Annotated in this window: 61 protein-coding genes and 1 pseudogene (1 of these 62 only partly in view); 23 read left to right on the top strand and 39 right to left on the bottom strand. The window is 68.6% G+C overall.

Translation table 11 applies throughout. The annotated features are described in order from the left end of the window. The 5 genes from prpD to RJ03_RS33455 form a co-directional block, all read right to left on the bottom strand. Positions 1 to 309: the 5' end (the start) of a 2-methylcitrate dehydratase PrpD gene (prpD, locus tag RJ03_RS33470; protein WP_036510793.1), read on the bottom strand. 1,197 nt of this gene lie to the left of the window's left edge; the window shows 309 of its 1,506 coding nt (coding positions 1-309); the start codon lies at positions 307 to 309; the stop codon falls past the left edge of the window. Between the two features lie 152 nt (positions 310 to 461). Then, positions 462 to 926, bottom strand: a complete 465-nt coding sequence (locus RJ03_RS33465) for a CinA family protein (RefSeq protein WP_036510792.1) — start codon at positions 924 to 926, stop codon at positions 462 to 464. 31 nt (positions 927 to 957) lie between these two features. Continuing rightward, a complete protein-coding gene (locus RJ03_RS37655; RefSeq protein WP_157121807.1) occupies positions 958 to 1,116 on the bottom strand; it encodes a hypothetical protein in 159 nt (52 codons plus the stop codon). 41 nt (positions 1,117 to 1,157) lie between these two features. Beyond that, the gene (gene mbp1 / locus RJ03_RS33460) at positions 1,158 to 1,403 is read right to left on the bottom strand and encodes a microaggregate-binding protein 1 (protein WP_036510789.1); all 246 of its coding nucleotides are present in this window, start codon (positions 1,401 to 1,403) and stop codon (positions 1,158 to 1,160) included. 93 nt (positions 1,404 to 1,496) lie between these two features. Next, positions 1,497 to 1,949, bottom strand: a complete 453-nt coding sequence (locus RJ03_RS33455; RefSeq protein ID WP_036510786.1) for a winged helix-turn-helix transcriptional regulator — start codon at positions 1,947 to 1,949, stop codon at positions 1,497 to 1,499. A 132-nt stretch (positions 1,950 to 2,081) separates the two neighbouring features. On the opposite strand from RJ03_RS33455, the gene RJ03_RS33450 reads away from it, so the two are divergent. Both RJ03_RS33450 and RJ03_RS33445 read left to right on the top strand, forming a co-directional pair. Continuing rightward, a complete protein-coding gene (locus RJ03_RS33450; protein ID WP_245552470.1) occupies positions 2,082 to 3,242 on the top strand; it encodes an MFS transporter in 1,161 nt (386 codons plus the stop codon). Beyond that, complete coding sequence (locus RJ03_RS33445) at positions 3,239 to 3,868, top strand: VOC family protein (RefSeq protein WP_036510782.1); 630 nt, start codon at positions 3,239 to 3,241, stop codon at positions 3,866 to 3,868. The genes RJ03_RS33450 and RJ03_RS33445 overlap by 4 nt, the downstream gene beginning before the upstream one ends. A gap of 20 nt (positions 3,869 to 3,888) precedes the next feature. Here RJ03_RS33445 and RJ03_RS33440 read toward each other — a convergent pair whose 3' ends face one another. From RJ03_RS33440 to RJ03_RS33425, 4 genes are all read right to left on the bottom strand, one after another. After that, positions 3,889 to 4,317, bottom strand: a complete 429-nt coding sequence (locus tag RJ03_RS33440; RefSeq protein ID WP_036510780.1) for a hypothetical protein — start codon at positions 4,315 to 4,317, stop codon at positions 3,889 to 3,891. A gap of 105 nt (positions 4,318 to 4,422) precedes the next feature. Then, positions 4,423 to 5,256 carry an alpha/beta fold hydrolase gene (locus tag RJ03_RS33435; protein WP_036510776.1) on the bottom strand — a complete coding sequence of 278 codons (834 nt, stop codon included), beginning with the start codon at positions 5,254 to 5,256 and terminating at the stop codon, positions 4,423 to 4,425. Further along, positions 5,253 to 5,846, bottom strand: a complete 594-nt coding sequence (locus tag RJ03_RS33430; RefSeq protein WP_036510773.1) for a TetR/AcrR family transcriptional regulator — start codon at positions 5,844 to 5,846, stop codon at positions 5,253 to 5,255. Before RJ03_RS33430 ends, RJ03_RS33435 begins: the two co-directional genes overlap by 4 nt. Positions 5,847 to 5,987: 141 nt before the next feature. Then, a complete protein-coding gene (locus RJ03_RS33425) occupies positions 5,988 to 6,347 on the bottom strand; it encodes an Rv2640c family ArsR-like transcriptional regulator (RefSeq protein WP_036510770.1) in 360 nt (119 codons plus the stop codon). Positions 6,348 to 6,444: 97 nt separating this feature from the next. Between RJ03_RS33425 and RJ03_RS33420 the strand changes: the two genes are divergently transcribed. The 3 genes and pseudogenes from RJ03_RS33420 (at position 6,445) to arsB (ending at position 8,968) form a co-directional block, all read left to right on the top strand. Then, positions 6,445 to 6,999 carry an ArsI/CadI family heavy metal resistance metalloenzyme gene (locus tag RJ03_RS33420; protein WP_036510767.1) on the top strand — a complete coding sequence of 185 codons (555 nt, stop codon included), beginning with the start codon at positions 6,445 to 6,447 and terminating at the stop codon, positions 6,997 to 6,999. A 75-nt stretch (positions 7,000 to 7,074) separates the two neighbouring features. Beyond that, positions 7,075 to 7,455, top strand: coding sequence for an ArsR/SmtB family transcription factor (locus tag RJ03_RS33415; protein ID WP_051025620.1), 381 nt, complete (start codon positions 7,075 to 7,077; stop codon positions 7,453 to 7,455). Next, positions 7,452 to 8,968: pseudogene (arsB, locus tag RJ03_RS33410) on the top strand (ACR3 family arsenite efflux transporter). The gene RJ03_RS33415 and the pseudogene arsB overlap by 4 nt, the downstream one beginning before the upstream one ends. A 25-nt stretch (positions 8,969 to 8,993) precedes the next feature. Here the strand turns inward: arsB and RJ03_RS33400 are convergent. Next, a complete protein-coding gene (locus tag RJ03_RS33400; protein WP_036510755.1) occupies positions 8,994 to 9,839 on the bottom strand; it encodes a helix-turn-helix transcriptional regulator in 846 nt (281 codons plus the stop codon). 103 nt (positions 9,840 to 9,942) lie between these two features. On the opposite strand from RJ03_RS33400, the gene RJ03_RS33395 reads away from it, so the two are divergent. Both RJ03_RS33395 and RJ03_RS33390 read left to right on the top strand, forming a co-directional pair. Then, a complete protein-coding gene (locus tag RJ03_RS33395; protein WP_036510752.1) occupies positions 9,943 to 10,875 on the top strand; it encodes an SDR family NAD(P)-dependent oxidoreductase in 933 nt (310 codons plus the stop codon). A gap of 214 nt (positions 10,876 to 11,089) precedes the next feature. Then, complete coding sequence (locus RJ03_RS33390; RefSeq protein ID WP_036510941.1) at positions 11,090 to 11,968, top strand: SAM-dependent methyltransferase; 879 nt, start codon at positions 11,090 to 11,092, stop codon at positions 11,966 to 11,968. Between the two features lie 73 nt (positions 11,969 to 12,041). On the opposite strand, the gene RJ03_RS33385 is transcribed toward RJ03_RS33390, so the two are convergent. The 5 genes from RJ03_RS33385 to RJ03_RS33365 form a co-directional block, all read right to left on the bottom strand. Next, the gene (locus RJ03_RS33385; RefSeq protein WP_373281746.1) at positions 12,042 to 14,120 is read right to left on the bottom strand and encodes an ArnT family glycosyltransferase; all 2,079 of its coding nucleotides are present in this window, start codon (positions 14,118 to 14,120) and stop codon (positions 12,042 to 12,044) included. Positions 14,121 to 14,186: 66 nt separating this feature from the next. After that, positions 14,187 to 14,669 (bottom strand): hypothetical protein, encoded by a 483-nt coding sequence (locus RJ03_RS33380; RefSeq protein WP_036510747.1) that lies wholly within the window; start codon positions 14,667 to 14,669, stop codon positions 14,187 to 14,189. Between the two features lie 82 nt (positions 14,670 to 14,751). Beyond that, on the bottom strand, positions 14,752 to 15,201 hold the full coding sequence (locus RJ03_RS33375; protein WP_036510744.1) for a hypothetical protein: 450 nt from the start codon (positions 15,199 to 15,201) through the stop codon (positions 14,752 to 14,754). Further along, on the bottom strand, positions 15,198 to 15,515 hold the full coding sequence (locus RJ03_RS33370; RefSeq protein ID WP_036510741.1) for a hypothetical protein: 318 nt from the start codon (positions 15,513 to 15,515) through the stop codon (positions 15,198 to 15,200). The genes RJ03_RS33375 and RJ03_RS33370 overlap by 4 nt, the downstream gene beginning before the upstream one ends. 61 nt (positions 15,516 to 15,576) lie before the next feature. Then, the gene (locus RJ03_RS33365; protein WP_036510738.1) at positions 15,577 to 16,269 is read right to left on the bottom strand and encodes a DJ-1/PfpI family protein; all 693 of its coding nucleotides are present in this window, start codon (positions 16,267 to 16,269) and stop codon (positions 15,577 to 15,579) included. A gap of 201 nt (positions 16,270 to 16,470) precedes the next feature. Here RJ03_RS33365 and RJ03_RS33360 point away from each other — a divergent pair, with 201 nt between their 5' ends. The 8 genes from RJ03_RS33360 to RJ03_RS33330 all read left to right on the top strand — a co-directional run bounded on the left by RJ03_RS33360 (position 16,471) and on the right by RJ03_RS33330 (position 22,413). Further along, positions 16,471 to 17,409: a GlxA family transcriptional regulator gene (locus RJ03_RS33360; RefSeq protein ID WP_036510735.1), complete on the top strand. Its 939-nt coding sequence runs from the start codon at positions 16,471 to 16,473 to the stop codon at positions 17,407 to 17,409. A gap of 132 nt (positions 17,410 to 17,541) precedes the next feature. After that, positions 17,542 to 17,793, top strand: a complete 252-nt coding sequence (locus tag RJ03_RS33355) for a hypothetical protein (RefSeq protein WP_157163591.1) — start codon at positions 17,542 to 17,544, stop codon at positions 17,791 to 17,793. Beyond that, positions 17,790 to 18,716, top strand: coding sequence for an FAD:protein FMN transferase (locus tag RJ03_RS33350; protein ID WP_036510727.1), 927 nt, complete (start codon positions 17,790 to 17,792; stop codon positions 18,714 to 18,716). Before RJ03_RS33355 ends, RJ03_RS33350 begins: the two co-directional genes overlap by 4 nt. Continuing rightward, positions 18,713 to 19,285, top strand: coding sequence for a ferric reductase-like transmembrane domain-containing protein (locus RJ03_RS33345; RefSeq protein WP_036510725.1), 573 nt, complete (start codon positions 18,713 to 18,715; stop codon positions 19,283 to 19,285). Before RJ03_RS33350 ends, RJ03_RS33345 begins: the two co-directional genes overlap by 4 nt. Continuing rightward, positions 19,282 to 20,520, top strand: coding sequence for an NADH-ubiquinone oxidoreductase-F iron-sulfur binding region domain-containing protein (locus RJ03_RS33340; protein WP_051025619.1), 1,239 nt, complete (start codon positions 19,282 to 19,284; stop codon positions 20,518 to 20,520). The genes RJ03_RS33345 and RJ03_RS33340 overlap by 4 nt, the downstream gene beginning before the upstream one ends. Beyond that, positions 20,517 to 20,777, top strand: a complete 261-nt coding sequence (locus RJ03_RS33335) for a ferredoxin (RefSeq protein WP_051025618.1) — start codon at positions 20,517 to 20,519, stop codon at positions 20,775 to 20,777. Before RJ03_RS33340 ends, RJ03_RS33335 begins: the two co-directional genes overlap by 4 nt. Before the next feature lie 9 nt (positions 20,778 to 20,786). Beyond that, positions 20,787 to 20,909, top strand: coding sequence for a hypothetical protein (locus RJ03_RS38900; protein ID WP_262985082.1), 123 nt, complete (start codon positions 20,787 to 20,789; stop codon positions 20,907 to 20,909). Between the two features lie 37 nt (positions 20,910 to 20,946). Next, the gene (locus RJ03_RS33330) at positions 20,947 to 22,413 is read left to right on the top strand and encodes an FAD-dependent oxidoreductase (RefSeq protein WP_036510722.1); all 1,467 of its coding nucleotides are present in this window, start codon (positions 20,947 to 20,949) and stop codon (positions 22,411 to 22,413) included. A 33-nt stretch (positions 22,414 to 22,446) separates the two neighbouring features. Here RJ03_RS33330 and RJ03_RS33325 read toward each other — a convergent pair whose 3' ends face one another. Then, entirely contained in the window at positions 22,447 to 24,342 is a 1,896-nt protein-coding gene (locus RJ03_RS33325) for an alkyl/aryl-sulfatase (protein ID WP_083871539.1), read from the bottom strand. 170 nt (positions 24,343 to 24,512) lie between these two features. Between RJ03_RS33325 and RJ03_RS33320 the strand changes: the two genes are divergently transcribed. Then, positions 24,513 to 24,761, top strand: a complete 249-nt coding sequence (locus RJ03_RS33320; protein ID WP_036510719.1) for a lipopolysaccharide assembly protein LapA domain-containing protein — start codon at positions 24,513 to 24,515, stop codon at positions 24,759 to 24,761. Between the two features lie 4 nt (positions 24,762 to 24,765). On the opposite strand, the gene RJ03_RS33315 is transcribed toward RJ03_RS33320, so the two are convergent. The 6 genes from RJ03_RS33315 to RJ03_RS33290 all read right to left on the bottom strand — a co-directional run bounded on the left by RJ03_RS33315 (position 24,766) and on the right by RJ03_RS33290 (position 30,309). Next, positions 24,766 to 25,425, bottom strand: a complete 660-nt coding sequence (locus RJ03_RS33315) for a GAP family protein (RefSeq protein WP_036510717.1) — start codon at positions 25,423 to 25,425, stop codon at positions 24,766 to 24,768. Positions 25,426 to 25,432: 7 nt separating this feature from the next. Next, positions 25,433 to 25,855 (bottom strand): DUF7144 family membrane protein, encoded by a 423-nt coding sequence (locus RJ03_RS33310; RefSeq protein WP_036510713.1) that lies wholly within the window; start codon positions 25,853 to 25,855, stop codon positions 25,433 to 25,435. 96 nt (positions 25,856 to 25,951) lie between these two features. Beyond that, positions 25,952 to 26,566 carry a DUF4203 domain-containing protein gene (locus RJ03_RS33305; RefSeq protein WP_051025617.1) on the bottom strand — a complete coding sequence of 205 codons (615 nt, stop codon included), beginning with the start codon at positions 26,564 to 26,566 and terminating at the stop codon, positions 25,952 to 25,954. A gap of 227 nt (positions 26,567 to 26,793) precedes the next feature. Continuing rightward, a complete protein-coding gene (gene casI, locus RJ03_RS33300; RefSeq protein ID WP_051025628.1) occupies positions 26,794 to 28,473 on the bottom strand; it encodes a steroid-22-oyl-CoA synthetase in 1,680 nt (559 codons plus the stop codon). Positions 28,474 to 28,510: 37 nt separating this feature from the next. Further along, entirely contained in the window at positions 28,511 to 29,062 is a 552-nt protein-coding gene (locus tag RJ03_RS33295) for a hypothetical protein (protein WP_036510710.1), read from the bottom strand. 83 nt (positions 29,063 to 29,145) lie between these two features. Continuing rightward, a complete protein-coding gene (locus RJ03_RS33290; RefSeq protein WP_051025616.1) occupies positions 29,146 to 30,309 on the bottom strand; it encodes a PucR family transcriptional regulator in 1,164 nt (387 codons plus the stop codon). 227 nt (positions 30,310 to 30,536) lie between these two features. Here RJ03_RS33290 and RJ03_RS33285 point away from each other — a divergent pair, with 227 nt between their 5' ends. Further along, positions 30,537 to 31,496 carry an endonuclease/exonuclease/phosphatase family protein gene (locus RJ03_RS33285; RefSeq protein WP_036510916.1) on the top strand — a complete coding sequence of 320 codons (960 nt, stop codon included), beginning with the start codon at positions 30,537 to 30,539 and terminating at the stop codon, positions 31,494 to 31,496. Between the two features lie 50 nt (positions 31,497 to 31,546). Continuing rightward, entirely contained in the window at positions 31,547 to 32,107 is a 561-nt protein-coding gene (locus RJ03_RS33280; protein ID WP_036510707.1) for an NUDIX hydrolase, read from the top strand. 55 nt (positions 32,108 to 32,162) lie between these two features. Here RJ03_RS33280 and RJ03_RS37650 read toward each other — a convergent pair whose 3' ends face one another. Further along, the gene (locus tag RJ03_RS37650; protein WP_157104199.1) at positions 32,163 to 32,336 is read right to left on the bottom strand and encodes a hypothetical protein; all 174 of its coding nucleotides are present in this window, start codon (positions 32,334 to 32,336) and stop codon (positions 32,163 to 32,165) included. Positions 32,337 to 32,389: 53 nt separating this feature from the next. Beyond that, entirely contained in the window at positions 32,390 to 33,250 is an 861-nt protein-coding gene (locus RJ03_RS33275) for an oxygenase MpaB family protein (RefSeq protein ID WP_036510704.1), read from the bottom strand. 177 nt (positions 33,251 to 33,427) lie between these two features. On the opposite strand from RJ03_RS33275, the gene RJ03_RS33270 reads away from it, so the two are divergent. Continuing rightward, positions 33,428 to 35,074 carry an acyl-CoA synthetase gene (locus RJ03_RS33270; protein ID WP_245552469.1) on the top strand — a complete coding sequence of 549 codons (1,647 nt, stop codon included), beginning with the start codon at positions 33,428 to 33,430 and terminating at the stop codon, positions 35,072 to 35,074. Here the strand turns inward: RJ03_RS33270 and RJ03_RS33265 are convergent. Together RJ03_RS33265 and RJ03_RS33260 are read right to left on the bottom strand one after the other, a co-directional pair. Next, positions 35,071 to 35,505, bottom strand: a complete 435-nt coding sequence (locus RJ03_RS33265) for a hypothetical protein (RefSeq protein ID WP_157121804.1) — start codon at positions 35,503 to 35,505, stop codon at positions 35,071 to 35,073. The genes RJ03_RS33270 and RJ03_RS33265 overlap by 4 nt on opposite strands. A gap of 7 nt (positions 35,506 to 35,512) precedes the next feature. Next, positions 35,513 to 36,430, bottom strand: coding sequence for a cutinase family protein (locus tag RJ03_RS33260; protein ID WP_036510698.1), 918 nt, complete (start codon positions 36,428 to 36,430; stop codon positions 35,513 to 35,515). Between the two features lie 382 nt (positions 36,431 to 36,812). Here RJ03_RS33260 and RJ03_RS37645 point away from each other — a divergent pair, with 382 nt between their 5' ends. Continuing rightward, positions 36,813 to 36,968 carry a hypothetical protein gene (locus tag RJ03_RS37645; protein WP_157121802.1) on the top strand — a complete coding sequence of 52 codons (156 nt, stop codon included), beginning with the start codon at positions 36,813 to 36,815 and terminating at the stop codon, positions 36,966 to 36,968. 143 nt (positions 36,969 to 37,111) lie between these two features. Here RJ03_RS37645 and RJ03_RS33255 read toward each other — a convergent pair whose 3' ends face one another. From RJ03_RS33255 to RJ03_RS33225, 7 genes are all read right to left on the bottom strand, one after another. Then, positions 37,112 to 37,960, bottom strand: a complete 849-nt coding sequence (locus RJ03_RS33255) for a 3-hydroxybutyryl-CoA dehydrogenase (protein ID WP_036510909.1) — start codon at positions 37,958 to 37,960, stop codon at positions 37,112 to 37,114. 107 nt (positions 37,961 to 38,067) lie between these two features. Continuing rightward, positions 38,068 to 39,276, bottom strand: a complete 1,209-nt coding sequence (locus RJ03_RS33250) for a Cmx/CmrA family chloramphenicol efflux MFS transporter (protein ID WP_083871537.1) — start codon at positions 39,274 to 39,276, stop codon at positions 38,068 to 38,070. 256 nt (positions 39,277 to 39,532) lie between these two features. Then, positions 39,533 to 40,831, bottom strand: coding sequence for an RNA polymerase sigma factor (locus RJ03_RS33245; protein ID WP_051025615.1), 1,299 nt, complete (start codon positions 40,829 to 40,831; stop codon positions 39,533 to 39,535). Positions 40,832 to 40,835: 4 nt separating this feature from the next. Then, positions 40,836 to 41,210, bottom strand: a complete 375-nt coding sequence (locus RJ03_RS33240) for a YciI family protein (protein ID WP_232329331.1) — start codon at positions 41,208 to 41,210, stop codon at positions 40,836 to 40,838. Next, positions 41,207 to 41,776, bottom strand: a complete 570-nt coding sequence (locus RJ03_RS33235) for a dihydrofolate reductase family protein (RefSeq protein WP_036510691.1) — start codon at positions 41,774 to 41,776, stop codon at positions 41,207 to 41,209. The genes RJ03_RS33240 and RJ03_RS33235 overlap by 4 nt, the downstream gene beginning before the upstream one ends. 111 nt (positions 41,777 to 41,887) lie before the next feature. Then, complete coding sequence (locus RJ03_RS33230; protein WP_036510687.1) at positions 41,888 to 43,234, bottom strand: family 1 glycosylhydrolase; 1,347 nt, start codon at positions 43,232 to 43,234, stop codon at positions 41,888 to 41,890. A 161-nt stretch (positions 43,235 to 43,395) separates the two neighbouring features. Continuing rightward, positions 43,396 to 44,322, bottom strand: coding sequence for an alpha/beta hydrolase (locus tag RJ03_RS33225; RefSeq protein ID WP_036510684.1), 927 nt, complete (start codon positions 44,320 to 44,322; stop codon positions 43,396 to 43,398). A 293-nt stretch (positions 44,323 to 44,615) separates the two neighbouring features. Between RJ03_RS33225 and mug the strand changes: the two genes are divergently transcribed. Then, positions 44,616 to 45,179, top strand: a complete 564-nt coding sequence (mug, locus tag RJ03_RS33220) for a G/U mismatch-specific DNA glycosylase (protein WP_036510681.1) — start codon at positions 44,616 to 44,618, stop codon at positions 45,177 to 45,179. A gap of 59 nt (positions 45,180 to 45,238) precedes the next feature. Here the strand turns inward: mug and RJ03_RS33215 are convergent, their stop codons facing one another. After that, positions 45,239 to 45,667 (bottom strand): GtrA family protein, encoded by a 429-nt coding sequence (locus RJ03_RS33215; RefSeq protein WP_051025625.1) that lies wholly within the window; start codon positions 45,665 to 45,667, stop codon positions 45,239 to 45,241. 239 nt (positions 45,668 to 45,906) lie between these two features. On the opposite strand from RJ03_RS33215, the gene RJ03_RS33210 reads away from it, so the two are divergent. Further along, positions 45,907 to 47,223, top strand: a complete 1,317-nt coding sequence (locus RJ03_RS33210; protein ID WP_083871536.1) for an MATE family efflux transporter — start codon at positions 45,907 to 45,909, stop codon at positions 47,221 to 47,223. Here the strand turns inward: RJ03_RS33210 and RJ03_RS33205 are convergent. From RJ03_RS33205 to RJ03_RS33185, 5 genes are all read right to left on the bottom strand, one after another. Further along, on the bottom strand, positions 47,210 to 47,620 hold the full coding sequence (locus RJ03_RS33205) for a hypothetical protein (protein WP_157163590.1): 411 nt from the start codon (positions 47,618 to 47,620) through the stop codon (positions 47,210 to 47,212). The two genes, RJ03_RS33210 and RJ03_RS33205, sit on opposite strands and share 14 nt — an antisense overlap. A gap of 237 nt (positions 47,621 to 47,857) precedes the next feature. After that, on the bottom strand, positions 47,858 to 48,949 hold the full coding sequence (locus tag RJ03_RS33200) for an LLM class flavin-dependent oxidoreductase (RefSeq protein ID WP_051025614.1): 1,092 nt from the start codon (positions 48,947 to 48,949) through the stop codon (positions 47,858 to 47,860). Continuing rightward, the gene (locus RJ03_RS33195; RefSeq protein ID WP_036510674.1) at positions 48,946 to 49,770 is read right to left on the bottom strand and encodes a DUF1684 domain-containing protein; all 825 of its coding nucleotides are present in this window, start codon (positions 49,768 to 49,770) and stop codon (positions 48,946 to 48,948) included. Before RJ03_RS33195 ends, RJ03_RS33200 begins: the two co-directional genes overlap by 4 nt. A 334-nt stretch (positions 49,771 to 50,104) precedes the next feature. Continuing rightward, complete coding sequence (locus RJ03_RS33190) at positions 50,105 to 51,289, bottom strand: NAD(P)/FAD-dependent oxidoreductase (RefSeq protein WP_036510670.1); 1,185 nt, start codon at positions 51,287 to 51,289, stop codon at positions 50,105 to 50,107. Between the two features lie 98 nt (positions 51,290 to 51,387). Next, entirely contained in the window at positions 51,388 to 52,578 is a 1,191-nt protein-coding gene (locus tag RJ03_RS33185; protein ID WP_051025613.1) for a lipase family protein, read from the bottom strand. 1,376 nt (positions 52,579 to 53,954) lie between these two features. On the opposite strand from RJ03_RS33185, the gene RJ03_RS33175 reads away from it, so the two are divergent. Next, the coding region (locus tag RJ03_RS33175) for an MFS transporter (protein ID WP_036510665.1) at positions 53,955 to 55,149 on the top strand (1,195 nt) is incomplete at its 3' end.

The raw sequence follows: 55,149 nt of genomic DNA, 5'->3' as shown, positions 1-55,149 counted from the left end.
TTCGCGCACCGCGACACCGTTGGCCCAGGCCGCCCATTCCGGCGAATACGTGCCGGGGACACCGACTACCGAGGAGCCCGGTCGATACCGGTGCGCCAGTGCCTGGGCCCGGGCGTGCGCCACCGGACGCCGGGTGATCGATGCGGCGGCGACCGCGGCGTTGTCGATGATCCGGTTGACGATCATCGCTTCGGTGTCCGGCGCCACCGCGACCGGATCCGTGGCGACCTCGGCTATCCGCCACGCGAGATGTTCCGTTCGCGGGAACACCTCCGCCGAGCGGTGCGTGCGAACGAGGTGATTCTTCACAGCCGGGACCTCCCGAGTACATCGTCGAATCGCATGATTCGGACGCTACTCAGGACGGATACCCGTCGAAATACGTTGCAACTGCCTAGTTCTGCGTAAGCGATCCGGCGAAGTTGCGAACCTTGTGGACGGTGTCGTCGTCCTCGGACCGTTTATCGATCCGCGGTCAGACGGTCCAGCAGACAGCTCAGCGCGAAGCGCACCGTCTGCTCGAGGACCTCTTCCGGTTCACCGTCGAATTCGGCTCGGCACGCGGTGACCGCGGTCTCGGAGGCGGTGGCGAACCACACCGTGCCGGGCGCTTCGCCGTCACTCGGTTCGGGACCACCGACACCGGTGACCGCGACCGAATAGCTCGCGCCGAGCAGTTTCCGCACATTCGCCGCCAGCGCCTCCGCGGCCGGCCGCGACACCACGGGGACATCGGGCATGTCCAGGACGGAGCGTTTGACCTCCGGACTGTAGGCGACGACCCCGCCGCGAAACCACTGTCCCGCATCCGGTGCCGCGCCGAGGGCAGCGGCGATCTTGCCCGAGGTCAGTGATTCCGCGACCGCGATCGTCGAACCGGCCGCTGCGGCCAGTTCGGCGATCCGCTCGGCGGCACCCTCGGTCATCGCCCCGCCTCCCGGGCGGCCACGGTGTCGTTCATTCCGCTTCCCGTTCCGCGTCGTCTCCGTTTTCGCGGTACGCCTGCAGCGCGGTGTCGAGTTCACGTTGCAGCCGTTGCACTTCGGCCTCGTCTCCGGCATCGGACGCAGTGGTGATGTCCTGGCGAAGCTGGGCGATGACGTCGTGTGAAACCACGAGAACCTCCTCCGGCACGGAACGGGTGAGCGGTCGGGAAACTAGCTTCCCTGCTGGTGGGACTGCTGACGCGCCTCGTCCACCTTGGCCTCGGCCCGGGCCCTTTCGGCCTGCGCCTCCTTCTCGGCCGCCTCGCGTTGCGATTCGGCCTTGTCCTGCTGCGCGCGGCCCTCCGACTCGAGGTCGTTGTTGCCGGTGACGATGCCGGCCGCCTCCTTGGCCTTACCCTTCACATCCTCGACGACGCCCTTGATGCCCTCACGCGGGCCACTGTTGTGGTCGGACACGGAGTCCCCTTCCGTCGCAATTTCCTGACATGCAACGCCTACCCAGCGCAGCGGTGCTCAATCGGACGATTACCTGTGACGGAGTCGACGCGCTCAGCCCGCCTTGCGCACGAAGGTCGTTTCCGAGTCCACGGCGCCGCCCCCCGAACTCGCGGGCCGCAGCTCGGGAATCGGGACACCGCGTTCGTCGACGAGCACGGAGTGTTCCTCGGCCGGGCCGAACGCGTGCCGCTCACCCCACTGCCGCAAGGCGACGACGACGGTGAACAGGTCCCGGCCGGCCGGAGTGAGGGTGTAGATGTGCCGTCGGCCCGACGGACCCGGCGCGCGTTCGAGGATGCCGCGCGCGACCAGTCTCCGGAGCCGGTCGGTGAGGATGTTGCGCGCAATTCCGGTGGCCTGCTGGAAATCTCGGAATGCCCGGGCGCCGTCCATCGCGTCGCGAACGATCAGCAGGCTCCACCGATCGCCGACCAGGTCGAGCGTGCGCGCGACCGGACACGCCGGATCGGTCCACTCGGTGTCGGCGAGTACCGGCTGCGTCATCACGCCCTCCTCAACGGTTGCTGATTGAAACCATTGTGACGTACCGTTCGAACAGTTGCAAAACGCTACTGATTTGGAGTCTCGGTGTTCCTACCTCTCGGGCGGCGCCTACTGTTCGCCACGATCTGCGCGGTGTCGGTCGCGACCGTCTACTCCGCCCAGCCGATACTCACGCAGATCGGCGACGACCTGGGCGTGCCGGCCGGCGACCTGGGCTGGATCGTCACGGTCGGGCAGCTCGGGTACCTGGCCGGATTGGTCTTCCTCGTTCCCCTGGGCGACACGATCGACCGGCGCAAGCTCATCGCCGCACATCTGTCGCTCACCGCGGTGGGGGTCGCTATCGCCGCGACCGCCACGCGCACGTGGGTGCTGCTCACCGGACTGGCGCTGGCCGGCCTGTTCGCGGTCGTGGTGCAGACGACGGTCGCCTACGCGGCGGCCGTGTCGGCACCGCAGCAGCGCGGACGCACCCTGGGCATGGTGACCTCCGGCGTCGTCGTCGGCATTCTCGGTGCGCGCATCGTCGCGGGCGCTCTGGCCACCGCCTGGGGCTGGCGCAGCGTATACGCCGCCTGGGCCGTCCTCCTCGTCGCGCTGACATGCCTCGTCCTCATGCTCCTACCTGCCGACACCCGCACCGGCCGCACTCGCTACCGGCAGGTGCTGCACACCTCGCGCACGCTGTTCGGTGACCGACTCCTCCTCTCGCGCGGCCTGATCGCCTTCTTCCTGTTCGCCTCCTTCGGCACGCTCTGGAGCGGCCTGGCACTCCCGCTCGCGGCCTCGCCGTGGCATCTCGACACCGCGCGGATCGGCTTGTTCGGGCTCGCCGGGCTGGCGGGCGCCCTGGGTGCGGGCCGGGCCGGACGCTGGGCCGACCGCGGTTTCGCGCACCCGGTCACCGGGGCGGCACTGGTACTGCTGGCCGTCTCATGGCTGGCCACGGCACAAGGATCGTGGTCGCTGTGGCTGCTCGTCGCAGGCGTGGTCGTCCTCGATTTCGCCGTCCAGGCCGTGCATGTCGGCAATCAGCATCTGCTCACCGCCGCCCACCCCGACCGGACCAGCAGCATCATCGGCAACTACATGCTCTTCTATTCGGTCGGTTCGGCCCTCGGCGCGGCGGGCACGACCGCCGCGTACTCCGCCGCCGGATGGACCGGGTCGAGCATTCTCGGCGCCGCCTTCGCGGTCGGCGGCGTCGCGGTCTGGACGATCGCGAGAGCTCCCGGAGTGATCAGGAATCGAGAAGCGACCGACCCGCGATCGCCGATAACGTCTTCGACATGAACATCACCACTGCTCAGAGCACCATCGCATCGGTCGTCGTCGAGACCCCGGACCCGGCTGCCGCCGCGGCCTTCTACGAATCCGCGTTCGGTCTCGGCGACCGGCTGCGGGTCCGTAAGTCGGACGCGGAGACCACCGGCTTCCGCGGATACATCCTCTCCCTCGTGGTATCCCAGCCGAGCACCGTGGACAGCTTCATCGGTTCCGCGGTCGCGGCGGGCGCGACGACGGTGAAGCCGGCCAAGAAGAGTTTCTGGGGCTACGGCGGCGTCGTGCAGGCTCCCGACGGCGCGGTCTGGAAGATCGCGACCTCCGCGAAGAAGGACACCGGACCGGCCACCCGCGACGTCGACGATTTCGTCCTGCTGCTCGGGGTCGAGAGCGTCAAGGCCACCAAGCAGTTCTACGTCGAACGCGGCTTGACCGTGGCGAAGAGCTTCGGCGGCAAGTACGCCGAATTCGAGTCGCCGGCCGGGTCGGTCAAGCTCGCGCTCTACGGGCGCAAGGCCGCCGCGAAGGACGCCGGCGTCCCGGCCGAAGGCTCCGGGTCGCATCGGATCGCCGTCACCAGCCCGCTCGGTTCCTTCACCGATCCCGACGGATTCGTGTGGGAGGTCGAGGGCTGAGCCGGGTGGCGCGGCCGAAATCAGGCCGCCCGCAACGGAACTCGGAAGGATTTGCGCAGCGACGACGGGCCGACCAGGGGAAGCAGCGCGGCGAGGAGCTTCCCCTTGAAGGCCCGCGGCGTCCGAGTCAGTTCGACCTCGACGCGGCTGCCCTCCGGTGCGGGCGTGGCACGGAACACCCAGCCACCACCGGCGCCGAAGAGTTTGGAATTTCGGGTGGTGACGGTCACCGTGTCACCCGCCGGATCCCACTCGTAGCGGGCACGCTCCCAGGCGGCCTCCGTACCCTCGGTCACCTCGGCCCAGCCCTCGCCCTGCTCGTGCACGACGAAGTGCTCGGCATCGATCGTCGGCCACACCTCCGCTCGGGACGGGCCGAAATCGGTGAGGACACCCACGACCTCGGCGGGAGTCAGCGCGGAGATGAGATGAAAACGGACTGTGGTCATGAGAACTCCTCGAAACCGGTGGGGCCGCCGGCCCGCGGGTTCGCGGTGCCGGACACTCATCGAGCATGGCCGCCAACGGTGCCGCTACGAATCCGTCGGATGACGCTACGTTGACGTAATCTCCGCCGACAGAACCTCCATCAGCTGGTTCGCGAATTCCTTCGCCTCGGTGCGTATGCCGTTGTGCGCCCCGGGGAACTCGACCACCGCGAGTCCGAGCCGGGCCGCGATCTCGACCGCCGGACGATAGGGCAGGCACCCTCGGATCTCCCGGCCGACCGCGAGCACCAGCCGCTCGGACACCGGGTCCAGCGCACTGTAATCCGGTGTGTACGAGGTGAATTCACGTAACTCGTGTTCGATCATGAGCGGGCCGTTGGCCGCGAGGCGAGCCCACGTCTGCGCGGCACGCTCCGACAGCTGCGACACCTCGGGCGCCGGTTTCATCGCGGGACCGATACCCGCCAGGAATCTCGCCCCGGCCGCGGCGACTCCCTCGGTGTGCAGCAGCGCATGCACCTCCTCGACCATCGCGAGGTGCCGGTCGGCGTCCGGTAGGACCGCGAAGCACGGTGGTTCGTGAGCTACCAGTGCGCGCACCCGGCCTGGGTGTCTCGCCAGCAGGTCGAGTCCGACGATCGCGCCGTTGCTCGTGCCGAAGACGAAGGCCGGCTCGTCGGTCAGATGCGCGAGCAGCCGGGCCACGTCGCCGGACTGCACCGCCACATGTTGCCGCTCGGGCCCGTTGTCGAGAACGCTGCGCGAATATCCGCGCGGGTCGAGCGCCACGACGGTGAAGTGGCGCTGCAGGACCTCGGCCATCTCGTCGAAGACGCCCGCGTCACCGCCGCCACCGGGAATTGACAGCAGTAGTGGCCCGTCGCCGCGCATTTCGTAGTACAGGGTGGCGCCGGGGACGGCCAGAGTGTCGGATCTCATTGCGCTGCTTTCTCTTCGGTGGGGCTCGGCCACTGCGTCAGGGTGCGATGCAGGGCGTCGAGAATGTGGTGCCAGCTGGCGTCGACCGGCCTGGAGTGAGCGAATCCGCCGGCCGCCTCCAGGGTGGCGAAACCGTGAAATGTGCTGCGCAGCAGGCGTCCTGCGTCGGTCGAGCCGGGTTCACTCAACCCGTAACCGCGCAGCAGCGCCGCGGTGAGCTCGATCCCACGCAGCAGGGCCGGCTCTCCGGCGACCTCGTCGGGATTCATGCGGATCTGCGTTGCCGCGTACCGGCCCGGATGGTCGAGGGCGTAGGAGCGATACGCGTCGGCGAAGGCGAACAGCGCGTCGCGTCCGGACCGACCGGCCACCGCCGCGCCGATCCGCTCGTTCATCTCCGCCCCCGCCAGCAATCCCACCTGCACCTGCAGGTCCCGCAGGTTGCGCACGTGGGTGTAGAGACTGGGATCCTTCACCCCGAACCGGCGGGCCACCGCGGACAGGGTGACATGGGCGAATCCGACCTCATCGGCCAATTCCGCTGCGGCACGGGCGATTCGCTCTCGGGACAACCCGGCACGGGGCGACATCCACGGCTCCTAACCTAATCTACTTAGGAATCATCCTAAACGTATTAGGTTCGGTGCGCCCAGCGATATTCCGCCCGGGATATGAATAGGGCCGGACGGCGACCTCGCGGAGACCTCGGAGAGGTCACCGGACGGAGGTATTCACCGGCAGCAGTTGGGGTCCAGCACTACGCACAACACCGCCAGCGCATCACGTTTGGCGCGGTGGACGACATTCATGCCGGCACGTTCGGATTCGACCAGCCCGGCCTTGCGGAGCTGACCGAGATGATGGCTGACCGTCGATTCCGCCAGCCCCACCGCGGCGGCGAGGTCACCACCGTTCTCGCCGGAATCCGGACTCGCCAGCAGCAGCGACATCAGCTTCACCCGCACCGGGTCGGCGAGCGCTTTGAGTCGCAACGCCACCTCCAGGGCCGCGACATCGTCGACCGGCCCGGCCGCCACCGGCGCGCAGCACACCGGAGCGGACATATCGATCACGGGAAGCGCTTTGGGCATGAAACCATGCTACCGGCGGGATTGACATATGTCGAAAAGGTGGAGCAGACTCGAAACCGCCAACCTTTTCGACATATATCGGACCACGGAGGTTCTCATGTCCCGCATACAGCTGGCCCTCAATGTCGACGACCTCGATCGAGCGGTCGCGTTCTACTCCACCCTGTTCGACACCGAACCGGCCAAGCTCGAGCCCGGCTACGCCAATTTCGCCGTCGAGCAGCCGCCGTTGAAGCTGGTACTGCTGGAGAACACCGGCGCCGGTGGGACGATCAACCACCTCGGCGTCGAGGTGGAGACGTCCGAACAGGTCCACGACGAGATCGCGCGCCTGTCACGAGCCGGATTGTTCACCGCGGAGCAGATCGGCACGACCTGCTGTTTCGCCCGGCAGGACAAGGTGTGGGTCACCGGACCGCACGGTGAGAAATGGGAGGTCTACACCGTACTGGCAGACACCGAGACATTCGGCGACGCACCGGAATTCGCCGACGACACCAAGGCCGTGCAGGCGTGCTGCGGGTCGGACACCGATACCTCGGCCGCGGAACCCTGCTGCGGCAGTGCCGCCGACGCCGCCACCGAAGGTGCCTGCTGCGCCGCCGAAGCACAGCGCGACGCCGTCGGTGGCGGAGCCACCTGCTGCAGCTGACCACCAGCCCGCGGGCGCGCTTGTTCACCCGGACTTCGTTTGACTACTCATATCGATGCCTGTCAATATCGACGGATGTCTAAACAGGAGTTGCCTTCGGCGGCCATGGCCGCACCGGCAGGGTGTGTGACCACGCCGCGGGTGCGGCCGGTCGTGGGCGCCGAGGCGGCCCAGGACCTCGCGGCGATGTTCAAGGCCCTCGGCGATCCCGTCCGGTTGCGGGTGCTGTCGGCCATCGCGGCGCGCGCCGGTGGCGAAGCCTGTGTCTGCGACATCTCCGACGGGCTCGACGTCACTCAGCCGACCATCTCCCATCACCTGAAGGTGTTGCGCGAGGCCGGGTTGGTCACCGGTGAGCGTCGCGCCTCCTGGGTGTACTACCGGGTGATTCCCGAAGCACTGCAACGTCTTTCGGATCTGCTCGCCGAACAGGCCGGGCTCGGGGTGCACACGTGAGCACCACCGGCGACACCGCGGTCGCCGGCAGACTGTCCACTCTCGACCGCTTCCTGCCGGTCTGGATCGGCGTGGCCATGGCCGCGGGTCTGCTGCTCGGGCGACTCGTCCCCGGACTGGGCGGCACCCTGTCGGCGGTGCAGGTCGACGGCATCTCGCTGCCCATCGCGCTCGGCCTGCTGATCATGATGTACCCGGTGCTGGCGAAGGTCCGCTACGACCGGCTGGACACCGTCACCGGCGACCGGCGTCTGCTGCTCGCCTCGCTGGTGCTGAACTGGGTCGCAGGGCCCGCGCTGATGTTCGCCCTCGCGTGGCTGCTTCTACCGGATCTGCCCGAATACCGGACCGGCCTGATCATCGTCGGTCTCGCCAGATGTATTGCGATGGTGATCATCTGGAACGACCTGGCCTGCGGAGACCGCGAAGCGGCCGCCGTTCTGGTGGCGTTGAATTCGATCTTCCAGGTCGTCATGTTCGCCGTACTCGGCTGGTTCTATCTCTCGGTTCTGCCCGGATGGCTCGGACTCGAACGAACCACGATCGACACCTCACCGTGGCAGATCGCGAAATCGGTGCTGATCTTCCTCGGCATTCCGCTGGTCGCGGGCTTTCTCACGCGGCAGCTGTGCGAGCGGGCCCGCGGCCGGCAGTGGTACGAGGGGCGGTTGCTGCCGCGCATCGGACCGTGGGCGCTGTACGGGTTGCTGTTCACGATCGTGATCCTGTTCGCCCTGCAGGGCAACAACATCACCGCCCACCCCTGGGATGTCGCACGCATCGCCGTACCACTGCTGGCGTACTTCGCGATCATGTGGGGCGGGGGCTACCTCTACGGGTGGGTGGCCCGCCTCGGCTACGCACGGACCACCACCCTCGCCTTCACCGCCGCGGGCAACAACTTCGAACTCGCCATCGCGGTCGCGATCGCCACCTACGGCGCCGCTTCCGGACAGGCCCTCGCCGGCGTCGTCGGCCCGCTGATCGAAGTGCCGGTCCTCGTGGGCCTGGTCTACGTGTCCCTCGCCCTGCGCAACCGGTTCCCGGCCACCCCCGATGTCCCGACCGACGCCGATGTTCCGGCACCGGCGAAAGGCTCTGCACACCAATGAAACCCAGCGTCCTGTTCGTCTGCGTGCACAACGCCGGACGATCGCAGATGGCCCAGGGCTTTCTCACCCACCTCGCCGGTGACCGCATCGACGTCCGCTCCGCCGGCACCGAACCCGCCGACCGCATCAACCCGGTAGCCGTGCAGGCCATGCGCGAAGCCGGCATCGACATCACCGCCGGCGCCCCGGCCGTGCTGACGCCCGGCGCCGTCCGCGTCAGCGACATCGTCATCACCATGGGCTGCGGCGACACCTGCCCGTACTTCCCCGGCGTCGACTACCGCGACTGGCAACTGGACGACCCGGCCGGGCGAGACATCGACGCCGTGCGGCGGATCCGCGACGACATCCGTTCTCGCATAGAGGATCTCATCGCCGAACTCCTGCCGCCGACGTCGTGAATCCTGCCGCCCGCGGCCGTGGCACTCATGGTGTCAGCGATTGCGTGCCCAGCACGACCGCCAGGTCGAGCCGGGCGGCGTCCTCGCTGCCGGGTTCGGCGGTGTAGACCGAAATCCGCAGATCGTCGAGAGTGACGAGCAGGGTGTCGCAGTCGAGGGTGATCAGGCCGACCGCCGGGTGGTCGATCGTCTTGCGCCTCGACGGGTCCGGTGCGGGCGGTGGCGTTTCGGCGTTCCAGAGGTCGGTGAAGCGTGCGCCCGCTGAGCCCAGGTCGGCGATCAGGCGTCGCAGCGCGCGGTCGGCGGGATAGCGCGAGGCGGTCAAGCGCAGATCGGCCACCAGCCTGGCCTCGTGTTCGGCCTGTTCCCGCTCGGAGTGCACGACCCGGGTCGGCATGCGAGTGATGTTGCGCCACACCGCATTGCGCTCCAGGCCGCGCCAGGAGGTGGTGTCACCCATCAGCGCGTTGTAGGGCGCGTTGGCCAGTACGAGCGTCCAGCTCGCGTCGTAGACGACGACCGGCGTGTGCGACAACCGGTCGAGCACCCGGTGCACACTCGCGGTGACGCGCGAGGGCACCACGTCCGAGCCGGGGGCGGCGTGCCCGGCCAGCCGGTAGAGCAGATCGCGTTCGCTGTCCGACACGCGCAGGGCGCGGGCCAGTGCCTCCACCACCTGCGCCGACGGCGCGGTCGCGCGCCCCTGTTCGAGTCGGGTGAGGTAATCGGCGGAGATGCCGGCGAGCGCGGCCAACTCCTCCCGGCGCAATCCCGCGGCCCGGCGGCGGGGACCCACCGGCACACCGACGGCCTCGGGCGCCACCCGGTCGCGCCACCGGCGCACCGTCCGGCCGAACTCCCACGTTTCCACGCACTCCAGTCTGCGCGAACCGCCGCCGGTGTGTCCTGGCCCTGACAGTCCTACGACAACCGGACGACTGCCTATGGTCCGGCCCGGCTCGCAGGCTGGGGACATGACCGAAACCGGAACCGTTCTCATCACCGGCCCGACCCGCAATCTGGGCCGCGCCACCGCGCTCGCCCTGGCCGCCCGCCCCGAGGGGCAGCGCCCCGATCTCCTCCTGGTCGGCCGCGCCGGGCGGGATCTCACCGAGGTAGCCGAGGAGGCCCGCGCGCGGGGTGCTCGCGTCCGCGAAATCGGTTGCGACCTGGCGGATCTGGCCGATGTGCGCGCCGCCGCGACCACCGTGCGCGAACTCCTCACCGCCGGTGCCGTGCGACCGCTTCGGGCGCTGATCGCCAATGCCGGCACCATGTCCGCCGACACCCGGCAGGCCACCCGCGACGGTTACGAGACGACCTTCGCCGTCAACCACCTGGCCCACGCCCAGCTCATCGGCGACCTTCTCGGCGCCTTCACCGCCCCGGCACGGGTGGTGCTGCTCGGATCGAACACCTATCACGCCAACTTCTGGCGCCGAATGCTCAACGTCGCCGAGGCCGACTGGGCCGATCCCCTCGACCTCGCTCGCCCTGCCACCGGCGACCACGCCCCCGGCATGACCGCCTCGGGTGTCGCCTATTCCAATGCCAAGCTGGCGATCCTCTACTACGCCCACGAACTACAGCGCCACGCCGGGCCCGGGATCAACGTCTCGGTCTTCGAACCGGGATGGATGCCCGGTACCGCGCTCGGCCGCGGCGCCCCCGCACCCGTGCGAGCGATCGGCCGCGTTCTGGGCCGGCTGCCCGGCGTATCGACACCGCAACGCTCAGGACCGCTGCTGGCCTCGGTCGCTCTCGACGACACATGGGCACACCTGCGCGACGGCGCGTTCGTGGTGAAGACCCGGCTCACCGAGGTGCATCCCGTCGCCCACGATCGCGACCGGGAGCGCCGCCTGTGGGAGGCGACCACCGAGCTGCTGGAGCGGATACGGGCGTAACGCTCACCGCGATGTCCGATCGGAGGGCCTCGCCGCCGGACCGCACCGATGCGCCGCCGGTAAGCACCTCAGCGCGCGAAGTACGAGAGCATTCTCCGCCCGGAACCCCCGTCGGATGGCGGGAAATACGTGGTGACAGGGGTTTCGTGGCGGATTCGCGCGGGTGCGGCGCGGGGTCCCGGCCGCGCCCGGCCCGGTGGGTAGGTTGGCGATCATGCGTACCGACGAGGATTCCTGGGATATCAACACCGGTGTCGGATCCACGGCATTGTTCGTCGCGGCAGCTCGCGCACTGGGCGGACGCGCGGGCGACGCCCCGGCGCGGGACCCGCTCGCCGAGCTGTTCGTCTCGGCCGCGGGCGGCGAATGGGCCGATCTGCTGGCCGGGCGGCTGCCCGAACACCCTTTGCTGACAACGGATTTCGGCATCCCGTTTCAGCAGCACCAACTGTTCCGGACCCGGTATTTCGACGACTATCTGGATGCCGCCGTCGCATCGGGAATCCGGCAGGTGGTCGTGCTCGCGGCGGGCCTGGACGCGCGGGCCTATCGACTGCCGTCGTTGGCGGGCTGCACCGTCTACGAACTGGATCGGCCACCGGTCCTCGGCTACAAGCGCGAGACCCTCGCACAAGCCGGGCGCGAACCGATCGCGGATCGGCGGGAGGTGGCGGTCGATCTGCGGGGCGACTGGGCGAAAGCCTTGCGCGACAGCGGCTTCGATTCCGATCGGCCGACCGCGTGGCTGATCGAGGGGCTGCTGATCTATTTGACGCCCGCAGCCCAGGACCAGCTGTTCGACACCGTGCACTCGCTCAGCGCACCCGGCAGCCGAGCCGCCGTCGAACAGATGGATCCCCTGCCCGCCGAGGCCGCCGAAGCCCTGGCCGCCGACGGAGAATCCGGCTCGGAGTGGGTGAAGTTGATCTACAACGAGCCGCGCAGCGACACCACCGCCTGGTTCACCGACCACGAATGGACCGGCGAACGCATCTACCTTCCGGACTACATCCGCAGCCTCGGCCACACACCCGAGGGTCCCGAGGGGCGCCAGCAGTCACTGATAAGTCTCGTGACCGTCACCCGCCCGTGACGCGCGTGCGCGACGAGAACGGGTCTCGGCGGGCAACGGGATACGCTGCCCGCCAATCCCTTTCGACTCATTCCTAGCCTCGGTAGCCGCTCAGGTTGTACACCGTGGCGTTGCCGATGTGCTGCGCGGGGAAGGTGGCGGTGACCCACGTGGTGATATCGGCGTGCTGATTGCGGCCGAAACCGCCCGGCCCGCCGGCATTCTCGGTGGTATCCGGCTGCGGCTGCCCCGGCGCGTTTCCGGGTACCGCCTGCTCCCGGCCCGCACCCCGGCCCGTGGTGGTGCCCGGATTCCGGTTTCCGGTCACGCCCTGCTCGCGCGCATCCGCCGGGCCCTGATTGCGGCCGTCGGCCTGTACGACGTAGTAGGCGATCTTGCCGTCCTTCACGTCGGTCTGGAACTGTGCCAGCGTCGGCACCGGGTCGCTGCCGGAGAACCCACCGATCGCCATCACCGGCCTGTCGCTGTCCAATTCGAGTGCGGCGGCCGCGGACGAACCGTTGGTCGCCGCCGCCCAGGTCGCAGTCGTCGCCCGCAACATCGCCGAGAGCTGCGGATCCGGACGGCTCTGACCGAAGCCGCCACGCGCGTTCGCCTGCGCCGGGCCGACCGTCGGCCCACCACCGGAGTGCGCGGTCGCGACGGTCGCGAACGAGTAGGCCGCACCGCCCGCCAGACCACCGATCAGGCCGGCCGTCAGGACGACGGCCGCGAGGCGGCGATGCGCCGCATAGGTCCAGGGCACGGCCAGCAGCACCGCGGCGATCAGCGTCACGACCAGAATCGTCCAGCGCAGCTCCGGATACCAGCCGCTGTTGCGGTGCAGCAGAACGGCACTCCACACGCCCGTCACCACGAGCAGTGCGGCCGTACCGAATCGGCCGAACGCGGTGTGGCGCCGGTTCCACAGTTCGGCGACACCGATGGCGAACATTCCGGCGACCGCGGGGGCGATCGAGAGGCAGTAGTACGGATGCACCATGCCGTTCATGTAGCTGAGCACACCGCCGTCGATCACGATCCAGCCACCGAAGACGATGGCGGCCGCACGCATCCGGTCGGTGCGCGGCGCGCGACCGCGTGAGACGAGCACCAGCACCATCGCCAGCAGGGCGGCCGGCAGCAGCCAGCCGATCTCGAACCCGAATTCACCGGTGAACAGCCGCTGCACACCGTGCACCTGCCCGCCGAATCCGCCGAATCCGTTGTGCGCGCCCGCGGGCGGGGCGGCATGCGCCGCCGCCTGGGCCGTCGACGCGGGATCGTGGGCCGGGGCTGCCCCGCCACCGTGATTGCGGCCGAGCACGCGGGCGAAACCGTTGTATCCGAGCACCAGATTCATGAAGTTGTCGTCGGTCGACCCGGCCAGGTACGGGCGGCTCGAGGCCGGCCACCACAGCGTGAGCAGCACATACCAGCCGCTGGACACCAGCAGCGCGACGAGTCCGCCGACCAGTTGCAGCAGGCGTCTGCGCAGCGAAGTCGGAGCGGCCAACAAATAGGCCACTCCGAGCGCGGGCAGCACCATCAGTCCCTCGAGCATCTTCGCCAGGAATGCGAATCCCAGCGCCGCCCCGGCCAGCATCAGCCAGGTCGTGGAGGCGCGGTCCAGTGCCCGCACGGTGGCGTAGGCGGCGGCCGTCATGAGCAGCACCATGACCGCGTCGGGATTGTCGAACCGGAACATCAGCGCCGCCACCGGCGTCATCGCCAGCGCGGCCCCCGCCAGCAGCGCCGTCCAGTGATTCGCCGTGATCCGCCGGACCGCGCCGTAGAGGAGCGCGACCGCGGCCACGGCCATCAATGCCTGCGGAACGAGCATGCTCGCGCTCGAGAAGCCGAAGATGCGGCCGGACAGCCCCATCACCCACTGAGATACGGGCGGCTTGTCGACGGTGATGAAGTTGGCCGGATCCAGAGAGCCGAACAGCAGCGCCTCCCAGTTCTTCGATCCGGCCCAGGCCGCGCCGGCGTAGAACTGGTTGCCCATCCCGTTGACGGTGATGTTCCACAGGTACATCACCGCCGTCGCGATCAGGAGCGCCGCCAGACCGGCCCGCTCGACGGCGCCGCCGCCGAATGCGCGGGCGGCGCCGGACTTCGCTGGCTCGGGCGGCACCACCGGCGAATTCTCGAGGAGTGATGTAGTCACGGTGACTATTCAGCCCGTGCAGCTCCACAGCTACCTGTGAGCGAGCAGTGAGGTTGCGATGAACGCCTAGCGGGCCTGCTTCTCCCCCGCACCTACTGCAGCCCGGCGCCGGGGCCGCTCACCCGGCACGAGCAGCGCGAGGATGGCGACCACCACCGCGCCGCCGAACAGATACAGCCCCCAGGTACCGGTGAGCAGATGCTGATAGTCGTCGCGCAACTGGCTGTCGAACCGCTGATTCAATCGCCAGGCCGGCACCACGAGCGCCGCGATGCCGGCCAGCACCGCGAGCCATCCCAGAATCCGCGAGCCGAACAGCCCGGCCAGCAGCATCACCAGGGCGACGAGCAACAACACCACCGTGTAGGACGCGCGCAGCTGCGGCGACTGGGCCTGCACCCCGTCCAGCGGAATTCCGGTCGCGAAGCCGTCGCGGATATCGACGAGCCGGATGTGGCGGGCCTGCACGACCCCGACGAACGGCCCGAACGCTCCGACCGCCATCACGACCCCACAGGCGAACAGCACCAGATGGACGACAGCGCGCATACGTCCACGGTATTCCGGCCGGCGCCGCAATGCACCGACCCGCCGGAATCCTCGTCGTGTCGCGACCGGACACGCCGAGAGTTCAGGCGCCGGTGGTCGATCCGGGGCGCACCACCATCAGCACCGCGACGGTCGCCCACAGCAGGTTGAAGATGCCCGCCGACATGGCCAGGCGTGCGGCCGTGGCATCGACGCGACCGGGTGCGAGGGATGTGAGTGCGGTGCGCTGGTCCGGCAGGATCATCGTGGCCAGGATCGCCGCGGCCGCGGCGGTGAGGGCGATCGATGTGATCAACCATCCGGTCCCGAGTACGCCCAGGGCGGCGCCGGTGGCCAGCCCGAAGATCGGGACCGCGAGGCCGACGGCGGCATAGCCCCGGCAAATACGGTGCAGCACGCGCAGATTCGCGGTGGCGGCCGCCGATCCGGCGGCGCGGCGCAGGGCCGGGGGAAACATACTCGCGGCGACGGCGACCGGGCCGATCGCGATCACCGCAGCCAGAACATGCAGCGACAGCAGCACTTTCGTCACCGGGCACGCCCCGCTCCGCCACGGCGCACGCCGGTGACCTTCGACGCGGGCAGGCGGCCTGCCTTGGCGGTGCCGGTGAGAGTGTCGCCCGCCACCGTGACCGCGAAGGCGAGATTCAATCGCATCGGTGACGTGACGGCCTGATTCCAGGTGAGCCGATCACCGTCGAGCACGACGTCGCGTAGCGAAACCCGTTCGCCCGCACCGCTTGCCGTGCCGACGAGAGTGCCGTCCACGCGATGGAGCTCGAGTTCGACGGCAATCCTGCCGATCGGGGTGGAGATGGACAGATCCCACATGCCTTCGGCGGACATGACGCAATTACTCCTCATATGTCGTGGATCGAGTGATGTGTCGTGGATCGAGCAAGCCGGGTCAGACGGTGGCGGGAGCGGGCCCCTGACGGCGCCAGACGGTGCCACGGCGTTCGTGCGCGAACAGCCGCTCGACCGCATGGGCGATGCGTGGCCCGATCTCGCGTTCGAGCAGATACAGACCGAGGTCGAGACCGGAGGTGACGCCCGCGCCGGTGACGAGATCGCCGTCGTCGACCACGCGCGCGTCCACGGCCTGCACGCCTGTGGCATCGAGCAGATCCAGTCCCAGGTGATGAGTGGTCGCCGGGCGCCCCTCCAGCAGTCCCGCCATGGCGAGAATCAGCGACCCACCGCACACGGCGGCGACCGTGATCCGCGGGTTGGCCATCGCCGCGCGGAGCAGGTCGGGCAGGCCGGTGGTCAGGGTGCGGCCGAGGAGAACCGGGATGAATTCGTCGCGGCGCCACTCGCCGGCGGTTCCGGCATCCTGGTCCGGCACCTCCCCCGGCTCGCCGATCCGGCCCGAGGCGCCGGGGATCAGCACCACACCGGGTCGCGCCGGATCGAGTGCCGCGGTGGCGCGCAACTCCAGCCCGCCGGTGCCGCTCACCACCTCTCGCGGCCCTTCCGCCGAAACCAGTTCGACGCTCACCGCGCCCTCGGATGCGGTCCCGCCGGCATAGAGCACCTCGTACGGGGCGATGACGTCGAGCGGATCGAACCCGTCGAACAGGACGATCTGAGTATGCATGGGAATCCCTTCGCATCCGCCCGGCCGGCCCGGGCACGGCCCGACGGTATGCGGGCACTCCCGCGGATCCCAGTGGCATTTTCGACAGGTTTCGACGGGAAAGTGACATATCCGAGGAAAGCGGCTTTGAACTGCTAGAACAGAGCGCTTTCGGGGGCGGAATGGCGGATGTCACAGCAGGCGACAGGGTATGTTCCAGCCATGCACACCGTCGCCGTTCTCGCCCTGGAAGGAGTGGTCTCCTTCGACCTCGCCGCCCCGATCGAGGCCTTCAGCCGGACGCGGCTGCCCGACGGCCGCCCCGGTTATCAGGTCCGGGTCTGCGCCGAACAACCGGAGGTCGATGCCGGAGCATTCACCCTGCGCGCGCCCTGGGGACTGACCGGACTCGCGGACGCCGACACGATCGTGGTGCCCGGCACCGCCGACCCGACCGCGCCGATTTCGCCGGCCGTCCGCGACGCGCTGCGCACCGCCGCCACGAACGGAACACGCATCGCCTCCATCTGCTCGGGCACCTTCCCGCTGGCCGCCACCGGCCTGCTCGACGGGCTGCGCGCCACCACGCACTGGATCGCCGCCGCCGAGCTGGCGGCCGCGTATCCGGCCGTCGAGGTCGACCCGGATGTGCTCTACGTCGACAACGGCCAGATCCTCACCTCGGCCGGTGCCGCCGCGGCGCTGGACCTGTGCCTGCACATGATCCGCCGCGACTACGGTTCCGCGGTGGCCGCCGACACCGCCCGGCTCTCGGTGATGCCGCTGGAACGCGAAGGCGGACAAGCACAATTCATCGTCCACGGCTTCGCGCCCACGCCCCGCGGCTCCGACCTCGAGCCGCTGCTGAACTGGCTGGAAACCAATCTGGCCGCCGACCTGTCCCTCGACGAGATCGCCGCACGCGCCGGCGTCAGCACCCGCACCCTCATCCGCCGCTTCCGCGAGCACACCGGCACCACGCCGCTGCAGTGGCTGCATCGCGCCCGCATCCGCCGCGCCCAGCACCTGCTGGAATCCACCGCCCACTCCGTCGAACGCATCGGCGCCCAGGTCGGCTTCGGATCGCCCACCGCCTTCCGCGAGCGCTTCAAACGCACCACCGGCGTCAGCCCGCACAGCTATCGCCGCAATTTCAGCTGATCTTCAGCTCACGGTCGCCGCCTCGGCAACTCATTGCCGGCGCACAGCCGGCACCCAGCCTCGGTCCGCATGCTGGCCTTTCAGAGAGGGCCGACAGCGTCGGCGCAGCACCGAACGGAGCAGGTGACCGATATGGGAACGTCACATCCGAACCGCCGCCTGGGCCGGACCGCGGCCGGGATACTCGTAGCCGTCGGCGCCGTCGGCACGACGACGGCGGCGGTCGTCGCATACGCCGACAACCGGCCGGCCGCGACGCCCGGCACCACCATCACCGACAACACGGGCAGCAACAACACCGATCAATCGTCCGGCACCTCGGGCAACGTCCCCCAGCTGAGCCCTGGCCAGGGCACCGCACACGCACACTCGAGCGGCTCATGACCTCGGTACCCGCGGCGGAGACGGCCGCGGCCGAATGGGAGCTGTGGAGCACCACCGCCCGCCTCGTCGTCACCGACCCGGCCGCGCTGGCCGACGCGCGCCGCCTCGTCGACGCCCACCTGGATCGGGTCGACTACGCCTGCAACCGGTTTCGCGCCGATTCCGAAATCAGCACGCTGACACCCGGCCGCCCGGCCACGGTCAGCGCGTTGTTCGACGAATATCTCGACGCGGCCCTGACCGTCGCCCGCGACACCGGCGGCGACGTCGATCCCACGATCGGCGCCGACCTCGAAAACCTCGGCTACGACCGCGATTTCACGCAGATCACCACCGGACCGGCGGTCGTCGCGCTGCGCGTCACCCCGCGCCCCGGCTGGTCGCAGGTGATCCGGTCCCCGCGCGCGGTGACGCTGCCCGCCGGCATGCGGCTCGACTTCGGCGCGACAGCGAAGGCCCTGGCCGCCGACCGGTGTGCGCGCACGGTCGCCGACGAGCTCGGCTGCGGTGTACTGGTGAGCCTGGGCGGCGACATCGCCACCGCCGGACCCGCACCCGGCAAGCACTGGCAGGTACTCGTCCAGGACGGTGCGACCCAGCCGGCCGCCCTCGTCCGGTTGCCCGCGGGCGCGGCGATCGCCACCTCGAGTACGGTGCGGCGCCGCTGGATTCGTGGCGGACGCCCGCTACACCACATTCTCGACCCCCGCACCGGATGTGCCGCGGAGCCGGTCTGGCGCACGGTGTCGGTGGCCGCCGAATCCTGCCTCGCGGCCAATGCCGCCGCCACCGCCGCCGTGGTGCGCGGCCGCGCGGCACTGCCGTGGCTGCGGTCCGCCGGGCTCCCGGCCCGGCTGGTCGACCGGGACGGGCGGGTGCTCACCCTCGGTAGCTGGCCCGACGAGCCGGAAGGAATTCGATGATAAGCAGCTCCGCGTTCGACCAGGCATTGTGGGCGTTCGGCCGGGGCAGCGGCATCACGGCACTGATCTTGCTGACCGTCGCGGCCGTCGCCGGAATCGCCGCCCGCTCGGGGCGGGCCGTCCTGCTCCCCCGCGCGGGGCTGGCCGAATTCCACCGCGGCGCGGCACTGGCGGCGACGGCGTTCGTCGCCCTGCATGTGCTGACCCTGTTCTTCGATCCGTACGCCCAGTTGCGGCTGCTGACCGTCGTGGTGCCGTTCACCGGCGGCTATCGGCCGCTGTGGGTGGGTTTCGGCACCCTGGCCGTCGACCTGCTGGCGGTGGTCGTGACCACCGCCCTGTTGCGACATCGCCTGGGCCCCCGCCTCTTTCGCCTGGTGCACTGGTCGGTCTACGCCCTGTGGCCGGTGGCTCTGATCCACACGCTCGGGGCGGGAAGTGACGTCGACCGGGTCTGGCTGCTCACCCTCGTCGGCGGGTGCATCCTCGCCGTGGCCACCGCCGGCGTCTGGCGGTTCAGCCGCGGTTTCACCGAATTCAGCACAGCCCCCGAGAGGAGCCGGCGATGACGACGACACTGACCGGAACCCCCACGACTCCACCCGCCCCGACGGGCACCGACCGGCTGCTGGCGGCCACCGGACCCGAGCTCTCCGCGCACGTGGCGCGATACGGCCCCGCACGCGCCGTCGGACGCGAGTTCATCGACGTGGTGTCGGCCGCGGGTCTCACCGGTCGCGGAGGCGCGGGCTTCCCGGTGGCGCGCAAGCTCGCCGCCGTGGCTGGTGGACGACGCGCGATCGTGGTCGCCAACGGCGCCGAAGGTGAACCCGACAGCGACAAGGATGCCGTATTGCTTTGGCGCGCACCGCATCTCGTACTCGACGGCCTGTCCGTGGCGGCCGCCGCCGTGGGGGCGCAGCGCTGCCACCTGTACGCCCCGCAACGGCTGCTCGACCCGATTCGTCACGCCCTCGCCGAGCGGCAGTCCACGGGCTACGACACGAGGCGGGTGGATCTCACGCCCGCCGCCGACACCTTCCTGGCCGGGGAGAAGAGCGCGGTCCTCGAGCGACTGGCCGGTCGCGCGCCGATCCCGCGAGACAAGCCGGTCAGCACCTCCCGCCCCGGGCTGAACGGCCGCCCGGCACTGGTGCAGAACGTGGAGACCCTCGCCCATCTGGCGCTGCTGGCCCGATTCGGGCCGTCGTGGTTCCGTGCCGCCGGAACCCCCGACGAACCCGGCACCATGCTGGTCACCCTGTCCGGAACCACCGCCGCCGGTGTCGTCGAGATTCCACTCGGCACCGCTCTCACCGAGGTGATCCAGCGGTTCGGACGCACCGATCCGGCCGAGGTCCAAGCGGTTCTGGTCGGCGGATACCACGGCGCCTGGCTGCCCGGCGCCGCCCTTACCGGCGCGGCGTTGTCCCGGACAGCGTTGCGGCACTGGCACGCGACACCCGGCGCCGGCGTCGTGCGTGTCCTCCGCCACGACGAGTGCGGGCTGCGGGTCACCGCCGATTTCACCGCTTACCTCGCCGCCCAGAGCGCCGGGCAGTGCGGTCCGTGCCGCAACGGCTTACCGCAGCTGGCCCGCACCGTCGGCGATCTTGCGGCGGGCGGGCCCGCCCGGCCGCAGGACATCGCCCGCATCGCCGATCTGGTCGACGGCCGCGGCGCCTGCCACCACCCCGACGGGACCGCGCGGCTGGCGCGTTCCGCCCTGACCGTCTTCGCCGGGGAAATCGACCGACACCGGCACGGTTCCTGCCGTGCCCGTTCCCAGGGAGCCGCCCGGTGACCGCACCCGACCGCCCCGCGTGGCGCCTGCACATCGACTGGACTCGCTGCGACGGCCGCGGCCTGTGCAGCGAATTGCTCCCCCATGCCATCGCTCGCGACGACTGGGGCTTTCCGCTCACCCGCGACCACCGGGACCCGGTCCTCGACGGCGAGTCGGCCGCCGCCGCCCGGGATGCGGTGAGCCTGTGCCCGCGCCTGGCGCTGTCGCTGCGGCGGATCCGAGGACACGGGGTTGAAGGCGACCATCCAGGGTAAGGGCTCGATATGGAGCTACTGGTGATCGTCGGCTTGGTCGTCCTGGTCGCCGCGGTGCTGCTGTACCGCACGATCCACAATCACCGGTCGGGCCGGACGGAGCCGCCGGACAAAGAAGGCAACCTGCGGTGACGAGGCGGAACACGCGCAACGACAGGAGGCTGGTCCGGTGACATCTCTGTGGCTCGATCGAGCGCCCGTCTCGGTCCCGGTGACCCCGGAACCCGACGGGGAGTACGACTGCGTCGTCGTCGGCGCCGGGCTCACCGGCCTGGTGACCGCCCTGCTCTTCGCCCGCGCCGGGCGCACGGTCGCGGTGCTCGAGGGCCGCACGATCGGCGCGGTCACGACCGGCAACACCACCGGCAAGCTCAGCATGCTGCAGGGCACGCACCTCTCGGCGATCACCGCGAAGCATTCGGCGAGCACGGTGCGCAAATACGTCGACGCGAACCTGGAGGGCCAGCAATGGCTCCTGCGGTTCTGCGCCGAGAACGACATCGCCACCCAGCACGCGGACGCGGTCACCTACGCCGGCACCGAGGACGCAACCGACTTGGTGCGCAAGGAATTTCGTGCCTGCGAACAGGCCGGACTCGACGTCGCGTGGTCCGAGGAGACCGCGCTGCCGTTCCACACCCACGGCGCCGTGGGTATGGCGGAGCAGGCGCAGTTCGACCCGATGGACGTCCTCGAGGGGCTGACCCTGCAGGCCTGCCGCCACGGTGCGACGATCTTCGAACGCACCCGCGTCCACGCCGTCCACGGCGACACGGTGTCGACCGACCGCGGCGATATCCGCGCGAAGACCGTCGTATTGGCCACCGGCACACCGATTCTCGACCGCGGCGGATACTTCGCGCGGCTCGAACCCCACCGCTCCTACGCCGCCGCGTTCCGGGTGCCCGGCGAATTCCCTCACGAGATGTACCTGTCCGCCGACCAGCCCACCCGGTCACTGCGGTACGCCCCGCACGGCGGCGAGGATCTGCTGCTCGTCGGCGGCAGCGGGCATGTGGTGGGCCGAACCCGATCGGCGATGGCCCACGTCGCCGACATGTACAACTGGACGCGCACGCACTTCCCCGATGCCGAGCTGACCCATCGCTGGTCGGCCCAGGACTATTCGGCCATCGACCAACTGCCCTACGTCGGGCCGCTGCTTCCGGGCAGCGATCACATTCTCGTCGCCACCGGCTACGCGAAATGGGGGATGACCAACGCGGTGGCGGCGGGTCTCGCGCTGGCCGGCATCGCACTGGGCGGCCATCAGCCGTGGGCGCAGGCGTATCGCACCTGGCGCGGCAGCGAAGTGACCGGTCTGGCGAAGGCCGCGTCGATGAATATCCAAGTCGCACGGCATCTGACGACCGGCTGGCTGAGCGCGGCGTTCGGTGGCGGTGGCACCCCCGCCGAGGGCGAGGGCCGGGTGGAGCGTCGCGGCATCCGCCCCGTCGGGGTCTGCACCGTCGACGGCACCACCTCGACCGTGTCGCCGATCTGCCCACACCTGTACGGCATCCTGAACTGGAACGACGCCGAGCGTTCGTGGGATTGCCCGCTGCACGGCTCGCGCTTCACCCACGACGGAAAACTGTTGGAGGGGCCGGCGACTCGCGATCTGGAACAGCTGTGACCGGCCGGTGACGGCGGCAGTCTCCGACGCCCGCTAAGGCGTCACGATCGCGAAGTCGGGGTCGGGCGCGTCCAGGTAGCCGACCAGTTCGATCAGCTTCGACACATCGCCGTCGACGGTGACCGCGCCGTCGGCGATCAGCTGCTGCATATCCTTCGCGCCGAGCAGCGCCGCGTGCAGATCGCCGTCGGACAGGGTGAACGTGACGTCCGGAGCGGGCATACCGGCGCTCACGTCGTAGTGGACGAGGACGCCGTTGCGCAGTTGGGTGCGATGCACGAGATCCAGGTCGGAAATCGTCCAGTCGATGGTGATATCGGCCGACCAGGCCTTGGGACCGTCGATCCGGAGCGCGATGGCGTCGAAGAGCTGTTCCACCGTGAGCGCCGCGGCGATATCGGGCGCGTCGGCGACCGTGGGCGTGCCGACCGATCCATTGCGCAACTCGTAGGCGCCCATCAGGAAGAAGTTGCGCCAGGTGCCGTTCTCCGAACCGTAGCCGAGTTGTTCGAAGGTGTCGGCCTGCAGCGCCCGTGCCTCGCGATTGCCGGGGTCGGCGAATATCACGTAGTTGAGAACCTGTGCCACCCACCGGAAATCGCCGGCGGCGAACGAGTCGCGCGCCTTCTTCAGCACCTGCTCGGCGCCGCCCATGAAGTCGACGTGCCGCTTCGCCGATTCGCTGGGCGGATGCTCCCACAGGGTGGCCGGGTTCCCTTCGAACCAGCCCATGTAGCGCTGATAGATCGCCTTCACATTGTGGCTGACCGAACCGTAATAGCCGTGCGTGTGCCAGGCCGCGGCGAGGGCCGGTGGCAGTTCGATGGTCTCGGCGATTTCGATGCCGACGGCGCCCTTGTTCAGCGCGCGCACCGTCTGGTCGTGCAGATACCCGTACAGATCGCGTTGCAGCGCGAGGAATTCCGTGAGATTTTCGGTTCCCCAGGTGGGCCAGTGGTGCGAGGCGAACAGCACATCCGCCTGTGCGGCATAACGATTGATCGATTCGGTCAGATATTTCGACCACACATGCGGGTCGCGCACCAGGGCGCCGCGAAGTGTCAGCAGATTGTGCAGGGTGTGCGTCGCGTTCTCCGCCATACACAGTGCGCGCCGGTCGGGAAAATAGAAATTCATCTCCGACGGCGCCTCGGTGCCCGGAGTCATCTGGAATTCGATGCGCACACCGTCGACGATCTCCGTCTGCCCGGTGTGGGTGATGTCGGTCGTGGGCGTGATGAGGGTCGGGGTTCCGGTCGAGGTCGTCGGCCCCAATCCGGCGCCGACCGCGCCCTGCGGCCCCCGCCCCAGGGCGGCGCCGTACATGTAGGCGGCGCGGCGGGCCATGGCGGTGCCGGCGTAGACGTTCTCCTCGACGGCATGTTCGACGAATCCGGCGGGCGCGAGAATCGGGCAGCGGCCCGCCGCGACATCCTCCGGCGTGGTCACACCTTTCACGCCGCCGAAATGGTCGATATGTGAATGCGAATAGATCACCCCGGTCACCGGCCGGTCACCGCGGTGGGTGCGATACAGCGCGAGTCCCGCCGCAGCGGTTTCCCGGGAGATCAGCGGATCGATCACGATCACGCCGGTATCGCCCTCGACCACGGTCATATTCGACAGATCGAGCCCGCGAATCTGATAAATCCCCTCGGTCACCTCGAACAACCCTTGGATGGCACACAATTTCGACTGCCGCCACAGGCTGGGATGCACGGTGGGCGGGCATTCCCCGTCGAGGAAGGCGTAACCGTCGCTGTCCCACACCACATCGCCGGCCGCATTCTCGACCACGCCGGGTTCCAGCGCCGCGATGAATCCACGTCGCGCGTCCGCGAAATCCTGATCGTCCCCGAAGGGCAGGGCCCGGGTCGCCTCCTCGTTCTGTGTCCGCACGCTCCCGGAAACGTCGCCCTGGCCGGTCATAGCACGCACCCCAATCTGCACGAAGGCTGGTTGTGTCGACTCGCCCGCGACATTCCCAGCTCGGTGGGGTGACGACCTCACCCGAGACGGGTGAAGTGGGCACGGCTCGCCCGACGGATCATCGGTTGGACGGCATTCGGCGCTGCCGGTCGGCGATGCCCGTGTCACCGATGAGCGAGCCACAGGAGGAGACCATGGATCGGGCCGCTAAACCTTCCCTGCTGTCGCGCATCTCGCCGCGGCAGTGGGTGGCGATCGTGCTGGCGATTCTGGCCGTCATCTTCGTCGCGCAGAATCATCATCGCGTCGACATCAACATCCTCACCGTGACCATCAGTTCGCCACTGTGGCTGGTGCTGTTGATCATGTTCGTCGTCGGCTGGATCGTGGGCCTGTTCACCCACCGCGGCCGGCGCTGACCGGTCACAGTCCGCCGATTCCCTTTCCCAGGACGACGGCGCCCATCACCAGCAGCACGATCGCCATCACGACGTGATTGTTCGCCTGCAACCACCGCCGGGCGCGATCGAGCGGTTCCCGCAGCCGTTCGGCGGCCACCAGATATCCGATCACCACCACCAGCACACTGGCGGCCGCGATCACCGTGAACACCAGCACGGCGATCACCTCCTGCCCGCCACCGATCCCACTGGTGCCGATGGCCACCCCGGCCGAGACGCACAGCAGCAGATTCTTCGGATTCACTGCCGAGAGCAGCGCCCCCAGGCCGACCGCGCCCACCGCGCTCAACGTGTCGATCGCGCGCATCCACCCGGGTACACCGGTGTCGGAGCGCGACCGCCACTGCATCGCGGCCAATCCCAGCAGCACGACGCCCAGCACGATCTTCACCCACGCGGTCACCGTCGACGAATGCTTGTCCTGCGAATCCGACAGCGTTCCGGACAGCACCACGAAAATCGTTGTGACGCCGACAATTCCGAGCACCCAGCCGATCGCGAAGCCGGTTCCCGCGCGGGCGGCGTTCGCCGAGAGGATGATCAGGATGGCGGCCACGATCGGTATCGGTGAGATCGCGACACCGACCGCCAGGGGCAGCAGATCACCGAGGACAGCACCCATGTCCGCATCACATCTGCGGGCGCCAGGTGGCGACGGCCCAGATGACCACGACGTCGAGGGCGATCACGATCAGCGACCACCAGGGATACCACGGCAACCAGAGGAAATTCGCGATGATCGACAGCGCCGCGATGCCGATCGCCGCACCGCGACCCCACGCGGTTCCGGCCATCAGACCCAGCGCGCACAGCACGAGCACGATCCCGAGTCCGATGTGGACCCAGCCCCACGTGGTCAGGTCGACCTTGTAGACGTAATCGGGCCCGGCCACGAACAGGGTGTCGTCGGCCACAGCCGAAATCCCCTGCAGGATCGACAGAATGCCGACCGTGACGAGCAGGACCGCGGCGCCGATCGAGGTCCCGGCGGCGAAACCCTGCCGCACGGGGTGGCTGTTGGCCGGCGCGCGGTGCTGCGACGGGGTTGTCATCTCCGACTCCTTCCGAGCGGGGGTTCCCGACGACTCTGCCGCAGGTGAGGCCGGCCCACCTCACCCGAATCGGATGAGGTGACCGCCATGCCGGTATCAGTGCCCGGTGGCGACGGCGCCGCCGCCGTCGTGCTTGTCCCGTCCGGCGAGATGGTCGATACCGAGTTTCTCGGCGAACAGATGGCGTTGCACGATCCAGCCCGCCGCCGAGAGCGCGATCCAGGCCAGCGCCGAGAAGATCTGCTCCCACGTGGAATCTGGCGCCCGCAGGAACGACAGGTGATCGTTCATACGACCGACGCCGCTCAGCACCATGCTCGCGCCGCCGATCGAGGTCAGCCAGAGCAGTGCCCGGGCCCGGAAGCGGTCGGCGAGGAAGCCGCCGGCGACTGCGACCGCCAGGATCACGATCATGCTGAGCGCCCAGTTCTTGTCTCCCGGTTGCAGCACCGATGCCAGCTTGGCGCCGACCATCGCGCCGGTCAGCCCGCCGATGACATACGACGCGAAACGGAAGATCAGCGACGTCACCACCCACGCGGAGAGCGCGCCGATCAATCCGGCCAGGAGCAACCACAGGAACGACGGGTTGAACAGATCCGCGATCAGCCACCCGATGCCGAAACCGATCGCCAGGATGCCCAGGTGGACCGATCTGATTCCGTAGAAGCAGAGCAGAGCCCCGATGAGCGCAACCACAATGCCGTTCATCAGAACCCCTTTCGACCGTGAACCGCATTTCCGAGGGTGCCGCACCTGCCACAGTAATCGCGCAGCTACCCGGGAGAGTAGGGAATGTGCGCCGAAGTTTCCTCACCCGTATCGGGCGATTCCCGGCGTCATCCCTACGCCTCATCCAACCGGCCGAATTTCCCGTCCCGCACCGCCGCGGAGGATCCCGCCCGGGTGAACACGACCTGGCGCACCGTGGCGTGCGGTTACAACAGGCGCTCCCGGCCGTAGGTCGCGAATTCGGCCTCCCATGCCTGCTTGTCCGCCGCCGTCATGGGTTCGTATTCGGGTTCGCCGCGTCCGATCCAGCGATAGACGGCCTCCTCGGTGCGCCACGCCTGCTCCTGGAGTTGGCGTTTGAGCACCTTGTTGGAGCCGGTGACCGGCAGATTCGCCGACACCCGAAGCAGTCGCGGCGTACCCTTCGTACCGAGATCCCGCTGCGCGGTGAGGAATTCGGCGAATTCGCGCACATCGAACGAGTCCGGGTCGGCGACCTCCACGGCGGCCATCACCTGGTCACCGGATCGCGGGTCGGGGACGCCGAACGCGGCCGCGGCGATGACCGCATGGTGGCGGCGCAGGACCTGTTCGATCATCAGGGCGGAGGTGTTCTCCCCGTCGACGCGAATCCAATCTCCCTTGCGCCCTGCGAAATACAGGAAACCTTCGGTATCGATGTAGCCGAGGTCTCCGGTCCAGTACCAGCCGTAGCGAATGCGTTCGGCATCGGCGGCGTCGTTCTTGTAGTAGCCCTCGAAGGCCAGCGCGCCGGCCTTGTCGATCATCTCGCCGATCGCCTCGTCGGGATTGCGGACGCGGCCGAACTCGTCGAGTTCGGCGCGCGCACATTCGCGCAGGGTATCCGGATTCACCACCGCGACGCCGGCGTGCGCGGGACGGCCGAGGGCCGCGGGTGGGGCGTTCGGATCCAGCGCCGCCAGGGTCGCGCCCTCGCTGGAACCGTAACCCTCGAACAATTCGGCGCCGAAGCGACGCCGGAATTCCGCCTGATCGGCCACCGACGCCTCGGTGCCGAAACCGCGCACCAGGTCGTTGTCACCGTCGCGCGGTGTTTCGGGTGTGGCGAGCAGATATCCCAGCGCCTTGCCGACATAGGTGAAGAAGGTCGCGCCGAAATAGCGGATGTCCGGAAGAAATTGGGAGGCAGAGAATTTCGGTGTCAGGCAAACCGTCGCGCCGACCGTCAGTGCCGGCGCCCACAACGCCATGATGGCATTGCCGTGGAACAGCGGCATACAGCAGTAGTCGACATCGTCGCGCACATGACCGTATTTGTCCCGCGCCGCGTACGCGACCATCGCCAGGCGGCGCTGACTGCATTTCACCGCTTTCGAGGTTCCGGTGGTGCCGGAGGTGAACAGCAACAGCATCAGCGCGTCCGGGCCGCCGCCGGCGGCCGCCGGTTCGACCCGATGGGATTCGACGAGCGCGGCATAGCCGGGGGCGTCGACCAGCAGGTACCGGTCGTCGGGAAGGTCGAGATCCAGGTCGCGCAGGCGCGCCATCCCGGCCGCGTCGGTGACGATCAGCTGGCAGTCGACATATCGGATGTCCGCCGCCAGCTGAGCGTCACCGCGAGTGGGATTCAGGCCGGCGACCGTGGCACCCGCCAAGGCCGCCGCCCCCAGCCAGAAGACGAAGTCGGGAACATTGTCCAGCAGGACCCCGATATGGAAGGGCCCCTCGCGGCGCAGCGAGTGCGCCAGATCCGCACGGGCGGCCGATTCCCGGACCACCGCGTCCCAGGTCCAATCCCGATCACGGGCGCGCATTCCGAGCCGCTCGTCACCGAGCCGGTCGAGCAGCAGGGTCGCGACATCCGCCCGGCGCACATCCGCGGTTGCAGGGGATAGTTCGGTCATTTCCGTATCGCCTTCCATCAGCCGAGTCTGGCCGTTCTCACGCCTTCGAGTGCACGAGTTCGACGTATTCGCCGGGCAATTCGTCGACACTCAATTTGCGGATCTCCACCGGTCCGGAGTGATAGGAGTCCTCACCGACGATCCGGCCCTCCGCGTCGACGGGCCACAACAGCAATTGCCGGAATACGACCAGATAGTCGGCCGCGGTGTCGTCGACGGGAATGCCGATCTGTGCGGCATATGCGCCCGGATAGATCTGTTTCAGGAAGCCCTCGGTCACCACACAGTGATCGTCGACGACCAATCGGTCGAGGGCGTATTCGAGGATATTGCTGCGGCTCGCGACGAAATCCGAATAGTAGGTGTGCACGCCGTCCCATCCCTTCGGCCCGACATCCTGTCCGCCGTTCCAGAAGTGGTAGGCCGGTTCGGGCACCAGCGTCCGCATGAGGCCGTCCAGATCCGGCTTCGCCTCGGCCTTCATATGTTCGATGACGATCTCGAGCACCTGCCGGTGCCGTGCGTTCGTGGTGATGGCGAGCCGCTCTTCCAGCGGGGCCCAGGTGCGGTTCGGATCGATGACTGCCATGTCGAAACTCCTTCTGTCGCTGCCGATCATGACCGAGTCGAGTGATCCGGATCACCCGCCGCGTGTCGCCGGAAGGGCCGGATTCATCCGACACCCGTCGGATCGGCGCGCCCGGCTGCTCCCGGATCCGCGGCGAGTTCGGCCGAGGACAGCGCGATGCGCCGCACCATCAGTGCGAGCGTGGCCATGAAGCGGTCGAGCGCCTCGTCGACATCCCAGCCCATCACCGCCTCGACCTGCGCGATGCGCGCGGCCACGGTGCTGTGATGCAGATGCAGTTCCGCGGCGGTGCGCCGCAGCGATCCGAAGACGCAGAACGCCTCGAGCGTGTCGACGGCGAGCGCACCGGCCTCCGTGGCGGCGAATTCGTTGACCCGCAACACATCCGAGGTGCGCAGCAGTCGCTGCACGGGCAGCTCGCCGAGCAGGGCCAGCGATCCGAGTCGTTCGTAGGCGACCACCCGGCGCCCGTGCCAGGTCGAGGAGGCGAAACGCAACGCGCGCAGCGCCTGCTCCCACGACGTGGCGGCCGCGTAGGCCGGCAGCCGCTCCCCCATCCCCACCCATGGCCCGCCCGCACCCCGGCGCGATGCCGGAAATTCCTGTACTACAGCGGAATTCAGCACATCCGACAGCTCCCGGCAGGTTTCCCGGTCCTGGATCAGCACGGCGGTGGTCGCGCCGGTCACGGCCGAACGCACCACTCGGCCCCGGGCCGCGATGATCCGGACCGCTTCCGCCGCACCGGGTCCCGACACGGCGAGCACCCGCATCGGCTGCGCCGGATCGATCCCGAGCAGGCGCATGGCCCGCACCCGATCCTCGCGGCGTTGCTTCTCCGACAGCACGACCTCGAGCAGCGCGGGGTCGTCCAGACCCGTCGGCCCCGCCGCCGAACCGCGCACCGCCACCACCCGCAGACAGTGCCGCAGCCGATCCACCAGGACGCCATCGAGGGCATGCGCGGCGCCGGTCCGCTCCAGCCATACGCCCGGCTCGCCGGTCGTCTCCGCCGGCGGCATCACCGTCGGCAACGGACGACCCGCCGCGTCGTAGCGGATCACCGTGCCGGACGGCCAGCTCGCGGCCACCGGGCATTCGGCCAGCAATGCCGCGGCGCGGACCACCGTATCCGCGTTGGTGTCGGATTCGTCGAAACCGTCGAAATATCGGATCAGCCGCAACACGGCGTCCGGGTCCGCACCGAGTTCGCGCAGTCGCGGCGCCTCGGCACCCGGCTCGTCCATTCGCCCACCTCCACTCCGGCGAGATATCCGCTCAGAATGGCAAGAGTGTGACCACTCTCCGGACGAATCCGGCGAATACTCCCGCTGGGTGGGCGGTCGGGCGATGGTGCCGCGTGCATACACTCACCACGTCCGCGAGCCGATCGACCGATGGGAGTCCTGTGCCGTTCCCCCTGCGAAGCCGTGCGGCTGACGATCGCCGGATTCGGGATGCGGAGGTGGGGCGCGTGAAGGCGGCGTGGGGGCGGATCACGCTCGAATCGCTCGCCGTGGTCGCGACCCTGGTGGGCGCCGGCGGTGTGGCGCTGCACTTCAATCGGACCGAGTCACGGTGGCTGGTTCTGGCAACGGCGGGCGCGCCGTATCTGATGTGTGCCGCCGTTGTCGGGGTGGCGCTGTTCGCTGCCGCGAAGCGATGGGCCGGGGTCGCGGTGGCCATTGCCGTTGTGGGCGTGGCGATCTGGACGCAGGCGCCGCTGTATGTCGGCCGCTCCCCCGGCGATCACGGCACACCGGTGACGGTGATGCAGGCCAATCTGCTCTTCGACGGCGCCGATCCGCACGCGCTGATCGAGCAGGTGCGCGAGCACAAGGTCGGCATTCTGACCGTCGAGGAACTGACTCCGGCCGCGGTGCACGCCCTCGAGGACGTGGGCCTGGACCGGTTGCTGCCGCATCGATATCTGTCGCCCGGGCGCACCGCCACCGGTACCGGAATCTGGAGCGCCTATCCCCTCTCGGACACTGTCGAATACGACGGATTCGTCCTGAACCAGCTCTGCGCGACCGCCACCGTCCCGGGGGTCGGACCGGTCGGCGTCTATGCCTTCCACCCGGTGCCCCCGATCTCCGGAACACACCTGTGGGCCGACGAATTATCCCGGCTACGAGCCATTCTCGACCGTTCGCCCGCGGATCGGCCGGTGATCGTAGGTGGCGATTTCAACGCGACCTTCGACCATGCCCAATTCCGCGCGATGCTCTCGGGCCGGTTCCACGACGCGGCCGAACAGGAGGGCGCCGGCCACCTCGTCACCTATCCCACCGACAAGCGCTGGCCACCGCTGGTCGGCATCGACCACATCCTGGTCGCCGACGGCCACGCGGACACCGTCTACACGGTCCGCCTGCCCGGCGCCGATCACAAGGCGCTGATCGCGCAACTGCGCCTCACCCACCCGCAATAGCCCCGTGGTAGTCCGGATCGATTGTCGGTACCCGGCGCTATCGTCGGCCCATGCACCCCGCCACCGCGGTCGTCGCGGACATCGTCGCAGCGATCACCCCGCTGGACACCCTCGAGCAGGAGCACATCCGGGAGACATTGTCCTGGCTCGCCGGCACCGACGACATCTTCCGCCGGGAACCTCCGGCCACGCCGCCACAGCACCTGGTGTCGTATGTGGTGGTCGTCGATCCGGATGCCCGCGTCGTACTGCTGGGCGCCCACCGCAAGTCCGGACTACACCTGCCCATGGGCGGTCACGTCGACCCGGGGGAAGACCCTCTGCACACCGCCCGACGAGAAGCCGCCGAAGAGCTCGGAGCGGATGCCGATTTCACCGTCGTCGGCGAAAGCCCCCTGTTCCTCACCAGCACCCGAACCGTCGGAACTCACCCCCACCGCGACGTCTCCCTCTGGTACGTGATCCGCGGCCACCGCGACCACCCCTTCACCCTCGACCCACGAGAATTCGCCGCCGGCCGCTGGTGGGAGATCGATTCCGACGCCCTCCCCGAATCCGACCCGCACATGAGCCGATTCCTCACCAAACTGCGCACCGCGCTGACCTCGTAGCGTCGCGGCGCCCCTGGACGCTGAGGCCGACCCCCGAGTCGTCGACCGGAAACGATCAGGGTTTGTGTTCCTCGAGGTGGGTCCAGAAGCCGGGGGCGTAATACGTGTACTTCGTCGCGGTGTACACCGCCAGCACTCCCCCCTCGAGGAACTTGAAATTGTCCTCCGGGTCGGGGAAAGACTGTTCATGGTCCGGCCCACTCGCTGTCGTGTATACGCGGAAAGGCATGACATCCACGGTATCCCTCGTCGGCGAGGAGCGGAAAGCGAGCTGACCGCCGTTTACACCAACGACTTTCCGAGTGCCTGTCGCCGCCGCATATCGTCGATATACCCGTCGAACGGGTAGCTGCGCCAGTGTTCGGGCAGGCGCTTCAGCACCGTTCCGATCGTTCGCATCACGATCTCGAAGGTGCGCTGCCGGCGCGGGCCCCATCCGAGGCCCAGTGCGTCGCGGAACTGCTGGGAGAGGAATCCGGTGGTGAAGAAGCGATTGACCCGGGCGAAGGCGATTCGCTGGGCGCGGCTGTACGGCCCCAGGCCGATGACCTGGTCCAGCAGATAGCGGCGAACCTCGTCGTCGAACGAGATCTCGCCCAACTTGGCGTTCCAGTACTCGTCGAACGCTGCCCGATCCGCCGGCCACAGCCGCTCCGGCATCTGCAACGTCGTGCCGAAACGCGCGGACTCACGATAGAACTCGTCAGCTAAGTTATCGTCAATTCTGCCATAGAAGAGCCTGGTCGAATCCTCCACGCCGCGATAGATGCAGGCGGCCACCCAGAGTTGAAGTTGCGGATCGAAGGCGTTGTAGCGGACCGGGCTGCCGGGGCGCGACCGCACCTGTCGATGCGAGGTGTCGACGGCGGCACGGTAGGCGACGCGGTCCTCCTCGGTCCCGAGCATCGCCACCGCCAGATAGGTCAGCGTCGTGCGGCCACGCTTACGCGGATGCCGTGCGTATTGACCGCTTTCCACGGTACTTTCGACGACTCCGCGACCGACGGGCGGCAGACCGAGCTGCATCACGACATTCGCCGGGCCGCCCAGCAATGCCGCGGGGCCGGCCATGTACTGCCGCCGGCGGGCGAGTCCAGCGTCCGGCGCGGGGGCCGCGGCAACGGTTCGGGCGGCTCGATTCATGCGTATCACTCCGAGGGTCAATGAGGTGTTCGACGTCTCATCTTCTCACCACTTGGGTGTCGGCAGCAATGCTTCACCGAACGGCACACCACCGAATATGTGAATATGTATTCTGACAGTGATCCGGCGAAGCGATACGGAAGGGCTCGCCGGCCGAGGTGGATCGAGGTCTGTGTGGTGCTGTCGAGTTCTGCGGGCGAGCTGGTCCGGTCCGTCGGTGACGCGTTCGCCGCGGCATCGGTGTTGCGTCGGCGCGGCATGTTCGACCCGTGGCATCCGCTCGATATCGTCCGGACCGCGCGCGACGCGGGAGTCTACGGCCCGTTCGTCACGGTGCTCGCCCACGCCGCGCGCCGCACTCCGACCGCGCCGGCGCTGGTCGACGAACGCGGCACCCTCACCTTCGACGAGCTCGACCGCGAATCCAACGCACTCACCCGCGGGCTCGCCGCCCATGGTTTCGGGCCGGGATCCGTCCTCGCCGTGTTGTGCCGCGATCACCGCGGCATGGTTCTGAGCCTGCTGGCCGCGGGCAAGCTGGGTGCCCGCGTGGTGCTGCTCAATACCGGATCCGCCGGCCCGCAGCTCGCCGAGGTCGCCGCTCGCGAGAAGGTCGACGCGCTGCTGCTGGACAGCGAATTCGCCGACCGTGCCCGCGCCGTCCCCGCCGACATCCCCCGGCTGCTCACCTGGGACGACGACGGCACCGCCGGGATCACCACCATCTACGCGCAGGCCGAGCCGCACTCCACCGACCCCGTGGCGCCGCCCCCGCGCCCCGGCGGACTCGTGATTCTCACCAGCGGCACCACCGGAACTCCGAAAGGCGCTCCGCGAGACAAGGTTTCCCCACTGCAGTCGGCGCAGTTCCTCGACCGGATCCCGCTGCCGCGCGAGAAGACGATGGTGATGGCCGCCCCGATCTTCCACGGCACCGGACTGTCCCAGTGCACGCTGGGCTGGGCGCTGGGCAATCGAATCGTCTTCCGGCAGCGCAAATTCGATCCGGCTCGCACGCTCGCCGCGGTGGCGCAATACCGCGCCGCGACCCTCGTGCTGGTGCCGACGATGTTGCAGCGCATCGTCGATCTCGACGAATCGGTGTTGCGGCAGTACGACACGTCGTCGCTGGAGGTGATCTTCGCCGCCGGCTCGTCCATCTCACCGGATCTGAGCCGCCGCACCGCGGACGTTTTCGGCGAGGTGCTCTACAACCTGTACGCCTCCACCGAGGTCGCGGTGGCGGCGGTGGCGACTCCGCAGGACATGCGCGAGGCGCCGGGTACGGTCGGCCGTCCCACGGTCGGATGCCGGGTCGCGATCTACGACTCCGACCGCAATCCGGTGACCAGCCCCGGCGTGGTGGGCACGATCTTCGTCTCCAGTGGCCTCAGCTTCACCGGATACACCGACGGGCAGCACAAGGAGATCGTGGACGGGTTGTTGTGTAGCGGCGACGTCGGGCATTTCGACGCCGACGGCCGGTTGTTCGTCGACGGCCGCGACGACGACATGATCGTCTCCGGCGGTGAGAACGTCTACCCGCTGGAGGTCGAGAACCTCCTGGTGAACCGGGCCGACGTCGCGGAGGCCGCGGTGGTCGGGGTGGACGACCGCGATTTCGGAAAGCGGCTGCGCGCCTTCGTGGTTCGCACCGCTGGGGCTGCTGTCGACGCCGAGGAGATCCGCGACTACGTCAAAGCGAATCTCGCTCGCCACAAGGTTCCGCGCGATGTCGTCTTCGTCGACGAACTGCCGCGCAACGCGACCGGGAAGTTGCTGCGGCGGCAGCTGGAAACCGAACGCGTCGCGCCCGCAGACTAGTTCGCGTCGCGGAACCGATCCGCCATCGGATACCAGCCGGGGGCCGCCGACGCGAGTTCCCCGGCGACACCGAGCAATTGCGCGGCCACCAACTCGAGCCGCGGCTGCGGCCGGGAGAGGGTCGTGACCAGCCCCACCGGCACGGCGGTACTCAACTCGCGCAACCGGGTGAAGCCGTCGGGATCCCGGTTCGCCGCGCAGTACAGCAGGGCGCTGCCCCATCGCTGACAGAATTCGGCACTGTCCCAGAGGTTTTCGGCCGAGCCGACATCGATGACCACGGTGGGCGGCCCGTCGATCACCCAGCCTCTGCGGGTCACCCGGCCGACCACCGCCACCGATTGCTGCTCACAGACGCGGTCGATCACACTTCCGAGCGGCCCGTCCGCACCGACGATCGCCACCGCGCCACGATCGGCCGTTTCCCGCATACCCACCTCACTTGCCTATCAGATCCACCAGTTGCCGGCGCAGCCAGGACAGGGCCGTCTCACCGCCCGGCCCGATGATGTAGAACGGATAGCTCTGGTGGACACCGGAATTCACGAACTCCGCGATCTGGGCCTTGCGCTCGTCCACGGCGCTCGCGTCGAGCTGACCGGCCAGTAACCCGAGACCTCCCGCGGCCAGCGCCGAATCGAGAAGCTCGGTCGCGTCCCGGGAGTACCGGTCGAACAGCGCCGGATCGGGGTTCGAGATCTCCACGAAGAATCCCGCGATGCGGCCCGCGAAGTCTCCGTCGGGCATCGCGCAGTACAGGTCTCCGGCGGCACAGAACGTGTAGGTGCGCGCAGCGAGCAGGCCGAACCCGCCGGGGCGCGGTCCGCCCGCGCCGGCACCGGCGACCGGCGGGCCGATCAGCGTGTCGGTGGGTGCGCGGCGGGGATCGGATACCAAGCCCACCAACGCGATTCGGTCGGGCGCCACTACACCGTGGCCGGTGCCGATCTCGGCCGCGAGGTCACCCGCGGCGTCGGCGCCCTGGCTGTAGCCGAGGATCGCGATGCGGGTCGTGGCGCACGACTGTGCCACCGCGGCGACCGCGGCGCGGGCCTTGTCGACGGCTTCGCGCTTGGAGCGGCCGTACACCTCGCCCTCCCACGGGAACGCCGTCGCGGTGTAGGCGACATAGCCGACACCGACGTCGCCCGGGAGTGCGTCCACACTCGCCGCGAGCATCCCTGTGCGCGGGTCGTCGTCGGAGGTTTCCCAGGTGCCGGGTACGGCGAGCACATACAGGCCGGGACAGGCGGGCATCGCATGCGCGGGCGGGCTCCCGCCGAGCTGCGCCAGGCCGTACGTCACCGCCACCAGACCGGCGGCCGCGAGGGATTTCCAGCGTGTATACGGAGACACGGTGACACCTCCGAATCACTCGGCAGCTTTGCCGCGACATCCGCGCGAGCGGTGTCGTAGTTGAGAGAATGATAGATAACTTATCACTCTCGCTGGCCGGTTGTCGCCGGATTGGCGCGAATTGGCCGGCATCGAGATCCGAACATCCGAAACTGGAAAGGTCTCCACGACAGTGGAATTGGAGGTGAATCGCCGATGGCGGCATAGACCGCCGCCCTGGCCTATGCGCAGTTCGTGGGCACACCCTGCGCGACATGTGACGGCGGGTAAGAACTGTTAGTAACTTGACGGTCCGTCCGACGCACGTGCCGGTTTCCGCCGGGACCACCACCGAGCAGGCGTGCCGGCGATTCGACAGCCGCCGAACGGGTACGCGCACGGCATGAACCACCCCGAGCACACCGACGCGCACACGGACGCCGAACAGGACGATCAGGAAACCCAGGGCAAGCGCACAGTCGACGCGCCACCGGAGACCTCCGGCAAACTCGCCGGACCCGGGCCCGCCCGCGACCAGAAAGAAGACCCCGACACCTGACCGGTGCCGGCGCGAAACCCGGTGATGGTCAGCCGTTTCGACGGTGCGCCGGCGCGGCGAGCGGTCGCCGAAGGACGGGTCCGCCCCGCATTCCCGGTGATGCGCGAACGGCGATATCCGTCCGGGAACGCGGGGCGCCGCGATCAGCTGTACTCGTAGAATCCACGACCGGTCTTGCGGCCCAGGCGGCCCGCGTCGACCATGCGACGCAGCAGCGCCGGGGGCGCGTAGTGCGGCTCGGCGAATTCGCCGTACAGCGATTCGGCGGCGGCGAGAGCGACGTCGAGGCCGACGGTGTCGAGCAGGGTGAGCGGGCCCATCGGGTAACCGCAGCCGCCCTTCATCGCGGCGTCGATGTCCTCGGCGCTGGCGTAGCCCGACTCCAGCATCCGCACCGCCTGGCACAGATACGGGATCAGCAGCGCGTTGACGATGAATCCGGAGCGGTCACCGGCCTGCACGGTCGTCTTGTGCAGGGTGTTCTTCGCGTAGTCGGTCACGGCGGCGGCGGTCTCCGGCGAGGTGACCAGCGTCGAGATCACCTCCACCAGGGGCATCACCGGCACCGGGTTGAAGAAGTGCAGGCCGACGACCTGCTCGGGGCGCTGCGTGGCACCGGCCACCTTGATCACCGGGATCGAGGAGGTGTTGGTGGCGAGGATGCCGGTCGGCTTCACGATCTTGTCCAGCTTGCCGAAGATCTCATACTTCAGCGATTCGATTTCCGGCGCGGCCTCGATGACCAGGTCGCGGTCGGCGAACTCCTCGATGTCGAGGGTCACCCGCACCCGGGCGAGCACGGCGTCGGCCTCGTCCTGGGTGATCTTGCCCTTCGTCACGCCCCGCGAGATCGACGATTCGATCCGCTTGTGCGCCGCCTCGGCGAACTCCGGCGTCGTCTCCAGTACGAGAACCTCGCTCCCAGCCTTCGCGCATACCTCGGCGATTCCCGCACCCATGGTTCCGCCACCGATCACACCGATCAGCTTCACAGTCGTCTCTCCCACCATCTCGGTTCCGAACACTTGCGCGCCCATTATCGCTGTTCGGGTAGTTGGAACAGGTTGCGGGCAAACTCCGGTCCCCGCCGGCCGCGTCCTCACCGGCCGCGCCGCACTGCCGAGCGATCGGCGATTCCGCTGCTCGACCGGCTCGTGGCGGACCGATGCCGATCCAGCACGACGACACCCACCGCGGCGGCGGTGAAGGCGGCGCTGCACCACAACGCGGTGGCCGGGTGACCGCTGAGGTCGACCACCGGACCGGCGGCGACCGGGCCGAACACGGCGCCGATATTCAACGCGGTGGTCGCCAACGCGCCGGCGATGCGGGGAGCAGCCGGTGTCGCGGTCCGCACGATCGTCGCGATCAGCGTCGAACCGACGCCGAACGCGACCGCACCCGCCACCACCGACATGACCACCACCCCGATCAGCGCGTGCGCGGCCACCGCGGCGACCAGCCAGACTCCCCCGAGCAGAGCCGTTCCGACGAGGACGATCCGCCGCGGATGGCGGTCGCTGTAGCGACCGATGACCGTCACGCCGAGAAACGAGCCGGCACCGAAGAGGGCCAGCACCACGGGAACCCACCCATTTCCGGCGACGGCGGCGGTGATGGTGCCCAGATAGGTGAATGCGGCGAAGGTCGCGGCGTTGACCAGGATTGCGGCCACGACGGCGATCCGGACCGGCCACTGCTTCAGCACCGACCATTCGCGCCGCATCGACGGAGCGGGCCCACTCGGCACATCGCCCTCCCGTACCTGGCGGCCGAGCATCACCCACACCGGCACGAGCGCCACCGCGCCGAGGACAGCGACAGCCCAGAACGCCGAACGCCAGCCCCAGAGCTGTCCCAGCACCGTACCCGCGGGCACCCCGGCGATGCAGGCCACCGTCACCCCGGAGACCACGACGGCGGTCGCGCGGCCGATCATCGCCGGACCGACCAGCCGCGGAAGCGCGGCCAGCGCCACCGCGAGAAACCCGGCATCGGCGATCGCCGCGACACCCCGCGTCGCCAGCAACGGCCCGAAACCGGTTGCGGTAGCGCCGATCACGTGTGCGACACAGAACAACCCGAGAAACGCCGTGGCCGAATACCGGACCGGCACACGGCCCGCCGCCATCGCCATCGTCGGGGCTCCCACCACCATTCCGGCCGCGAACAGCGAGGTCAGCAAACCGGCGGCGCCGAGCGAGACGCCGAGATCGTCGGCGATCTGCCGCAGCAGTCCCGACACCATGAACTCCGATGTGCCCTGCGCGAAAACCGCGACAGCCAGCACGACAACCACAAGGGGCATGAGAAAGTACTCCAGGAGACAGGGCGCCGCCTACGGCGCCCAGGGAACGAAACCGGCATCATCCGGCGCTGCGAGATACGCCAACCGCACCGGTCGCTCAGCGATCGGCGGGAATCCACTCACAACGCCGCCCGGCCCACAGGCCGAGCGGCTACCGTTCGGATGCCTCCGGAGAACTCACCCCATCACCCTAACAACACGTATCGGCGGGGACGACCGCGCCACCGAAAGCCGAAGTGCCCTGGCCACACTCGGCCTAATCCAGCCGGGTCGCACGGTCGCGCAACAACGCTTGTTCGGCGGCATTGGCGGTGAGATCGGCGGCGCGCAGATAGGCGGCGCGAGCGTCGGCCGGGCGGTCCAGCTGCGCGAGAAAGTGGGCGCGGACGGCGTGCAGCAGGTGATAGGAATCGAGCGTGCCGGTCGCGGCCACCGCGTCGGCGAGGTCCAGTCCCGCGGCGGGGCCGTGCACCATCGCCACCGCGACGGCGCGATTCACCTCGACGACCGGCGACGGAAAGCGTTCGGCGAGAACGGCATACAGGCCGGCGATGCGTCGCCAATCGGTATCGTCCGAGGTGGCGGCCATGGCATGCGCGGCGGCGATGGCCCCCTGCAGGGCGTAGCGACCGGGTGGGACACCGCGACGCACGGCCAGATTGTGCGCCCGGCCGAGGGCGGCGAAGCCGCGGCGGATGGACAGCTGATCCCAGCGGCTCCGGTCCTGATCGGGAAGCAGCACGAGCTGTTTCGTCGCGTCACTGCGCGCGCCGGTGCGGGAGCCCTGCAATTCCAGCAGGGCCGCGAGGCCGAACGCTTCCGGTTCCAGCGGCATCAGCCCGGTGAGGATCCGCGCCAACCGCAATGCGTCGTCGCACAGTTCGGCGCGCACCCAGTTCTCGCCGGAGGTGGCCGCATACCCCTCGTTGAAGATCAGATAGACGACCTCCAGCACGGACTCCAGTCGCTCGGCCAGCTGCGGACCCGACGGAACCTCGTAGGGCACCTTCTTCTCGGCGATGGTCCGTTTGGCGCGCACGATCCGCTGGGCCACCGTGGTTTCCGGCACGAGATAGGCGCGGGCGATCTCGTCGGTCGTGAGTCCGCCGACCATGCGCAACGTCAATGCCACCCGAGCGGGCTGCGACAGCACCGGATGGCAGGCGGTGAACACCATGCGCAGCAGGTCGTCCTCGATATCGTCCGTATCCGGTTGCGCGCCGGTGTGTTCGGTGAGCAGGTCGTGCCCGAGCATCGGCAGTTTCCGGGCGAAGGTGGCGTCACGCCGGATCCGATCGATGGCACGGTGTTTCGCGGTGAGCATCAGCCAGCCACCCGGATTCGGCGGAATCCCGTCGCGCGGCCACTGTTCCAGGGCGGCCAGGTGCGCGTCCTGTGCGAACTCCTCGGCGGTGGCGATATCACCGACCAGCCGGGTGAGTCCGGCCACCAGTTTCGGCCATTCGATGCGCCACGCCGCCTCCACGGCGCGAGCCGCCGGTGAGCGGCCGTCGGCACCTGCGTGCGGACGGCCACTCACCTCGGGTAACGACATAGCGTCAAGCCTGGTCGTCGAGCTGGCGAATCTCCAGTTCCACATCCCATTCCGGCCCGTGCACCCGCAGAAACCGCGAACCCCATTCCATGGCCTCGTCCTGCGAGCGGGTCTGCAGCAGGCAGTATCCGCCGATGACCTCCTTGGACTCGCTGAACGGGCCGTCGAGCACGGTCTGCTTCCCGCCGGTCTGGCGAACTCGGACGCCTTCGTCGACCGGTCGCAGGCCGGCGGTGTCGAGCAGCACGCCGGCCTTGGTCATCTCCTCGAGCAGCTTGCCCATATCCTCGGCCATGGCGGGATCGGGCCCGTGCACCGGCGCGGCCGCGGGGTCGAGCCGGATCAGCATCAGATAACGCATATCGGCATCCTTCCTCATCGCACCTGGTAGCGGAGATACACCGCGCCCGAACCGAATGCCTTCGACTCCAGCAGGTCGAGATCCAGTTTCGCCTTGTCGTGGAACACCGGGGTGCCCGAACCGAGCGTGACCGGATGGACGACGATGCGGAACTCGTCGACCAGCCCCATATCGATGAACGAATGCACCAGCTTCGGACTGGCGTAGATCGCGAGCACGCCGCCGTCCTGGCGCTTCAGCGCCTCGATCTGCGCGGCGACGTCGCTGCTGATCAGCCGGGTGTTGTTCCACTCGGCCGACTCCAGCGTGGTGGAGCAGACGATCTTGTCCACGGCGTTGACCCATTCGGCGTGCCGGCGCTCGCCCGGGGAACTCTCGGCGTTCGGCTGCTGCGACCAGTACCCGAACATCCCCAGGTAGGTTTCGCGGCCGTAGATCGCGGTGTCGAAGTCGGCCTGGATGTGCTCGGCGTAGGCCTGCAATTCGTCGTCGTAGGCGCGGAACGTGAACTCGAATCCCAGATTTTCGCCGGACGAGGCATAACCGTCCAGGGTCATGTGCTCGAAAGCCACCAGTGTGCGCATGGTTGTGTCCTTCCAGGGGTGGGCTGCCTCTCAGCCCCTCACCTACCCCTCGAACGAGGCACCCCCGGAATCGACATCACCGCAAAACTATTTTTCTGGTCAGGAGAACGCCTACGGCCCCGCGACCGGGCTCAGGCAGCTGGCGGGCGGGTCGACGAAGATGCAGAGGGCCGGGGCGCGGGTGGGGCGGTAGTCGCCGGGGACGCCACCGGCGGCGACGATCTGCGTGTAGGTGCCGACGGCGTCGGTGGGCCGGCGGGTGAGCGACGGATCGGTGCGGACGTCGACGGTGTACAGGCCGAAACGCGGTGTGTAACTACCCCATTCGTAGTTGTCCGTGAGGCTCCAGTAGTTGTAGCCCATCACGTTCATCCCGTCGGCCTTGGCGCGTTGCAGCCAGTAGACGGTGTCGCGGAGGTGGTCGCTGCGGGTGTAGCCGTCACCGCGGGGCAGGCCGTTCTCGGTGGGCATGCCGTTCTCGACGATATACAGCGGCTTACCGGGGAACCGGCGCGCATAGTGCTGCAGCGCATAGTAGATGCCCTCGGTGCGCAGCGGCATGTCCCAGATGCGCGGGCCGGGCAGATTCGGCAGCGACGAACCGGTGGCCCGTCCGATCGCACTGTACAGCGACTGCGCCGGGTCGAATCCGAAGTAGTAGTCGACGCCCACGTAGTCGAGCCGGGCGCCGATCCGGTCCACCAACTCACCGTTGACCTGATCCTCCGCACCCGCGACGTATCCGACGTTGGCGGTGACCTGAGCTCCGGGCTGCTTCTGATGGATGTAGTCGTAGCTGGCGTTGTGCACGTCGACCACCCCGGTCAGCATGGCGTTGGCTTCGGCGCCCGCCTCGCGAACCTCGTTCTGGATGTAGGCGACAGGTTCGTTCACGGTGACCCACAACGGGTTCCGCGAGGCATAGCGATCCACGACGGCACGCATGTTTGCCAGCCAATCGCCCACCATGCCCGGATTGCGCCAGCCGCCCCGGTCGGCCTCCCAGCCCGGATACACCCAGTGGTCGAGGGTGATCATCGGCCGCATCCCGGCGCGCACGATGCTGTCGACCACCGAATCGTAGAAGCGGAACGCGTTGTCGTCCCACTTCCCGGGCTCGGGTTGCAGCCGCGCCCACTCGATCCCGACCCGGAACACCCGCATTCCCATATCGGCGGCCAGCCGGATGTCGGAGTCGTAGCGATCGGCGAAGTCGACCGAATTCTGCAGTGGTTCGTACCCGGGGTTGCGCGCGATGTAACGAGTCCAATTGCTGTCGGGCGAACGGCCTTCGGACTGGAAGCCCGAACTCGCCACACCCCAGAGAAATCCGGAGTCCAGCGATGCGAGCGCTGCCGCCCGCATCGGTGGGCCGGCCAGGGCCGGAGTGCCGCTCAGCAACACCGACGCAACAGCGACGAACACGGCCGAGACATTGCGCAGAAACCGGGATCGCATCAAGCCAGGGTAACGAATGGACCCGGTCCGCGCTGGTGATCGGTCACCACTACGTCACCGTCGCAATGGGATCCGGCGCGCCACCAGCGACCCGCGAGCATCGCAGCCTCTTGCGCGGCGCAGCGCACCGGGCGACGCACAGCCGCCCGGCTCCGCGCTGGTCAGATCGTTTTCTCGTGCAGCCTCTTCGCGACCCACGCGTCGATCTCGCGGAGAGCGGCGGCGACCATACCGGTCGGGCGGAAGGTGAAGGCGTGGGCGGATTCGGGATAGACGCGGACGTCGACATCGTTCCCGGCGGCGGCGAGCCGGGCGGCCAGCGCCAGATTGTCTTCGAGGAGGATGTCGCGTTGCCCCACCACCAGCAGTGCCGGCGGTAGGTCGCCGAGGTTGCCGTAGAGGGGAGATATGTCGGGATCGGTGCGGTCCGCGACGTGACCGGCGTAGGCCTCGATGAAGTAGTCGTCGGCGTACAGCCGGCCGCCGGGAGAACGCCCGCTCAGGTCGTAGGCGCCGTACTGCAGGACGGCACCGGCGAACCGATCGGCCAGTCCTCGATCTCGCAGACGCAGCAGGGTGGTCACGGCCAGGGTGGCTCCCGCCGACGCCCCACCCACCACGAATGCCGATGTGCCGAACAACGATTCCGCACGCTTCACCAACCACAGCGCCGCGGTTTCGCAATCGTCGGGCGCGGCGGGCCAGGGATGTTCGGGCGCCAGTCGATAGTCGACGCTCACCACCGCCACTGCGAGAGTGTCGGCCAGCACCGCATTGCGCGCATCACCACCGGCCGCCGAGCCGATATAGAAGCCACCCGCGTGGATATCGAGATAGACACCCCGCACTGCGGTCTCCTGGGGAACGGTGACCCGCACCGGAACTCGACGACCGCCGACTTCGGCTATCTGCTGGGCGGCCCGGGAACCCGACGGCGGCCGGGACGCGTCCTGCCTCGCCCGGACCCGCTGCAATTCCTCGAAATCACGGGGACCCGCAACGGGTTTCGAGGCGGCATCGAACCGCCGGCTCTCCTCGACGTGCGCATCGAATCTCGCATCGATCAGCCGCTTCAGCCCGATTTCCATGATCCTCCTGATTACGCCGCATGCCCTGCGGCACCGAAATGGCGGCTGCGCTCGGCACGTCAGCGCCGGACAACCCCCCGTTGTTCACTCGGATGCAACCAGTTGCGGTGACCTGTATCAAACAACCGGATACGCCGGTACGCACAACCATTGGTTGAACACCCAGGGTGACGGCGACTTCTCGCGGCACATTCCCGCTGTGCCGGCACACACCGGTGAACCTGCGGGCACTCCGCGCCGCCGGCGATCACCGCCGTGGGCGGGCGCGGCGCCCCGTCCGGCAGACTGGGCGGATGGCACATTCCGCCGCGTACCACCCCACCCCGGCGGATCTGGCCGCCGCGAAGGACCGGACCATTCCCGATCTGGTGGCACCCGATCTGCGGGTGCTGTTCTGCGGTATCAATCCGGGCCTGTGGTCGGGCGCGACCGGCCACCATTTCGCGCGGCCCGGAAACCGCTTCTGGCCCGCGCTGTTCCGGTCCGGCTTCACGCCCCGGCTGTTCCGTCCCGATGAGCAGCAGGAACTGCTCGCCCTCGGGATCGGCATCACCAACGTCGCCGCGCGAACGACGGCGAAGGCCGACGAGCTGACCGCGGTGGAATTGCGCGACGGCGGCCGGGCGCTCGCCGAGCGAGTCCGGCACTACCGGCCCCGGGCCCTGGCCGTCCTCGGTCTGGGCGCCTACCGCACCGCCTTCGGCCGGCCGAAAACCACCGTCGGACGCCAGGCCGAAACCCTCGGCACCACCGAAATCTGGGTGCTGCCCAACCCGAGCGGCCTCAACGCCCACTACACCCTCGACGCCCTGGCCGCCGAATTCCGCACCCTGCGCGAAGCGACGGAACCCGACTGACGGCCGACGAACACCGCCGTCATCCGATCCGAACGACCCGTGCCCATTCGGGCGGCCTCTCAGAAGACGAAGCCACGCAAAGCCAGGAACCGCAGACCGCCGACCGTGCCCGTGACGGCGAGGACGGCGCTCGCCTGCACGAGGTCGCCGAGGCCGGGCGCCCAGAAACGGAGGCCGGCCAGCGCGGCCGTACTGATCACCACACCGAGGAGCGCGAGGCCGCCGCCTTCCCATTGCGCGGTGAACCAGCCGATGCGGCCAGCCGCTCGGAAGGTGAGGCGGCGGTGCAGTTCGTTCGCGATCGCCGTACTGACCAGCGAACCCGCGATATTCGCGACGAGCGGTCCGACCCCACTCATGACCACGAACAGCAGGGCATAGGCGATATTGCTTGCGCCGCCGACCAGCGCGAAACGGATCAACTGGGCGAAGGCGTGATCACTGCGCACATACCGCCGACCACGGTCGAGCCACTGTGAGCGCAGCATCGGCGGGAGTCCGATTCCGAGAGCCGAATCGAAACGACTGACGAACGTCGTGTCCCACACGGCATTCCGGGCTCCGACCGTGGCGAGTGCTCCGCTGTTCATGGGAGAACTGTCTTCCACGCCGCTGTCACCGGACTGACGCAGCGCTGACACGGGACTTACACGAGCTCCGGCGCGGGTAGCTCGGGTTTCCGCACCACTGGAAGAGACTTGCGCGGGAACGCTATTAGAGTCCCCGCATGGGGAGGCAAGCGCGTATCGCGCGACTTCGTCAGGTGAGCGGACTGGCGGCGCCCGTCGTTCTGACCTCGGCGACGACGCTGGTGCTGGGCGTGACCGATACCGCGTTGCTGGGTCACCACTCGATCGAAGCGCTCGGCGTCGCCGCACTGGTTGTGCCGGTATGGATCTGCTGTACCGCGCTGGTGGTGCCGTGGGGATCGGCCACCCAGATACTCGTCGCGCGCCGGCACGGCGGTGAGGACATCGACGCGGTCCGGGCGGTGGTATCGACGGGGCTTTCGGGCGCCGCCGCGGTCGGAGTGACGGTCGCGGTGGCCGCGGCGGCGGCCGCACCCGTGATCGTGGCGGTGACCGCGCCGGTGGGCGCGGATCGGCGTGAACCGACGGTCATGTTGTGGATTCTGTTGTGCGGGTTGCCGTTCACGGCCGTCACGGCCCATCTGCGTGGTGTACTCGCCGGCATCGGTGATACGAGATCCGGAGCCCGGGTCGCGGTGGCGGTGGCTTTGCTGAACGTGATGGTGTCGTGGATTCTGATCTTCGGTGCGGGGCGGGGGCCGGCGGGGTCCGCGATCGGTTCGACCGCCGCCGTCGCGGCCGGCACGGTGGCGCTGATTCCACGTGTCCGCCGGGCCATCGGGCCGGTAACCTTCCGTGCTCGCGCGGATCGCACGGTGTGGCACGCGGTGACAGTGCTCGCGGTGCCGGACGTCGTATTCGGAGTCGTCGGCTACGGGAGCGACGCCGTGATCACGGCAGTGGTGGCGCGAGCGGGGACGGTGAGCCTGGCCGCGCACCGGGTGATGAGCCTGGCGGTATCGCTGGTGTGGATGCTCGTGTTCGGAATCGGTGTGGCGGTGGCGGTTCTGGCGGGCCAGTGCCTCGGCGCCGGCGACGATCGCGGGCGGCGCGCTGTCGTGCGGGCCGGCGCGGTGCTGATGATCGGCACCTCGGGTGCGGTCGCGGTGCTGCTCACCGCGCTGTCACCGGTGTTGTTCCGGCTCGTCACCGGTGATGCCGCGGTGGGCGCGACCGGGCGCGGGCTGGTGTGGTCGTTGCCGGTGCTGGCGCCCGTCATGTCGATCGGCATGGTCTACGCGGCCCAGCTGCGCGCGGCCGGGAACACGAAAGCGGTCATGTCCGCGTCCGTGTTCTCGGTCGTCTGCGTCACCCTGCCCGCGGTGTGGATCGCAGCCGCGGTACTGCACTGGGGGCTGCCGGGTGTCTATCTCGGCGTCGTGGCGGGCTGGACCGCACGCGCCGCGACCACCCGCCGACGATGGCGGGCAGAGGTCGCCGCTACCCCAGCTTGAACACATTGGCCTTTCCGGAGACCACGGTGTCCTGAGGATCCACCAACGCCACCCGGACCTGCACGGTCTGGCCCTGCTGCAACTGTGCGGGCGACCCATCCGGGCCGGTCAGCTCGACAACAGTGCTCTGCGTTTGCCCATTGCAGGTGACCTGCGATTGCGTACCCATCGCGGACGGGGCGTCGGCGTTGGGATCGCCCACCATGACCTTGACCGCGGACGTGCCGGAATTGGCATCGCAGGTGTAGTCGACCCCGACATTGGCCGGCCCCACCCCTTTGATGTCGATGGTGTTGGCGGCGAGCGCTGGAGCGGCCGTCGACACGGCGGCCAGCCCCATCCCTGCCAGGGCGGTGACGAAAAGTGCTGAGCTTCGGTAGTTCCGGCCGGTCATCATCGATCTCGTCCTCCTGGCTCGTAGTACGAACGGTGATACCGAATACGGTGGAACGCCGGGTGTCGTATCGCGGGTCGGTGGACGCGCCGACACCGTTATCGAGCAATGGTGTGGATACCCAAAAGCGCAGGTTCAAACTCGCGGACTGATCGTCGCGGTGCCCGACGCCGCGCTCGGCAGAGGCGTGCTCGGACCGTGTGAGGAATCGGCGATCCGATCATCGCCGACCCCTACGGCTCACGCCTGGGCGCGGTATCCGGGTGTGGACCCCGGCCGGTTCGCCGGGCGGGGTCCTCTCGCGTCGGCCTGGGCGAGCGCGGGTTTCCACCCCAGCTCGGGAGCGATCAACTCCACCGTGTCGTGCAGGATCTGCTCGTAGTCGGCGCGATGGAACTCGTAGGGCAGCTCCAGACGCAGTTCGGCGGTCTGCGCGAGGACCGGATCGGCGCGCAGCTGTTCGAGAATCTGCTCGGCGGTGCCGACGACATCCGGGGCGAACAGGACCCGCCGCGCACCCTGCGGGCCGAGGGTGCGTTCGTGGCGGCCGGCGGCATAAGCCCGGTACCGCTCCCGGGTCGCGCGGTCGGCGCTGTCGAACGGGACGATCACCCGGCCGATCGCGACGCGCGCCGGGCGCGACGGATCGACGCGTTCGCGATAGTCGTCGATGAGCCCCAGCTGAGCGGTCACGAAATCGTCACTGCGGTCGCCGAATACGATATTTCCGCTGAGCAGATTCAGCCCGTTCTCCGCCGCCCAGCGCACCGAGCGGGTACTCCCACCTCCGTACCAGACGCGGTCGGCCAGGCCGGGGCTGTGCGGCTGGAGCCGTGGGCGCTGGGTGTTGCCCGGCGAGTGGATGACGGTGTCGGCGTCGCCCAGGTAGTGGCCGCGCAGGTTGTCCATCAGCCGGGCCACCCGGCCGTAGGACAGGTCGAAGCTGCGCCAGTCGCCGTCGAAGACCAGATCACCGATCAGGTCGGCGTGCGGTGGCGTCCCCGCGCTGAAACCCGGCTGCAAACGCCCCTCGGACAGCACGTCGGCCAGCGACAAGTCCTCGGCCAGCCGGAACGGGCTCTCGTACCCGATCGGAATCACCGCCGCGCCCAGCTCCACTCGGCTCGTCCGCTGGGCAGCCGCGGCCAGGAAGACCGCTGCCGAACCGACTCCGTGCTCGAGATGCCGCTGCCGGATCCACGCGCCGTCGAACCCGAGTCGCTCGCCGTATTCGAACAGTTGCAGCGTGTCCTCGAGGCCGGTGTACGGATCGTCGTCGAGGTAGTTGCCCGGGGTGAGAAACGCCAGCGAACTGATCCGCGGCGAGCTCATTCCTGACGCTCGTAGGGGATCTTCTCCCCCGCCTCGACCGCGATCGGCAGCCGGTTCTCCGCCGGTGGCAGCGGGCAGGTCGCCAGATCGGTGTACGCGCACGGCAGGTTCACCGCACGGTTGAAGTCGAGCACCACCGTTCCGTCGGCCTCCGGCGCCGGCACCTGCAGCACCCGATTCGCCGCGTAGGTGGTGACTCCGGACGTCGCGTCGGTGAACAACACCGACAGATCTCCGGCACTCTTTCCGGGAAAAGCGGTGAGGCGCAACGGTTTACCGTCGACCTCGAATTCGATCTGCCCCGGCGCGTCGTAGACGTGCTCGAGTCCTTCCACCGCAGCGCCGACCGTCGTCGGCCGTGGCTCCTCGAAGGCCACATAGCGTCCTGTGACCGCCCACTTCGGGTCCGGCACGAACGCCGGAGTGCCGCGAAAAGCGGTGCGCAGCGGGGTGTTCGGGTGCCGAGGGCGCACGATGTCGTGGCCGCCTCGCTTGGCGACCTCGATCACCGCGTCTCCCCAGACCGCGTTCACGCCACCGCGTTCGGGGATGACGCCGAATCCGTAGCGGCCGCGCACCGGCTCGCCGTCGACGACCAACTCTTCGTCCTCGTCGAGCACGACCACCACGCCGTCGGCCCCGGTCGACCAGGCGCCGGGGGCATCGTCGAAGCGCTGCGGGTTCTCGGTGAGCCAGTGCAGACTCGTGATGGCGAGAAAGCCGTGCCGGTCGGACAGGTGCGCCTCCTGCCGCCGATGCCATTCCTGCCACTCGGTGGTGAAAGTGTCCGCGTCGGTGGGCGACGGTGCCGATATTGCCATGGTTTCGATGTAAGCGGATGCCTCGGCCCGCGCACAGGCTTCCGCTCAGCCCGAACACAATTCGAGTGTGGGGCGGCGACGGGCGGGGGATGATGATGTGCGCAGCCGGTAGCCGGTTACGAGCGTGGGGCGCAGTTGGGATCGGGTGAACTTTTCGTGCAAACCTCGGCGAGATTGCGCGAAAACCGCAAAGAACGGCCAGGTTTGCACGAAAAGTACAGCCTCCCCGCCGGCCAACTCGCCACTCACCGGCCGCGACTACCGACCACTTTCAGCCACCGGCCGTGTGCGGTCGTGGGCACCGTGCCGCGCACAGCCGCGTCACACCGGTCCTCTAGGCAACCGGAACAGTGTCGTCGTGCCGGGTCCGCAGTTGCGCCGGCCGGTACTTGCCGTCGGAGAACCAGTGGTGCGAGCCGGGTTTGCGGGCCTCGGTCGCCAGATGCTTTATCCCCGCCTCGCACGCGAATTCCTTGAGCTTCTTGCCCGCGAACCCGGCGAAGTACAGCCGCATGGCGGTTTCGTCCTTGTGACCGAGCTGATAGATCCCGGCGTCCCGGCCGAAGCTGAGGCACATGGCGGGGAAAGCGAGGTCGATCGCCGAGGGCTGTTCCCCTGCGATGCGGTGCAGGACGGTGTCGGCGGCGTGCGCACCCAGGCAGTACGCCGTGTAGGCGCTCATGCGGAACGGCAGATCCGAGGGTGCCGACGAATCACCCGCCGCGACAATGCGTTCGTCGTCGACGCTGGTCAGTGTCTCGTCGGTGAGCAGCCGCCCGGCGGTATCGACGCTCAATCCGCTGCGACCGGCCAGGTCCGGTACGCCGAAGCCCGCCGCCCAGATCGTCACGGCACTGGCCAGGGTCCGGCCGTCGCCGAGTACCACAGCGTCTCGCCCGATCGCGGTGACGGTCGCATCGGAACCTTCGACGACCTGCACTCCGAGTTTCGCGAGGTACTTGTGCGCCGTGCGCCGCGCCTTGGGATGCAGGTACGGCCCGAGAACGCTGCCGCACACCAGGGTGACCGCGCGCCCTTGTCCGGCCAGCTCGGCGGCGGTCTCGATCCCGGTCGGCCCGCCTCCGATCACCGTCACCGCGGCCGACGAGGGCGTATCGAAGAGGACCGAACGCAGTCGCTGCGCCGCCTCCAAAGTCGCTATCGGATAGGCGAATTCGGCCGCCCCGGGTACCTGCGGTGCGGGGATGCCGCTACCCACCGCGTAGATCAGATAGTCGTAGCCGATGCTGTCACCGCCGGCCAGCTGCACCGTGCGCCCCGCCGCGTCGATCCGCGTCACGCTGTCGACGACCAGCCGCACCTTCTCGGCCAGGACATCCGGGTAGTCGACGACCGCCTCGTGCGTCGCGCCCACCAGTTGGTGCAGCCGCAGCCGCGGAACGAAGACCTGGCGGGGGTTGATCACCGTCACCCGCACATCGTCACGCTGCGTCAGGCGGTTGGCCGCCATCACCCCGGCGTATCCGCCACCGATCACGAGGACTTCGTTGTTCTTCATCGTCTTCCTCCGTTTGCTGAGGGGGTCGGGCATAAGACGCCGCATCCCCCGCGGCTGTGACAGCGCGTGAGGTGGATCACGTCGCATTCACCCGACTATCAGCGATCCTGCTTGGGACCGGAGGATCGACTCGGCGGCGCGGTCACTCGCCGCACGGGTGCTGCGGAGGGTTTCTCGGCCCCGGCAACGTCGCTGGACGCACCGTTCGAGGTGCTCGGCCCCGATGCGGCATCCGCGCGCGGCGCCACTTCGCAGGCGTTCGGCGCCGGGACACCGGACAACCGTTCGCCCAGCCACTGCGTCGATCCGAGAAAGCCGTCGAAGTAGCCGAGGATATGTTCCCCGCCCACGATGCTCTTCGTGGCCGGAACTCCCAGAGCGCACTGTTCGGCATAGAACGCCTCGGCCTTCGCGACAGGCATCCAGGGATCGTGCACGCCGTTGTAGACATAGATCGGCATGCCGGCCTTCCTGCCCTTCAGGCTCAATCGCCGGAACATCATGTCGGCGAATTCGGTGTGCAGCGGGTCGGCCATATTCGCCACGGCCGCATAGGGTACGAACACTCCGATGTCCGCCATGGTCGAACTGCACACATCCTTGAGCGGGGAAATGGCCGCCCACTGCGCCAGATGATTCATGCGGCTCAGGATTTCGGGATGTTCGCGGGCCAGCGCGAGCGTCACGGTCAGCATCAGTCCCGAGGCGTAGGTGCCGTCGAAGGTCTTCGCGAAGGATTCGTAGTCGATGGGCAGGCCGCCCATCGCGGCCCCGGCCAGGTGGGGGGTCAGTTCCGGGGCGTATTCGTGTGCGAGCATCGCGGCGGCGTAACTGGCGATGGCACCGCCGGAATAGCCGGTCATCGCGAAACGGCTCTCGCCGAAGTCGTCCGGCATCAGGTGGCGTACCGCACGCACGGTGTCGAGCATGATGTGGCCGGCCACGGTCGGCTCGGCATAGGCCATCAAGGGGCCCTCGTGGTCCGGAATCACCACCGCGTAGTTCCGGCTCGCCGCCCACATCGTCGATGACGGGACGAAATCGTTGCCGGTGCCGCCGGTCGTGATGTCGAATCCGTGGGAGAACACGTAGCCGGGAGTGCAGCGCCGGTTGAGCGCGTTGATCGGCGGCGCGTTCAGCAGCACCGGTCGGCTCCCCGGTCCGGTCCACCGGCCGAAGGGCAACAGCAGCGTCGCGGTCCCGTAGGAGGGCGCACCGGCGGAGTTCGTGGTCCGGAATTTCACCTGTACCGCCCGCTGAACCGGCGTGAGCACCGTCAGGAAGACCATCGGCACCCCCGGCCAGCTGACATCCCGCGATTCGATGACATCACCGGGTGCGTAATGCGCGAGATCCGCCGGTGCCTCGTCGAAGAACGGATCCCCGGTCGGACTGGATTGAATCGCCTTCCACAGCGCCTGCGGATCAGACGCCCCGCCGGGATCGGCAGCAGCAGACCCGATCCCGGGCAGTACCGACGTCGGCGCGGGAATGGTGTCGTCGAGCCATTTCTGAAACGCCGAAGGCCCCGGATCCTTGTGGGCGGCTGGAGGATTCGGCTCGGAGGCCGTAGCGCCCGGATCAGCCGCCGCCGGCGCAGCGGGGCTGGACGCCGACGGCGCAGGCCGATCGGAGGTCGACGGCGCAGCCGGACCGGCCCCGGACGGCGCAGGAGAATCAGCGGCCGACGGCGAAGCAGGACTCGACCCGGGCTGCACGGGCCCGGGGGCCGTTGGCGGCGCGGCCGGAACGGCTCCGGACGGAAGAGCGGGATCAGCAGACGACGCCGACGCAGGACCGGCCCCGGACTGCACAGACCGATCGATAGCTGGCGGCGCGGGCGGCACGGCCCCGGACGGCGCAGCAGAATCAGCGGCCGACGGCGCAGCAGGACTCGTCGCGGACTGCGCGGGCCGGTCGGAGGTTGGCGGCGCGGCCGGGTCCGACGCGGAAGGCGCGGCACTATCGGGGGCGGGCGGCTCGGCTGGACCGGGCGCTGAGGGAACAGCCCGCTCAGGGGTGGACGGCTCGCCCGGGCTCGATGCCGGCGGAGCTGCCGGGCCGGTAGTGGACGGTGCCGGGGTAGGCGACGGCGGGTCGGCGAGCGCGGCGACCGGCCCCAACGCCACTGCGCACCCGATCGCCGACGCAACCGCGACGCTCCGCAGACATTTCACGACAACACACCCGCCCTGTCAGAGTTGTACTCGAACCGAAGGTCGTGCAGAAGTGGAACAGTCCCGGCAAATCCGGCACACAGGGGCGCACGTCGGCAGCGGCCGACACCGCACCGACTTCCGAAAGATACTCCTGGTCCAGCAAACTTCGGGGGATCTGCGACCGCACACCACCTCGTGTCTCGAGCGGCGTGTACCCGGCACCAGCCTCTGCTGCGGCAACCTCGCCGCCGGAACCGCCTCCCGCGGCATTCCGCCGATGCCGGTGTTCGAGAAGTAGCGACGTCGGTTCGTGCCCGGCGAATCGCGAGTTGATACGACTGGAGCCCGCACGATCAACCGGAGGCCGAGACTGTTGTGGTGAGAGTCGGTCGCCGGAACCATGGCTGCAGCGAGGCCACCGATCTCACCGCATCGGCACCCGATCACGGTAGGCAGACAGCTTCGGCAAAGCTGGGCCCTACCATCGATCGATCGGAGTCCTCCTGGTGACCTGCGGCGCTACCGAAACCGGCCGACTCTCACCCGACTTCTATCGCCTGTGGCAGGCCTCGACCGTCAGTCAGCTGGGCAGCGCCTTGGGCGCGGGTGCTCTCCCACTGATCGCCATCCTCGTCGTGCACGCCTCCGCCCTACAGGTCTCGCTGATGGCGGCGATCGCCGGATTGGCCAGTGCGGCAATCGCCTTGCCGATGGGATCGTTTATCGAGTTCCATCGCAAACGACCCATCATGATGCACGCCGACCTCGTCTCGTTCGCGGCCCTAGCCAGTGTTCCTCTGGCCGCGTGCTTCGGTGCATTGACCTACGGGCAACTCTGCGTCGTACTCACGCTGCAAACCCTCTGCGACATGGTGTTCAACGCCGCCAGTGGGGCCTATGTCAAGGCCATCGTCGCCGAGCCGCACCGCGTGCGAGCCAACAGCCGGTTCGAATCGACCTTCTGGACCGCAGCCACCATCGGCGCTCCGATCGGCGGCATTCTCCTCACGGTATTCGGCGCAACGATCACCGTGGCGCTCGACGCGGTCAGTTATCTGCTGTCCGCGTTCGGGATCCGGAGTATCGCAACCATCGAACCGATACCGGCGCACGCGCCCACAGACCACCAGTGGCGCCGTGAGATCCACAGCGGATGGACTTACATCTTCGATCACCCCGTACTGCGCCGACTGTTCTGGAACGGCATGCTCTTCGGCGGAGCGGTCACCCTCACCACCCCGTTGCTCGCCCTGCTCATGCTGCGCGAACTGCACTTCGCACCGTGGCAGTACGGACTCGCCCTGGGGCTGCCCTGCCTCGGCGGCCTTCTCGGATCCTTGTGCAGCCCAAGACTTGTGGCGCGATTCGGTCAGCGCGCAGTCCTCCTCGGCTCCGGTACGTTGCGCACCTGCTGGATGGGACTGCTCCTGATCGCAGGCCCCAGCGCACTGGGCCTCCTCGTCATCCTGACCGCCGAAACTCTCCTGTTGCTCTGCGCCGGAGTGTTCAACCCGGTGTTCGCCACCTACCGAATGAACTGCACCGCCGACGATCACATGAGTCGCGTCCGTACCGCGTGGTCGATCAGTTCGAAGAGCGTCCAGCCCGCGTTCATCGCCCTGGGCGGTCTGATAGCAGGCGCGACGAGCCCACGGGTGGCGATCGGGTGCGCGGCCGCCGTCCTTTTCGCCGGCTCGGCCC

This window comes from Nocardia aobensis NBRC 100429 (assembly GCF_000308375.1).
GTDB classification, from domain to species: domain Bacteria; phylum Actinomycetota; class Actinomycetes; order Mycobacteriales; family Mycobacteriaceae; genus Nocardia; species Nocardia aobensis.
This window is presented reverse-complemented; position numbering and strand designations above follow the sequence as displayed.

Coding starts and splice junctions, on each gene's coding strand:
- RJ03_RS33465 (WP_036510792.1), bottom strand. CDS start 926: ATGACCGAGGGTGCCGCCGAGCGGATCGCCGAACTGGCCGCAGCGGCC.
- RJ03_RS33455 (WP_036510786.1), bottom strand. CDS start 1,949: ATGACGCAGCCGGTACTCGCCGACACCGAGTGGACCGATCCGGCGTGT.
- RJ03_RS33445 (WP_036510782.1), top strand. CDS start 3,239: ATGAACATCACCACTGCTCAGAGCACCATCGCATCGGTCGTCGTCGAG.
- RJ03_RS33440 (WP_036510780.1), bottom strand. CDS start 4,317: ATGACCACAGTCCGTTTTCATCTCATCTCCGCGCTGACTCCCGCCGAG.
- RJ03_RS33435 (WP_036510776.1), bottom strand. CDS start 5,256: ATGAGATCCGACACTCTGGCCGTCCCCGGCGCCACCCTGTACTACGAA.
- RJ03_RS33430 (WP_036510773.1), bottom strand. CDS start 5,846: ATGTCGCCCCGTGCCGGGTTGTCCCGAGAGCGAATCGCCCGTGCCGCA.
- RJ03_RS33425 (WP_036510770.1), bottom strand. CDS start 6,347: ATGCCCAAAGCGCTTCCCGTGATCGATATGTCCGCTCCGGTGTGCTGC.
- RJ03_RS33420 (WP_036510767.1), top strand. CDS start 6,445: ATGTCCCGCATACAGCTGGCCCTCAATGTCGACGACCTCGATCGAGCG.
- RJ03_RS33415 (WP_051025620.1), top strand. CDS start 7,075: ATGTCTAAACAGGAGTTGCCTTCGGCGGCCATGGCCGCACCGGCAGGG.
- RJ03_RS33395 (WP_036510752.1), top strand. CDS start 9,943: ATGACCGAAACCGGAACCGTTCTCATCACCGGCCCGACCCGCAATCTG.
- RJ03_RS33390 (WP_036510941.1), top strand. CDS start 11,090: ATGCGTACCGACGAGGATTCCTGGGATATCAACACCGGTGTCGGATCC.
- RJ03_RS33380 (WP_036510747.1), bottom strand. CDS start 14,669: ATGCGCGCTGTCGTCCATCTGGTGCTGTTCGCCTGTGGGGTCGTGATG.
- RJ03_RS33370 (WP_036510741.1), bottom strand. CDS start 15,515: ATGTCCGCCGAAGGCATGTGGGATCTGTCCATCTCCACCCCGATCGGC.
- RJ03_RS33365 (WP_036510738.1), bottom strand. CDS start 16,269: ATGCATACTCAGATCGTCCTGTTCGACGGGTTCGATCCGCTCGACGTC.
- RJ03_RS33360 (WP_036510735.1), top strand. CDS start 16,471: ATGCACACCGTCGCCGTTCTCGCCCTGGAAGGAGTGGTCTCCTTCGAC.
- RJ03_RS33355 (WP_157163591.1), top strand. CDS start 17,542: ATGGGAACGTCACATCCGAACCGCCGCCTGGGCCGGACCGCGGCCGGG.
- RJ03_RS33350 (WP_036510727.1), top strand. CDS start 17,790: ATGACCTCGGTACCCGCGGCGGAGACGGCCGCGGCCGAATGGGAGCTG.
- RJ03_RS33345 (WP_036510725.1), top strand. CDS start 18,713: ATGATAAGCAGCTCCGCGTTCGACCAGGCATTGTGGGCGTTCGGCCGG.
- RJ03_RS33340 (WP_051025619.1), top strand. CDS start 19,282: ATGACGACGACACTGACCGGAACCCCCACGACTCCACCCGCCCCGACG.
- RJ03_RS38900 (WP_262985082.1), top strand. CDS start 20,787: ATGGAGCTACTGGTGATCGTCGGCTTGGTCGTCCTGGTCGCCGCGGTG.
- RJ03_RS33325 (WP_083871539.1), bottom strand. CDS start 24,342: ATGACCGGCCAGGGCGACGTTTCCGGGAGCGTGCGGACACAGAACGAG.
- RJ03_RS33320 (WP_036510719.1), top strand. CDS start 24,513: ATGAGCGAGCCACAGGAGGAGACCATGGATCGGGCCGCTAAACCTTCC.
- RJ03_RS33315 (WP_036510717.1), bottom strand. CDS start 25,425: ATGGGTGCTGTCCTCGGTGATCTGCTGCCCCTGGCGGTCGGTGTCGCG.
- RJ03_RS33310 (WP_036510713.1), bottom strand. CDS start 25,855: ATGACAACCCCGTCGCAGCACCGCGCGCCGGCCAACAGCCACCCCGTG.
- RJ03_RS33305 (WP_051025617.1), bottom strand. CDS start 26,566: ATGAACGGCATTGTGGTTGCGCTCATCGGGGCTCTGCTCTGCTTCTAC.
- casI (WP_051025628.1), bottom strand. CDS start 28,473: ATGACCGAACTATCCCCTGCAACCGCGGATGTGCGCCGGGCGGATGTC.
- RJ03_RS33295 (WP_036510710.1), bottom strand. CDS start 29,062: ATGGCAGTCATCGATCCGAACCGCACCTGGGCCCCGCTGGAAGAGCGG.
- RJ03_RS33290 (WP_051025616.1), bottom strand. CDS start 30,309: ATGGACGAGCCGGGTGCCGAGGCGCCGCGACTGCGCGAACTCGGTGCG.
- RJ03_RS33280 (WP_036510707.1), top strand. CDS start 31,547: ATGCACCCCGCCACCGCGGTCGTCGCGGACATCGTCGCAGCGATCACC.
- RJ03_RS37650 (WP_157104199.1), bottom strand. CDS start 32,336: ATGCCTTTCCGCGTATACACGACAGCGAGTGGGCCGGACCATGAACAG.
- RJ03_RS33275 (WP_036510704.1), bottom strand. CDS start 33,250: ATGAATCGAGCCGCCCGAACCGTTGCCGCGGCCCCCGCGCCGGACGCT.
- RJ03_RS33265 (WP_157121804.1), bottom strand. CDS start 35,505: ATGCGGGAAACGGCCGATCGTGGCGCGGTGGCGATCGTCGGTGCGGAC.
- RJ03_RS37645 (WP_157121802.1), top strand. CDS start 36,813: ATGAACCACCCCGAGCACACCGACGCGCACACGGACGCCGAACAGGAC.
- RJ03_RS33250 (WP_083871537.1), bottom strand. CDS start 39,276: ATGCCCCTTGTGGTTGTCGTGCTGGCTGTCGCGGTTTTCGCGCAGGGC.
- RJ03_RS33245 (WP_051025615.1), bottom strand. CDS start 40,831: ATGTCGTTACCCGAGGTGAGTGGCCGTCCGCACGCAGGTGCCGACGGC.
- RJ03_RS33240 (WP_232329331.1), bottom strand. CDS start 41,210: ATGAGGAAGGATGCCGATATGCGTTATCTGATGCTGATCCGGCTCGAC.
- RJ03_RS33235 (WP_036510691.1), bottom strand. CDS start 41,776: ATGCGCACACTGGTGGCTTTCGAGCACATGACCCTGGACGGTTATGCC.
- RJ03_RS33230 (WP_036510687.1), bottom strand. CDS start 43,234: ATGCGATCCCGGTTTCTGCGCAATGTCTCGGCCGTGTTCGTCGCTGTT.
- RJ03_RS33225 (WP_036510684.1), bottom strand. CDS start 44,322: ATGGAAATCGGGCTGAAGCGGCTGATCGATGCGAGATTCGATGCGCAC.
- mug (WP_036510681.1), top strand. CDS start 44,616: ATGGCACATTCCGCCGCGTACCACCCCACCCCGGCGGATCTGGCCGCC.
- RJ03_RS33215 (WP_051025625.1), bottom strand. CDS start 45,667: ATGCTGCGCTCACAGTGGCTCGACCGTGGTCGGCGGTATGTGCGCAGT.
- RJ03_RS33210 (WP_083871536.1), top strand. CDS start 45,907: ATGGGGAGGCAAGCGCGTATCGCGCGACTTCGTCAGGTGAGCGGACTG.
- RJ03_RS33205 (WP_157163590.1), bottom strand. CDS start 47,620: ATGATGACCGGCCGGAACTACCGAAGCTCAGCACTTTTCGTCACCGCC.
- RJ03_RS33200 (WP_051025614.1), bottom strand. CDS start 48,949: ATGAGCTCGCCGCGGATCAGTTCGCTGGCGTTTCTCACCCCGGGCAAC.
- RJ03_RS33195 (WP_036510674.1), bottom strand. CDS start 49,770: ATGGCAATATCGGCACCGTCGCCCACCGACGCGGACACTTTCACCACC.
- RJ03_RS33190 (WP_036510670.1), bottom strand. CDS start 51,289: ATGAAGAACAACGAAGTCCTCGTGATCGGTGGCGGATACGCCGGGGTG.
- RJ03_RS33185 (WP_051025613.1), bottom strand. CDS start 52,578: ATGGTCTTCCTGACGGTGCTCACGCCGGTTCAGCGGGCGGTACAGGTG.